This is a genomic window from Microbacterium sp. NPDC080005 (genome assembly GCF_040702445.1).
Taxonomy (GTDB): Bacteria; Actinomycetota; Actinomycetes; order Actinomycetales; family Microbacteriaceae; genus Microbacterium; species Microbacterium oleivorans_D.
This window is the reverse complement of record NZ_JBFBLD010000004.1, coordinates 56802-112254: the sequence shown is the minus strand read 5'-3', so window position 1 is coordinate 112254 and position 55453 is coordinate 56802. Positions and strand designations below refer to the sequence as shown.

Below are 55453 nucleotides of genomic sequence, written 5' to 3'. Positions count from 1 at the left end.
CGGCTCACCGGGGAGCGACGGCCTCCCACGGCAGGGTCATCTCGCCCAGCCGCCATCGCGTCCGGCCGCCGATCGGCCAGCGCGCCTCGACGAGCGCGTCCAGCGCCGCCCGCCACCGCTGCACCGGACCGAACGAGGAGGCGGCGACCGCGCGGGTCCACTCGCGGTCGAGGGCGGTCAGGACGTCGTGGATGCGCTCTCCGGGTACGTTGCGGTGGATGAGCGCCTTCGGCAGTCGCTCGGCGGCGACCGCGGGGGACTCGAGCTCCGCGAGCCGCAACGAGATCGTGAGGGTGCGGGGCGCGGCATCCGGTCCGATCTCGATCCAGGTCGAGATCCTGCCGAGCTCGTCGCACGTCCCCTCGACGAGCATGCCGTCCGGGCGCAGCCGGGCCGCCATGCGCTCCCACGCCGCGGGCACGTCCGCCTCGTCGTACTGGCGCAGCACGTTGAACGCGCGGATCACCGCCGGGCGTCGACCGTCCGGCACCGGCACCTCGAACCCGCCGCGCGCGAACGACACGCGCGCGTCCGGCGCGAACACCCCCTCGCCCGCGCGGACTCGCGCCAGCTGCGCCCGAGCGCGCTCCACCCGCGCCGGCTCGATCTCGAGCCCGAGCACCTCCACGTCGGAGCGCACGCGGCGCAACCGCGCCTCGAGCTCGAACGCCGTGACTCCGCTCGCCCCGTAGCCGAGGTCCACCACGAGCGGATCGGCCGTCCGCCGGAGGAGGGGATGCCGCGCGATCCAACGGTCCACGCGGCGGAGGCGATTGGTGTTCGTCGTCCCCCGGGTCACCTGTCCGACGACAGGATCGGAGCGCGTCATGACCCCATGATCGCACCCGGCACGCCGGTAGGATTGCGGGCATGACAGCCCCCTACACCTTGATCCTCCTCCGGCACGGCCAGAGCGAGTGGAACAAGTCGAACCAGTTCACCGGGTGGGTGGACGTCCGTCTCACCGATCAGGGCAAGGCCGAGGCCCAGCGCGGCGGCGAGCTGCTGAAGGAGTCGGGTCTGCTTCCCGACATCCTGCACACCTCGGTGCTGTCGCGCGCCATCCAGACGGCGAACATCGCCCTCGACGCCGCGGACCGCCTCTGGATCCCGGTGAAGCGCTCGTGGCGTCTCAACGAGCGTCACTACGGCGCCCTGCAGGGCAAGGACAAGGCGCAGACGCTCGACGAGTTCGGCGAGGAGCAGTTCATGCTGTGGCGCCGCTCGTTCGACGTGCCGCCGCCGGACATCTCCGACGACGACCCGTACACGCAGGTCGGCGACGTGCGATACGCCGACATCGACGGCGAGGTGCCCCGCACCGAGTCGCTGAAGATCGTGATCGACCGCCTCCTGCCCTACTGGGAGAGCGAGATCGTCCCCGATCTGAAGACGGGCAGGACCGTCCTGGTCACGGCCCACGGCAACTCGCTGCGCGCCCTCGTGAAGCACCTCGACGGCATCAGCGACGACGACATCGCCGAGCTGAATATCCCCACCGGCATCCCGCTCGTGTACCGACTGGACGAGAACCTCGTTCCGATCGGCCCCAGCGAGTACCTCGACCCCGAGGCCGCCGCCGCCGGCGCTGCGGCGGTCGCCTCGCAGGGCAAGAAGTAACCCGCCTCCGGCGGGGAACACGAAGAGCGGATGCCTCGCGGCATCCGCTCTTCGTCGTCCGGCGCTCAGACCTCGAGGTCGACGCCCTCGGGGTCGGCGGCCCAGGTGCCCGTCGCGAGGTACGAGACCTTCTTGGCCACGGACAGGGCGTGGTCGCCGAAGCGCTCGTGGTAACGCGAGGCCAGGGTGGCGTCGACGGTGGCCGACGCCTCGCCCTGCCAGTTGTCGCTGAGGACCTTCTCGAACACCGCGAGGTGCAGGGCGTCGAGCTGGTCGTCGAGCTCGTGCAGGCGGTTCACCAGGGAGAGGTCCTCGGTGCGCAGCAGATCGGACAGCGTGCGCGCGACCTCGGTGTCGATCTCGCCCATCTTCGTGAAGGTGTTCTTCAGGCCCTTGGGCACGGCGCGCTCGGGGAAGCGCATACGCGTCAGCTGGGCGATGTGCTCGGCGATGTCGCCCATGCGCTCGAGCGAGGCGCTCACCCGCAGGGCGGCGACGACGATGCGCAGGTCGCGTGCAACGGGCTGCTGGCGGGCGAGGATCTCGATGGCGAGCTCGTCGAGCTCGATGGCCCTGTCGTCGATCACCTGATCGTTGTCGATGACGTCTTCCGCGAGGGCGACGTCGCTGGTGGCGAACGCGCGGGTCGCCTTCTCGATCGCGACGGTCACGAGCTCGGAGATCTCGACGAGACGGGTCTGCACGTCCTCGAGGGACTGGTGGAAAACTTCGCGCATGGAGCACCTTCTCTTCGTGCGGGCGGGTGAGGGGCGCGACTGTCGCGCAGAGACCTCGGCGATCCTCCCGCGCTCAGGTTAACGGTCGGTGCCGACACGGTGAACACTCGGCGGTGACCGGCGCACGGCCCGATTTCCGTCCGATTGCGGGGGTGCGCCCACCCTACGCTGGGGACATGGATTCGACGCAGCTCGAGCTGCTGGCGCTCGTCGTGGGCCTGCTCGTGGGCGGCGGTGCAGCCGCTCTCGTGTTCTACGCGGCGCGCGCGCGTGAGCGCACGCGGCTGGTCACGTCGACCGAGCTGCCCGAGGGGGGGGCATCGGTCCTGCAGGCCATGGACGACGCCGCCGTCGTCGTCGATCCGTCGATGCTCGTGCTCGCGGCCTCGGCCACGGCGGAGGTCTTCTCGCTGAGGGTGGGGGAGAGCCTCGACGCCGAACGCCTCCGCGCGCTCGTGCGCGGCGCGCGGCAGACGGGGCTTCCGGCGACGGAGAACATGACCCTGAACCGCGGTGTCGAGCCGCGTGTGGTCGCGGCCCGCGCCAGCGTCATCACCCCGCGCCTGACCCTCGTCGTCATCCGCGACATCACCGAGCGGGAGCGCGTCGAGCAGATGCGCCGCGACTTCGTCTCGAACACCTCGCACGAGCTCAAGACGCCGGTCGGCGCGGTCACGCTCCTCGCCGAGGCGATCGAGTCGGCTGCCGACGATCCCGAACAGGTCCGCCACTTCGTGCGGCGGCTGAGCGCCGAGGCCACGCGGCTCGGCCAGCTGACCTCGCGCATCATGAACCTCTCGCGGCTGCAGTCCGCCGACGAGATCGCCGAGATGCGCGATGTCTCCGTCGACGAGGTGGTCCGTTCGGCGATCGATTCGCTGGCGGTCACCGCCGAGTCGGCCGACATCACCGTCGCCCGCGGGGGCGACCGCGGACTGTTCGTCCGCGGCGATCGGCAGATCCTCGTCGAGGCGGTGGGCAACCTCCTCGCCAATGCGATCGCGTACTCGCCGGCGGGCGCGCAGGTGGGTGTCGGGGTGCGCGAGGCGGACGGCGCGGTCGAGATCGCGGTCGCCGATCACGGCATCGGCATCCCCGAAGACGATCAGCAGCGGATCTTCGAGCGCTTCTACCGCGCGGACCAGGCGCGCTCGCGGCGCACCGGCGGCACAGGACTCGGTCTCGCGATCGTCAAGCACGCCGTGCAGCGTCACGGCGGCTCGGTCGACCTCTGGTCCCGGCCCGGTCGCGGGTCGACGTTCACCATCCGCCTCCCGCTCGTCACCGTCGACACGTCGACGCGTCGTAAGCCCAAGAAGAAGACCGGCGCGAACGCGCCCAGCCGAAGGAAAGCCTCATGACCCGAGTCCTGATCGTCGAAGACGAACCCGACCTCGCCGACCCCCTCGCCTACCTGCTGCGTCGGGAGGGGTTCGAGGTCGAGATCGCCGAGGACGGCGGTGTCGCCCTCGACGCCTTCTCGTCGCGGGGGGCCGACATCGTCCTGCTCGACCTGATGCTGCCCGGGATGCCGGGGACCGAGGTGTGCCGGGTCATCCGGCAGACCTCCAAGGTGCCGATCATCATGCTGACCGCGAAGGACAGCGAGGTCGACATCGTGGTGGGGCTCGAGCTGGGCGCCGACGACTACATCACGAAGCCGTACTCCTCCCGTGAGCTGCTCGCGCGGATGCGTGCGGTGCTGCGCCGGGCGGACACCGACGAGCTGGACGTCGACGACCGGATCATCCAGGGGGGTCGCGTCACGCTCGACATCGATCGTCACACTGTCTCCGTCGACGGCAAGGAGATCTCGATGCCCCTCAAGGAGTTCGAGCTCCTCGAACTCCTCATGCGCAACGCGGGCCGCGTGCTCACCCGCGGCCAGCTCATCGATCGTGTGTGGGGGAGCGACTACTTCGGCGACACCAAGACGCTCGATGTGCACATCAAGCGCATCCGCTCGCGCATCGAGACGAACCCCAGCGACCCGGTCATGCTGCTGACGGTGCGCGGACTCGGCTACCGATTCGAGGCCTGAGTCCCGGTCGCGAACGACGAAGGCCCCCACCGCAGGGTGGGGGCCTTCGTCGTCGTCGGGGAGGTCAGCCGGCCGGCGTCGCCGCGGGCGTCGGGACGAACTCCGTGTAGTACGGGAGCGTGCCGTCCAGGATCGGGACGGCGACGCGGACACCCTCGCCCTCGCCCGACTGGAAGGACGCGTCGACGTCGGAGCCCGGCTTGCCGGTGTCGTCGAAAGTGAGCGGTGCGGTCGTCACCCCGAGGCTGACGGTGCTGTTCGCGGGCACGTTGACACGCTGCGGCTGGTCGGCGATCGAGACGTTGAGGACCAGGTCCTCGTCCGTGGTGTTCACGATGCCCGCGATGAGGTTGCCGAGGCTTCCGTCCTCGTTCGCGATGATCATCGCGTTGCGGACCAGCAGCGGGCCGGAGTCGGGGACGTTGACCCCGTCCGAGGCCGAGTACTGGATCGTCGTCGCCTGCGGCGCGAGCATGTTGCAGCCCGTGGTTCCCAGAACGACGGCGGCGCCCAGGGCGAGGGACGCGATGAGACGCGATTTCACGGATCCTCCAGATGACACGAACGGCGGCACTCTCATCCTATGGGGTCGTGACGTCGCGACCGGGCGGGGGAGGGCGGCGAACTCTAGCGTATGTCGCCTGTGGTATTCTGGAGGTTGCCGAAAGGACACAACTGCATGCTTTTTGAGGTTGGCGAAACCGTCGTCTATCCGCACCATGGCGCTGCGACCATCATCGAGGTCAAGGATCGCGTCATCAAGGGAGAGACGAAGAAATACCTGAAGCTCAACGTCACGCAGGGCGATCTCATCATCGAGGTTCCCGCGGACAACGTCGATCTCGTGGGCGTCCGCGACGTGATCGGCAAAGACGGGCTCGAGAAGGTCTTCGATGTACTGCGCGCTCCCTTCACCGAGGAGCCGACCAACTGGTCGCGCCGCTACAAGGCGAACCTCGAGAAGCTCGCGTCGGGTGACGTCATCAAGGTGAGTGAGGTCGTGCGCGACCTCTGGCGCCGCGACCAGGACCGCGGCCTGTCGGCCGGTGAGAAGCGGATGCTCGCGAAGGCGCGGCAGATCCTCATCTCCGAGATCGCCCTGGCCCTGAAGGCCGACGAGGACAAGGCGTCCACCGTCCTCGACGAGGTCCTCGCCTCCTGAGGCATCGACAGAACGGCCGGCTGCTCAGCCGGCCGTTCTTCGTTGTCCGCGGGATGCGAGGCGTGCGGCGTGTGGATGCGCGCGCCATGATGAGCCCGTGACCACTCGCGCCGCTCCCGTCGCCGTCGACCTCTCGCGTCGCGATCTGACGCTCGACCTCGCCCGGGTCGTCTGCGTCCTGTTCGTCATCGTCGTCCACCTCGTGCAGGTGGGCATCGGGCCCGGACCCGATGGCGGTCTCGTCGCTTCGCGACCCGCCGAGGAGCAGCCGTGGTTCGACGCCGCGACGTGGGTCGGTCAGATCATGCCGCTGTTCTTCGTCGTGGGCGGGTTCGCTGCGGCGACGGGCTGGCGGTCGTGGACGGCGAAGGGCGGGGATGCCGAGGGATTCATCCGCACGCGCACGCTCCGCCTCGCGCAGCCCGCGCTGCCCCTCTTCGTGTTCTTCGCCGTCGTCCTCGGTGTCGCGACAGCGGCGGGTCTGCCCGAGCAGCTCGTGGCGGATGCCGCGGTGGGCGCGGGCTCGCCGCTGTGGTTCCTCGCGGCCTATCTCCTGTGCCAGGCCGCCGTTCCGTTCCTCGCCGCCTGTCACGCGCGCCGTCCGACGGCGACGCTCGTCGTCCTGGCCCTCGGCGCGATGCTGGTCGACGTCGCGCGCTTCGGCACCGGCGTCGAGGAGATCGGTCTCCTGAATCTGCTGTTCGTCTGGCCGCTCGTGCAGCAGTTCGGGTTCTGGTACGCAGACGGATGGTTCGACCGGCGGCATCCGCTCACCCTTCTCGCGGTCGCGACCGCCTGCTATCTGCTGCTGTGGCCGCTCACGGCCGTCGGACCGTACTCGACGAGCATGCTCGGCAACCTCAATCCGCCGACGGTGCCGCTCGTGGTCCTCGGCATCGCGCAGGCGTGCCTGCTGCGTCTGCTCAAGCCTGTGCTCGCGCGCCTGATGGCGCTCCGCGCGATGCAGGGCATCGTTTTCGTGCTCGGCTCGCGGCTGATGACGATCTACCTCTGGCATCTGCCGGTGATGCTGGCGCTCACCGGCCTGAGCCTGCTCATCCCGGGCGCTGCGCCGACGCCCGCGTCCGAGGCGTGGTGGTGGTCGCGGCCGATCCTCTTCGTCGTGGTGCTGGGCGTCCTGCTCGCCCTGTCGCTCGCGATCGTGCGCTGGGAAGCCCTGGGCGCACTCGGGCCGACGCCTCCGCGGATCGTCGTCGTCGTCGCATGGGTCTGCGCCTTCGTGCCGCCGTTCGCGGTCATGGAGTGGTTCCTCGACCTTCCGATCGCCGTCGGCGGCGCCGTCCTGCTCGCGGCCGCGGTCTTCCTCCTCCGACGCCGCTCGCCGGCGCGCGCCTGGGTACGCTCGGAGGCATGAGCCTCATCCCCGTTCCGCGCGTTGCCGTCGTCGTCGTCGCCGCCGGGTCGGGGACGCGGTTGGGGGCGGAGGCGCCCAAGGCCTTCGTGGGGATCGATGCGCACACGATCCTCCGCCACGCGCTGCACGGCGTGTTCGCGGCACCGCAGGCGCAGGTCGTCGTCGTCGCCCCCGAAGACCGGGTCGGCGATGCGACGACCGAGGCGCACGAAGCCGCCGGCGACCGCGTCGACCTGGTCTCGGTCGTCGCCGGCGGAGCGACTCGGCAGGCGTCGGTCGCCGCCGGCCTCGGCGCCGTCTGGCCCGACGTCGAGGTCGTCCTCGTGCACGACGCTGCTCGTGCACTGACCCCGCCCGAGGTGTTCGCCCGAGTGATCGACGCCGTCGCCGCGGGGTCGGATGCCGTCATCCCCGTCCTCCCCGTCATCGACACCCTCAAGCACGTCGATGCCGACACGGTCGTCGCTCCCGTGGATCGATCGGTCCTCGCTGCGGCGCAGACGCCGCAGGGCTTCCGCCGGGCCGTGCTCGACGCCGCGTACCAGGATGCCGCGGCCGACCACACCGACGACGCCGCCCTGCTGCAGGAGGCGGGCACCATCGTGCGAACGGTGGCCGGCGACGAGCGAGCATTCAAGATCACGACGGTCGCCGATCTCGACCGCGCCCGCGGGCTCGTGGCACCTCTCCCGTCGGTGACGCGCGCCCCCTCGGTCGCGATCCCGCGCGTGGGTGTCGGGACCGACGTCCACGCCTTCGGCGGCGACGGCACGCTCTGGCTGGCCGGACTCGAGTGGCCGGGGGAGCAGGGGCTGCACGGTCACTCGGACGGGGATGCCGTCGCGCACGCGATCGTCGACGCGGTCCTCGCGGCCGCGGGTCTGGGTGACATCGGCACCCACTTCGGCACGGATCAGCCCGAGTACGCCGGCGCCCATGCCCCGGCGTTCCTCGCGCGGACGCGCGCCCTCGTCGGCGAGGCGGGATGGCGTATCGGCAACGTCAGCGTGCAGGTGCAGGCGAAGCGTCCGCGGTTCGCGGCTCGCCGCACGGAGGCGGAGCGCGTGCTGTCCGAGGCGCTGGGAGCGCCGGTCTCGGTCTCGGCGACGACGACGGACGGTCTGGGCTTCACGGGCACGGGTGACGGCGTCGCCGCGTTCGCGGTCGCCGTCGTGGTTGCGGCCTGACCGTACCGGTCAGAGCGCGCGCGTCATGAAGGTCGACGCCGGGTCGGGCCGGTAGCTCCCGAAGGGTGCGCACTCGTCGAAGCCCTCGCTCGCGTAAAGCGTTCGTGCCGCGAGGAACGGGGCATCCGAGCCGGTTTCCAGCCACACGCGGGTGAGGCCTGCGGCGCGTGCCGCCTCGAGGATGTGGCGCAGGATCGCCCGCCCGACACCGGTCCCGAGATGCGCGTCGACGACCCGCATCGACTTCAGCTCCCCGTCCTCGTCGTCGAGCCGAGCGAGGGCGCCGATCCCGGCGATCTCGCCGTCGCGCCAGGCCGACCAGACGGTGACCGACGGATGCCGCAGCGCGGCCACGTCGAGCGCGTGCACACTCTCGGCGGGGGTCTGCGCATGCATGCCGGCGAGGTGCTGTCGCACGAGACCGATGCTGGCCTCGCTCGTCAGGTCGTCCACGCGGATGTCGAGGGGAGCGGGCATGTCAGGCCTCCACGGCGAAGGGAGCGGGATCGCGGGGCCGCCGGGATCCCCAGGCGAGCGTCACAAGACCGGCGGCGAGGACGACGAGCCCCGCCACCGCGAGGGGTGAGAGGGCCTCGCCGAGCACCGTCACCCCGAGCACCGTAGCGGTGAGCGGCTCGCCGAGCGTCAGGGTCGCCGCGGTCGCCGCCGTCAAGCCCTGCAGCCCCCAGGTGAACAGGACATAGGCGACCGAGATCGTCACGAGACCGAGCCAGAGTGCCATCGCGAGCCCGGAGGGCGTCGTCACCCAGCTCAGGTCGACGAACGGGATTGCGGCGGCGCACAGGATGGCGGCGCCGACCCCCATGGACCCGACGACGGTGAAGGCGTCCCAGCCCTGGTCCAGGAGCCGGCGCTGCACGTTCGCGATGACGGCGAAGCAGGCGCCGGCCCCCACGGCGGCCGCGAGACCGAGGCCGTCGACGCCGCCGCTGCCCGAGCCTCCGCCGACGCCCAGGAGCACGACACCCGCGGCGGCGAGGGCGGTCGCCGCCATCCACAGCCACGACGGAACCCGCCGCGAGATCAGCCACTCGAGGATTCCGGCGAGGACGGGGGCGGACCCCAGGGCGATCACGGTGCTCACGGCGACGCCGTTCGTCTCCGTGCCGAGGAAGAAGAGCGGCTGGTAGAGGCTGATTGCGGCACCCGTTAGGGCCATGAGGCCGAGCGTCCCCCATGTGAGCGCGAGGCGCGGGCGGGCGGGTGCGCGACGACGATGGCGGGCGGCGAGGGTGAAGGCAAGCGCGGCGAGTCCGACGCCGCCGATCACCATCCGCGCCACGCCGACCGAGAGGGTGGAGGCGTCGTCCGGGCCGAGGGCGTTCGCGGTTCCCGTCGTCCCGAACAGCAGCGCGGCGGCGAGGACGGCGAGCAGATGCAGCACCCGTCCTTTCTACCGTCTCGACGCGGGTGCCTTCGCCACCCGCCGGTAGCATGGACCGGTGACGGTTCGGCTCTACGACTCCCAGGCTCAGGCGCTGCGCGACTTCGCGCCCGCCGATCCCGAGAACGTCACGATGTACGTCTGCGGACCGACGGTCCAGTCGGGTCCGCACATCGGCCACGTCCGCGCCGCGCTGAGTTTCGACGTCCTCCGCCGGTGGCTCATCCACCGGTTCGGGCGGGTCACCTTCGTCCGCAACGTCACCGACATCGACGACAAGGTGCTCGCGAACGCGACCGACGCCGAGCCGTGGTGGGCACTGGCCTACCGGATGGAGCTCGAGTTCTCGCGCGCGTATGCCGCGGTCGGCATCCTGCCCCCGACGTACGAGCCGCGGGCGACGGCATCCATCCCGCAGATGCAGGAGCTCATCGAGCGATTGATCGAGGCTGGCCACGCGTACGCCGCGGCGGGCGACGTGTACTTCGACGTGCGTTCCTGGCCGCAGTACGGGTCGCTCACCCGCCAGTCCGTCGACGCGATGGAGTCCGCCACCGACGCCGATCCGCGCGGCAAGCGCGACCCCCGCGACTTCGCGCTCTGGAAGGGCGCGAAGGAGGGTGAACCGGCGGACGCCTCGTGGGCGTCGCCGTGGGGATCCGGCCGCCCCGGGTGGCACATCGAGTGCTCGGCGATGAGCCGGCGGTACCTCGGCCCCGCGTTCGACATCCACGGCGGCGGGCTCGACCTGCGCTTCCCCCACCACGAGAACGAGCTCGCGCAGTCCACGGCGGCCGGCGACGCGTTCGCCCGCTACTGGGTGCACAACGGGCTCGTGACGGTCGGCGACCAGAAGATGTCGAAGTCGCTCGGCAACTTCCTCCTCGCCGTGGACGTCCTCGCCGAGTACGACCCGCTCGTGGTCCGGTATGCACTGCTCGCCGCCCACTACCGCTCGAACCTCGACCTGTCGTCGTCGACGTTCGCCGAAGCGGATGCCGCACTCGGCCGCATCCGCTCGTTCCTCGAGCGTGCGGAACGACGCCCCAGCCCGTTCACGTGGGCCGCGAAGCCTCCTCACGGCGCGTCCGAGGCGGACTCCGACATCGAGGAGGTGTTCGTCATCCCGGCTGCCTTCGCGGAGGCGATGGACGACGACCTCTCCGTCCCGCAGGCGCTCGCCGTCATCCACGAGACCGTGCGCCGCGGCAACGTCGCGATCGATGCGGACGACGACGAGTCGGCGGCGATCGCCGCGTGGCAGGTCCGGCAGATGACGAGCCTGCTCGGAATCGACCCGACCTCGACGCAGTGGAAGGTCGAGGGCGACGAGGCCGCCTCGGCCGCGCTCGACGCCCTCGTCAGCACCATGATCGACCAGCGCGCGGAGGCCCGCGCGACGAAGGACTGGGCGGCAGCCGACCGTATCCGCGATGCCATCGCGGCGGCCGGCGTCGTCCTCGAAGACGGTCCCGAGGGGACCCATTGGAGTTTGAACAATGGCTAAGCCAGGCAATCCGTCCGCCGGACGCGGCAAGAAGGGTCCCACGAAGGGATCCGGCGGCAAGAACAAGCGCTCGCTCGAAGGTCGCGGCCCGACACCAAAGGCCGAGGATCGCGCCTGGCACCCCGCCGGCAAGCGAAAGGCCGCCAAGGAGCGCTTCGTCGCCGCCGGCGGCAAGCCCCAGATCCGACAGACCACCGGAGGTCGCGCGCCCAAGGCGAAGTCCGGTGACGACACCGAGACGGTCACCGGGCGCAACAGCGTCCTCGAGGCGCTTCGCGCGAAGATCCCGGCGACGGCGTTCTACATCGCGCAGCGCGTCGAGATGGATGACCGCGTGAAGGAGATGCTCTCCATCGCGACGAACCGCGACATCCCCGTCCTCGAGGTGACGCGTCAGGAGCTCGACCGCATGGCCGGCTTCGACGGTGTGCACCAGGGTGTCGCACTCAAGGTGCCGCCCTACGAGTACGCGCACCCGCAGGACCTGCTCGAGCAGGTCATCGACCGCGGTCAGCTTCCGCTCTTCGTCGCGCTCGACGGCGTGACCGACCCCCGCAACCTCGGCGCGATCATCCGGTCCACCGCCGCGTTCGGCGGTCAGGCGATCATCCTGCCGCAGCGCCGCTCCGCGGGCGTCAACTCCGCCGCGTGGAAGACGAGCGCGGGTGCGGCCGCCCGCATCCCCGTCTCGATCGCCCCGAACCTCACGACGACGCTCAAGGAGTTCAAGAAGCAGGGCGTCTTCATCCTCGGGCTCGACGGCGGCGGCGACGTGTCGCTGCCGGCCCTGCAGCTGGCCGACCGCCCGGTGGTCATCGTGGTCGGTTCGGAGGGCAAGGGGCTCTCGCGTCTGGTCACCGAGACCTGCGACCAGATCGTGTCGATCCCGATCAACGCGGCGACCGAGTCCCTGAACGCCGGCATCGCGGCATCCGTCGCCCTCTATCAGGTCGCGACCTTGCGCGCGGCATCGGAGTGATAGCCCGACCATAGAATCGCGCGCCAGACTGGCGTCACCGACAGCGAAAGGACACCCCATGACCCGTATCGCCGTGATCGGTGGCACCGGCTACGCCGGCAGCCACATCCTCGCCGAGGCCGTCGGCCGCGGCCACACCGTCGTCTCCGTCGCCCGCAAGGTGCCGACCGAGCGGGTCGACGGTGCCACCTACGTAGAGGGCACCCTCCTCGACGCGCCCGCTCTCGTCGCGGAGCTCGAGGGTGTCGAGGTGGTCGTGTTCGCGACGTCTCCGCGTGGCGACATGGTCGGCAAGATGCGGGATGCCGTCACCGAGGTCATCCGCGATCTGCCGCTGTCCGTGCGCGTCGGTGTCATCGGCGGCGCCGGCGGCAGCCTGGTCGCGCCCGGCGGTCCCCGCGTCATCGACAGCGGCTTCCCCGAGGAGATCAAGCCCGAAGCCATGGAGGCCATCGGGATCCTCGAGGACCTCCAGGCCGACACCACCGGGCGGGAATGGTTCTACATCCACCCTGCGGGCGGGTTCGGCGCGTGGGCGCCGGGGGAGCGGACCGGGTCGTACCGCGACGGCGGCGAGGTCATCGTCACCGACGAGAACGGCGAATCCTTCATCTCGGGTGCCGACTTCGCGATCGCCGTGCTGGACGAGATCGAGTCGCCGAAGCACCGCAACGAACGGTTCACCGTCGGCTACTGAGCCCGTTCAGACGAGGTCGCGCCAGTCGACCTGATCGTCCTCGTCCTCGTCGGGCAGCGGGAGGTCGGCCGTCACGACCGGCACCGCCATCGTCTCCGTCGGGGGACCCATGACGGTCGCCTCGTCGCGGCGGTGACGGAGGACGTCGTCGATGTACGACGAGAGCACCTCGGCGATCGGGATGGACTTCCCGCGCGCCTGCGACATGTACCACCGGTGCTCGAGCACCTGATGGAACACCTCGGCGGGCTCGAGCTTGGCGCGCAGCTCCCACGGGATCGCCTTGACGACCGGCTCGAACACGCGCGTGAGCCACTCGTGCGCGACCATCTCCTCATCGCTGCCCAACCGCGAGACGCGGGCGGCGAACTCGTCCATGTCGTTGAGCAGGCGGCGAGCCTGGTTCTCTTCCACGTCGAGCCCCGTCAGCCGCAGGAGACGACGCTGGTGGTGGCCGGCATCCACGACCTTGGGCTGGATCAGCACCTTCGTGCCGTCGGCGGTCTCGTCCATCGACATCTCGCCGATGTCGAAGCCGAGGCTGTTGAGGCGCTGCACGCGTTCGGTGATGCGCCAGGTCTCGTTCGCCGCGAACGTCTCCGTCTCGGTGAGCGCGCTCCACAGGGAGCGGTACGACGACATGATCCCGTCGGCGATCGCGACCGCGTCCACGCCGCCCTCGAGGCGACCGCCCGCTTCGAGGTCCATGATCTCGCCGGCGATGTTCGTCCGGGCGACATCGAGGTCGTGCTCGCGCTGACCGCGGGTCAGGCCGCCCTCGTGGAGTTCGCCCGTCTCGGCATCGACCAGGTAGGCGGCGAACGCCCCGGCATCCCGTCGGAAGAGGGTGTTCGACAGGGACACGTCGCCCCAGAAGAAGCCGACGTTGTGGAGCCGCACGAGCAGCGCCGCCAGCGCGTCGACCAGACGGGTCGCGGTGTCGGGCCGCAGCACCTGGGTGAACAGGGCCCGGTAGGGGAGCGAGAAGCGCAGATGCGCCGTCACGAGAGCGGCGGGAAGGGGCTCGCCCTTCGGTGTCCGCCGCCCGTCGATCACCGCGACCCGGCTGACGCACGGGACATCGAGCCGGCCGAGGGAGCCGAGCATCTCGTATTCGCGGCGGGCCATCTCCGCCGTCGTCTCCTTGACGGCGATGACCCTGCCCGACAGGCTCGCGAAGCGCACGAGGTGTCGCGACAGGCCCTTGGGGAGGGAGACGATCGCGTCGCTCGGCCACTCGCCGAGCGGTGTCGACCACGGCAGGGCGAGGAGCCCTGCGTCGACGCTGCTGGCGGTGATGCTCAGGGAATGGACCACGCGGTGACCTCCGGCTGACGCGCCGCGGCGCGGGAGGTCCGGAGACCTTCCCGCGCCGCGGTCCTGCTGATGATGACGATCAGGCCGAGACGACCGGCTTGTCGTTGAGGCGGTCGCCCGACTCGAGGTCGAACGCGTGGACGTGACCCGGCTTGGCGGCCAGGGTGACCGTCTCGCCCGCGTTCGGGTGGTTGCGGCCGTCGACACGGGCGACGACGTCGGTGCGCTTGCCGTTGATCTCGGTGTGGCCGTAGAGGTAGCCGTCCGCGCCGAGCTCCTCGACGAGGTCCACCTGGACCGCGAGGCCGCGGCCGTCGGCGGGGCCGACCTCGATGTCCTCGGGGCGCACACCCACGGTGACCTGGCTGCCGTTGGCGCGGCCGACGGTGTCGCGGTCGAGCGGGACGACCTCGGTGCCGAACTGGATGCCGCCCTCGGCGAGGTCCGCGGGGAACAGGTTCATGGCGGGCGAGCCGATGAAGCCGGCGACGAACACGTTGTTGGGCTTCTCGTACAGGTCGCGCGGGGTGCCGACCTGCTGCAGGATGCCGTCCTTCAGGACCGCGATGCGGTCACCCATCGTGAGGGCCTCGGTCTGGTCGTGGGTGACGTAGACGGTGGTGACGCCGAGGCGACGCTGCAGCGACGCGATCTGCGTACGGGTCTGGACGCGGAGCTTGGCGTCGAGGTTCGACAGCGGCTCGTCCATGAGGAAGACCTGGGGCTGACGGACGATGGCGCGACCCATGGCGACACGCTGACGCTGACCACCCGAGAGGGCCTTGGGCTTGCGGGTCAGGTACTGCTCGAGGTCGAGGAGCTTGGCGGCTTCGAGGACGCGAGCGGCGCGCTCCTCCTTGCCGACACCGGCGATCTTGAGCGCGAAGCCCATGTTCTCGGCGACGGTCATGTGCGGGTACAGCGCGTAGTTCTGGAAGACCATCGCGATGTCGCGGTCCTTCGGCGGGACGTCGGTGACGTCGCGATCGCCGATGCGGATCGAGCCGGAGTTGACCTCTTCGAGACCCGCGAGCATGCGGAGCGAGGTGGACTTACCGCAGCCGGACGGGCCGACCAGGACGAGGAACTCGCCGTCGGCGACCTCGAGGTTGAGCTTGTCGACCGCGGGGCGGGTTCCACCGGGGTACAGACGGGTTGCGTTGTCGAACGTGACGGACGCCATTGTTTCTTCTCCTTCACCGGCAGGTACGTGCCGGACGATCCGTAGTGAAGCGAGCGGGGGACGACCCCGCACACCCGCCATCGGGTGCGTGTTCAGTATGGCACGGGTGCGGCGTGCGAGGGGATGCGGTCTCGTCAGCCTTTTTCCAGCGCGTCTGGCTAACATCGGACCGTGCGCCACCCCCGAGCGCCGGGCCGTTCGGCCACCACAGATCTTCCCGAGGTTCCATGTCCACCGATTCCGGCGACACTCCGTCATCCGCGACCGACCGCCGCGAGGCCGTACGCGAGAAGGCGCAGCGCGTCCATGTCCGTCAGTCGCGCGCACGCATCGCGCGACGCGTCTCGCTGGGCGTGCTCGCCACCGCTGCCGTCGCGGCCGTGGCGATGGTGGTCGTGTGGTCGGTCACCTCGACGATGGGCGGCCGTGACCTGACGCCGAGCACGGCGACCTCCGACGGCTTCGCCGTCAGTGACGTCACCGGGGTCTCGGCGGACCAGGGTGTCATCGACGAGAGCGCCGTCGAGGCGACCCCGGGTTCGGACAAGGCGGCGACGCCGGCGCCCACGGCATCCGCCACGGCTGCCCCCGTCGACATCCGCGTCTACGTCGACTACCTCTCGCCGGGTGCCCGCGAGTGGCAGCTGGCCAACGTCGACCAGCTCACCACGTGGGTGGATCAGGGCGCGGCGACGCTCAGCTACCACCCCGTGTCGATGCTCACGGCGAAGTCGAACGGCACGAAGTACTCGCTCCGCGCCGCCGCTGCGGCGGCCTGCGTCGCGACGCACGACGAGAGCGTGTTCTTCGCGTACAACACCGAGCTCCTCACGCGGCAGCCCGCGATGGACACCGACGGGTTCTCCGACGTCGAGCTCGCCGACCTCGCGCAGGCCGTGGGCGCGAGCGATCCCGAGAAGCTGCGATCCTGCATCGAGGACGGCGACTTCACCGAGTGGGCGAAGGATGCCACGGAGCGGGCCATCGCCGGCATCCCCGACACGGACGGTCTGGAGCTCACCGGGACGCCGATGATCCTCGTCAACGGCCAGCCCTACATGGGTGCGTTGTCGGATGCCGCGGAGTTCTCGCAGTTCGTGCTGACGAGCGCCAGCGACGCGTTCTACACCGAGCAGACCCCGACTCCCACGCCGACCGCACCCGCCGAGACGTCGACGCCGACGCCGACGCCGACCGAGCCTGCGGAGTGACGGCCGCGGCCCGGATAGACTGGGCCCTCTGCCGGCTTGGCGCAATTGGTAGCGCACCGTACTTGTAATACGGGGGTTGCAGGTTCAAGTCCTGTAGCCGGCACTCCGACGGTGCGTCGTGTCGTCCTGTCGAGGCGGAGGTCGCAGGTTCGCGTCCTCGAGCGTCCGGTCACGAAGCGTCGACGGCCTGTGCTTTCGCCTTCGCGCGCTCGCGCCGCAGGCGCAGGCGCAGGAACGGGCGCTCGACGAGCCAATACGACGCCTCCGCGGCCAGGAGCAGGGCGGCGAGGCCCCCGAGTGTGAGCCCGCCGAACCACGTCGTGTTGTGGTTGGTCATGAACAGCTGCTGATACAGGTACAGGCTGTACGAGATCAGCCCGACGTGCACGACGGGGCGCCAGTTGAGGAACCGTCCGAAGGGCGATGCCGGTGCTCGCATCATCCACACGATGACGAGCGCCACGGCGAGAGCGTCACCGACGTACCCGACCGTGTACATCCACACGCCTTCGAGCCGCGACGTCAGGGCCCACGACAGCGGGAGCCACACGACGACCGCCCACTGCAGGTGGCGGGCGAACACCCAATCGGTGAGGCGCTCGAACCAGCGCTCGCCCGCGCCGTAGGCCAGGAGGCATCCGATCATCAGCGCGTCCGCCCGGGTGTGGAACATGTACGTCACCCCGCCTTCCGGCACGAACGGGAGGAGGTAGGTCCCGATGCGCACGAACGGCGAGATCAGTACGCCGACGACCAGGACCTTCACGGCGACACGACGGGGCATGAGGATGACGGCGAGCGGCCAGAGGACGTAGAACTGCTCCTCGACGCTCAGCGACCAGGTGTGCCCCGTCCACCATGCACCGTCGAGCGGCCAGTAGTCCCGCAGGAAAAGGGCCGGACTGATGATGTCGCGCGGCCCGACGCCGTCGATCACCCCCGTCGCCACCAGGACGACGACGACCCCGAGGAAGACGAACAGGGCGGGCAGAATGCGGTAGGCGCGTCGGCGGTAGAACCCGGGCAGCGAGATGCGCCCGGTCTTGCCTCTCTCGCGCAGGAGCAGTGTCGTGATCAGGAACCCGGACAGGACGAAGAACGCCTGCACGCCGAAATACCCTCCGGGCAGATTCGCCCGGAGGAACGTCACCAGGTCCGTCTGCGGGAGCGTGACCGCGCCATGACCCCAGATCACGCAGAGCACCGCCAACGCCCGGATGCCGTCGAGCGACGGGATGGTGCGAGCGAGCGCCGGATCGGTTGCGCGCCGGACGGTCGACGTGCTCGTCATGTCTTCCCCCAAGAAGTCGCGAGCAGCGCAGGTCCCCACCGCGCTCAGCTCGTCTAGGGGATGACGCTACCCGCTCGCTCGACCTTTCGCGAGGGTCGAGCGAGTCGGGCGGCTCCGGCTCAGGCGACCGGCGTCTCGGCCTCGCGAGGCGTGACGCGGACCTCGGCGATGCGGCGGCGATCCATGGCGGTCACCTGGATCGTCGCGCCGTCGACCTCGATCGTGTCGCCCACGACCGCGAGGCGGCCGAGCTGCTCGGTCACGAATCCGGCGACGGTGTCCGAGGCGCCGCGGGGGAGCGTGATCCCCGTCGCCTCGGAGAAGTCCTGCAGATTGAGGCGCCCGTCGATGATCTCGCGATCGCTCACGGGAGCGACCGCGTCGTCGTACTCGTCGAAGATCTCACCGACGACCTCCTCGACGAGGTCCTCGAGGGTCACGATGCCGTCCGTGCCGCCGTATTCGTCGACGACGACCGCGATCTGATGTCCCTCCGCCCGCATCTTCGTCAGTGTCGGGAGGACACGCGCCGTCGACGGGAAGTACGGGATCGGCCGGACGATGCTCGACAAGGGGGCCGCCGCATCCGAGGCCGCCTCGAACAGGTCGCGGACATGCACGAAGCCGACGATGTCGTCGATGGACGTGTCGGCGACGGGATACCGCGAGAACGGCAGTTCGTGCACCGCAGAGATGGCCTCGCCGATCGTCGCGCTGTCGTCGAGGGAGGTGACGTCGGGGCGCGGCCGCATGACCTCGCTCAGCTGACGCTCCCGCAGCGAGAGGACGTCCTCGAGGATGCGTCGCTCGTCCTCGGGGAGACCCTCGTGGCTCGCGACGATGTCGCGGACCTCCTCATCGGTGAGCTCCTCGCCGGTCTTGTGCGGGTCGCCGCCGAGCAGACGCACAAGGGCGTTCGTCGACACCGACAGCAACCAGATGACCGGTCGCATGACCTTCGCGAACCCGTCGAGGACAGGCGCGACGACGTAGGCGAACTGGGCGTTCCGCTGGATGGCGAGCCGCTTCGGCACGAGTTCCCCGAGCACGAGCGACAGGTAGGCGATCAGCAACGTGAGAATCAGCGTCGCGATCGTCAGGGCCAGTCCCGGATCGGCGCCCCAGGATTCGATGAGCGGCGCCACCGACGGTGCGATGGAGGTCGCACCGTAGGCGGCGGATGCGAACCCCGCCACCGTGACGCCGATCTGCACCGCGGAGAGGAACGTATTGGGGTTCCGGGCGAGGCCCGCGACCTTCTCGCCGCGCTTTCCGCGCGCGGCGATCGCGTTGATCTGGCTCTCCCGCAGGGTCACCAGCGCCATCTCGGTCGCCGCGAACACCCCGCCCACCAGGACGAACACCACGACGAGGGCGATGTTCAGTGCCAGATCGTTCATCGGATCACTCCGACGGGTCCGGTCCCCTCGGTGGGCGGGATCCTATGATCGCTGTCCATCGGTCAGCGGTGCTCCTTCGTCTCTGCGGGGGAGGGGGTCGTGGTCGGTGCGCCGGCGGCGAGCTCCCGGTCTCGGTCGCGACGCGTCTTGGCGAGGCTCGCCACCGTGGCCACGACGATAGTGGCCGCGATGAACAGGAGCGAGAACCAGATCGGGATCTCGGGAGCCCACAGCATCGGCTCGCCCCCGTTGATGAACGGCAGCTCGTTGACGTGCATCGCGTGCAGCACGAGCTTGACGCCGATGAAGGCGAGGATGACGGCCAGGCCCTGCGCGAGGTAGACGAGACGCTCGAGCAGACCGCCGATGAGGAAGTACAGCTGACGCAGGCCCATGAGCGCGAACGCGTTCGCGGTGAACACGATGTACGCCTCGTTCGTGAGGCCGTAGATCGCGGGGATCGAGTCGACGGCGAAGATGAGGTCGACGAAACCGATCGCGATGATGACGAGCAGCATCGGGGTGACGAACCGCTTGCCGTTCTTCTTCACCGTGAGCTTGTCGCTGTTGTACTCGTCGCTGACGGGGAGGATGCGGCGCACGAACTGCATGAACTTGCCGTTGGCCGGGTCGGACTCGCCGTGCGCGAACGCCTGACGGTAGGCGAGGAAGAGAAGCAGCAGACCGAAGATGTAGAAGATCCAGGAGAAGTTCTCGATGAGGGCGGCACCCACGGCGATGAACGCACCGCGCATGATCAGCGCGATGACGATGCCGATCATCAGCACCTTCTGCTGGTACTTCTTCGGCACCGCGAAGCCCGTCATGACGATCAGGAACACGAAGAGGTTGTCGATGGACAGCGCCTTCTCCGTCAGGTAACCCGCGAAGTACTCGCCGGAGTAGACCCAGCCCCACCCGGGGATGATGCCGATGACGACACCGAAGATCAGCGCGAGACCGATGTAGAAGGCGGACCAGCGAGCGGACTCGCCGACCGACGGCTCATGCGGCTTGCGGACGTGTGCGAAGAATTCGTAGACGAAGAAGGCGATCGTGACGGCGATCGTGATGCCCCAGACGAGAGGGGTGATTTCCACAGGAGTCTCCTCGATGGCGTGAACGGACGACGCCAGAGTCTTCTCCATCCCGATTGCTCGGGACCGGTGGTCCGGGATGCGTCTTCACACCCGTAGTGACGAACCGACCGTCGTGGAGTACTCCCCCTGGGAATCAAAATGCTACGGGATCCAGGCGACCGAAACTGACAATTGCCTGACGCAGCCGCTCGTGCTAGCCGCGGGACGGCTCCTTGATGTCGTCGCTCGCGTAGGGGGCCGGGGCGGGGGCGTGCGCGTACGGGATGAACCAGCTGGCGAAGTCCAACGGAGGTGTCGCGGTGGCGGCATCCCGCTTGCTGGTCGCATCCTGGTCGACGAAGAGGGATTCCGCATCGAGATCCTGGAACAGCACGGTGTCCAGGTGCTCGCGCCAGCCCTCCGGGAGGTCGCCGGTGAGTCGCTCGGCGCTGCGCACCGCCTCGTCCAGCACGAGCTTCAGCGCCAGCTCATGAGCCACGGTCGGCGGGTACACCGGAGAGGCGCTCAGTCGAGAGGTCACCTCGATCGTGGCGGCGAGGAACTTCTGCGCGAACGCCCGGTCGTAGTGCGTGGCGTACTGCGGAGGCAGCTGCGAGATCACATGCGTCTCCCGCCAGGCGGATCGGTCGTCGGCCGCGTCCGCGAGCTGCCGCACGTCGTCGAAGAGGCAGTCGACGACCAGGACCGAGGCGTTCCAGACGAGACCTTTGATGATCGTCCGCTGACGCAGCTCGGATGCCGTGGCCTCACTCGTCGAACCGCCGAAGAGCTCGTCGAGCGCCCAGTCGATGCCGGCCAGGCGCGCACCGGCCCGGGCGACCCGCGCGGTGTCCGACGAGCCCTCGGGAAGGGTCCCCGACGTGCCCTGCCACTCCGAGTCCACGATCGAGGAGCTCGTGGAGGCGATCCGCACCAGGTGCTGGGCCCCGTCGGTCACGGACACCTCGATCAGCGACAGCAGTGCGTCCTCGGCATCCAGCGATGACGCGGACATGCGTGACGCGTCATCTACTCCGCTGACGAGGTCGTCGGGGTGCGCGCATACGAGGTCGAGATCGATACGGACCGCCGCGCGGTAGCGAGGAACGGGTGCCATGGGGGCATCGTACCCACGGCCCCGCTTACGGTGTCAGTCCGACTCGACGAGTCCCAGGACGTCGAGGAGCCAGGCCAGCTCGAATGCGCGCTCACGCCAGGAGTTGTACCGCCCGCTGACACCACCGTGACCCGCGACCATCTCGCACTTGAGCAGCGCGTCCGCACCGACCTCGCGCAGGCGCGCGACCCACTTCGCCGGCTCGACGTAGAGGACACGCGTGTCGTTGAGCGATGTGACGGCGAGGACGCGGGGATACCGGGCACCCGCCTGCACGTTCTCATAGGGGGTGTACGACTTCATGTAGGCGTAGACATCCGCGTCGTGCAGGGGGTCGCCCCACTCGTCCCACTCGATCACGGTGAGGGGCAGTGACGGGTCGAGGATCGTCGTCAGCGCGTCGACGAACGGGACGCCGGCGAGGACGCCCGCGAACAGGTCGGGGGCGAGGTTCGCCACGGCGCCCATGAGCAGACCGCCGGCGGAGCCGCCCTCCGCGACCAGGCGGTCGGGGGAGGTGTACCCCTCGGCGACGAGGTGACGGCCGACGGCGACGAAGTCCGTGAAGGTGTTCCGCTTGTGCAGCAGCTTGCCCTCCTCGTACCACTGGCGCCCCATCTCGCCACCGCCGCGGACGTGGGCGATCGCGAAGATCACGCCACGGTCCAGCATCGACAGGCGGGCGACCGAGAATCCGGGCTCGATGGAGTGTTCGTACGAGCCGTACCCGTAGAGGTGCAGGGGGCGGGGCGCTGCTCCCGGTTCGCCGAACGACCGCTTCCACACGAGAGAAACGGGGACGCGCGTGCCGTCGTCGGCGGTCGCCCAGACCCGTTCCTGACCGTAGTCGGCCGGGTCGTACCCGCCGAGGACCGGCTGGCTCTTTCGCAGCAGGAGCTCGTCCGTCGCCACGACGTAGTCGTACACCGTGCCGGGCGTCACGAACGAGGCGTAACCGAGACGGATGACAGGGGGCGCCCACTCCGACGATCCGCTCGCCCCGGCGGCGTACAGCGGCTCGTCGAAGGCGATCTCGGTGACCTCATCGGTGGCGTAGTCGAGGATCCCGACGCGGGCGAGGCCCTCGCGGCGGTACTCGACGACCGCCCAGTCGCGGTAGGCGGACGCGTCGAGCAACCGCCGACCCGGCTGGTGCGGCAGCACGACGTGCCGCTGCCCGGTGGGGTCGGATGCCGCTACCCGCACCAGCTCGAAGTCCAAAGCACCGTCGTTGTGGAGGATGTAGAGCACGTCCTCGCCGTCGACCACCGCGTGGGTGAGCGAGTACTCGACGCCCTCGCGGCGCGGCCACACCGATCGGGGCTCCGCCGTGAGGTCGTCGGCGGGGACGAGGAACTCCTCCGAGGTGATGGAGGACCCCACCCCGATGACGAGGAAGCGGTCGCTGCGCGTGAAGCCGGCGCCGACCCAGTACCGCTCGTCGGGTTCGGTGAAGATGACGCGGTCGGATGCGGCATCCGTCCCCACTTCGTGCAGCCAGACGGTGTCGGGACGCCACGCGTCGTCGACCGTCGTGTAGACGACGTGACGGCCGTCGGGGGAGAAGACCGCCCCGGAGAAGGTGTTCTCGATCACGTCGTCGAGATCGTCGCCCGTCTCGAGGTCGCGGATCCGCAGGGTGTACCGCTCATCACCGGAGACGTCGACGCCGTAGAGCATGCGCGCGCCGTCGTTCGATACGTCGAGGCTGCCCAGGGAGAAGAACTCGTGTCCCTCCGCTTCGACGTTTCCGTCGAGGAGCACCTGCTCGCCGACGACCTCGGCGTCCGGGGAGAGCACGGGGGGAGTCCAGTCGGCGACGTCCGCGATCGGAGCGCGGCAGTTGATGCCGTACTGCTTGCCCTCCACGGTCCGCCCGTAGTACCACCACTGCCCACGGCGCGAAGGCACGGAGAGGTCCGTTTCGAGGGTGCGGCCCTTGATCTCCTCGAAGATCGTCTCGCGCAGCCCCTCGAGGTGCGCCGTGCGGCCGTCGGTGTACGCGTTCTCCGCTTCGAGGTGCGTGATGACGGTCTCGTCCTCCTTTGCGCGCAGCCACTCGTACGGGTCCGAGACGGCGTCTCCGTGGTGCGTGCGGGTGAACGGGCGGCGGTCGGCGACGGGCGGTGTCACGGCTTCGGAGGTCACCCGACCACGCTAACCGACCCTCGCGGGCGCGCGCGGGTTATGCCATGGCGGATCGTGTGCGAGGATTTCCCAGGCCCGATTGAACCCCTGGTGACGTCTGGGTGAACTTTTCGTTCGCAACGCCGATCGCCGCGGCACCCGTTCCCCCGATTCCCGACGGAAAGCGAACTGTGGAGACCGCAGCCCTCATCGTCGTCCTGGTCATCGCACTGGCACTCTTCTTCGATTTCACCAACGGCTTCCACGACACGGCGAACGCGATGGCGACGCCGATCGCGACCGGCGCGCTGAAGCCCAAGGTCGCTGTGCTCCTGGCCGCCATCCTCAACCTCGTCGGAGCGTTCCTGTCGACCGAGGTCGCCAAGACCATCTCGGGCGGCATGATCCGCGAGGATCAGCTCTCACCCTCGATCTTCCCTGCGATCATCTTCGCCGGCCTGATCGGCGCCATCACGTGGAACATGCTCACGTGGCTGCTCGGCCTCCCCTCGAGCTCGTCGCACGCGCTCTTCGGCGGGCTCATCGGTGCGACCATCGTCGGGGCGTCCGTCAGCGCGATCAACGTCGGTGTCGTCCTGTCGAAGGTTGTCCTCCCGGCCCTGATCGCGCCGCTGACGGCGGGCATCATCGCGTTCGCCGCCACGAAGATCGCGTACGCCGTGACCCGTCGATACGACAACAAGCCGGACGGCCGCGACGGCTTCCGCTGGGGACAGATCTTCACCTCGTCGCTCGTCGCCCTCGCGCACGGCACGAACGATGCGCAGAAGACGATGGGCGTCATCACTCTCGCTCTCATCACGGTCGGATGGCAGACGCAGTCCGAGCCCGAACTGTGGGTCATCTTCGCCTGCGCCCTCACCATCGCCCTGGGCACCTACATGGGCGGATGGCGGATCATCCGCACGCTCGGCAAGGGTCTGACCGACGTCAAGCCCGCCCAGGGCTTCTCGGCGGAGGCGTCGACCGCGTCGACCATCCTCGCCTCGAGCGCTCTCGGCTTCGCCCTGTCGACGACGCAGGTCGCGTCGGGCTCCGTGATCGGGTCGGGACTCGGCCGTCGCGGCTCGAGCGTGAGGTGGCGGACCGTTGGCCGGATCACGGTCGGCTGGGTGCTCACGCTGCCGGCAGCCGGCATCGTGGGCGCGCTCGCGGCCCTCCTCATCGTGGGGCTCGAGAACATCTTCGGCGAGGGTCCCGGCGAGCTGATCGGCGTCATCATCGGCGCCGTCGTGGCTGTCGCCGTCGTCCTCGCGATCTTCCTCCGGTCGCGCCGCAACGAGGTCACCGCGGCGAACGCGATGAGCAGCGAGGTGGCCGATTCGGGTGCCGCCGTCGACCTGACGGAGGAGCCGCCGCCCACGCGACGTCAGCAGCGCGTCGCCCAGTCGGCATCCGCCTCCGACGAGGAGGGGACCCGATGAGCGTCGACGTGAACTGGCTCGCCTTCGTCCAGGTGTTCGTCGCGGCACTCCTGGCCGCCTCGACGGTGGTCGCGTTCTACGCGATCGGACTCCGACTGCTCGTGCGGGCCGGTCGGGTCCCGGTGGTCATCCCGGCGACCTTCACCGACGCCCTCACGGTCATGACGCCGAAGGAGCAGAAGCGCGCCGCCAAGGCGGCCAAGAAGGCCGCGAAGAAGAACCCGCTGAGCCCGATCCAGAAGCGCATCGCGCTGATCGGCGCGTACGCCGCCTTCGCGGTATGCGGGCTCGTCGTCCTGGGCGGGCTCCTCCTGATCCTCTTCAACCACTGAGCGCGTCCGTCCGCGGCCGTCAATAGGCTGGGCCGCATGCAGCCCGTCACCTTCGGCCGCCACGCGCCCGCCTCCCGCACGATCGTCCACCTGAGCGACACCCATCTGCTCGCGGGCGACCGTCCGCTGGGCGGCACCTACGACTCCACGGGCGGTGTCGCGGCGGCTCTCGCCGCCATCGAGCGCACCGGCATCCGTCCCGACGCCCTCGTCGTCACGGGTGACCTCACCGATCTGGGTGAGCCGGCCGCGTACCGCCGACTCCGCGAGCTCGTCGAACCGATGGCCGCCCGCCTCGGCGCGCCGGTGGTGTGGGTGGCGGGCAATCACGACGAGCGGCCCGCCCTGCGCGAAGGACTGCTCGACGAGGCGGGCTCCGAGGCCCCGGTGACCGCCGTGCACGACCTCGACGGACTCCGACTCGTCGTGCTCGACTCCACTGTCCCGGGCTGGCACCACGGGCTCGTCGACGCGGCGCAGCGCGACTGGCTGCGCGAGGTGCTCGCCGAGCCGGCGCCGCTCGGCACGCTGCTCGCCCTGCACCACCCGCCCATCCCGAGCCACATCCCGTTCTTCGACATCCTCGAGCTGCAGGAGCAGGACGAACTGGCCGACGTCCTCGCGGGCACCGACGTGCGCGGCATCCTCGCCGGTCACCTCCACTACTCGACGTCGGGGACCTTCGCGGGCATCCCCGTGAGCGTCGCATCGGCCACCTGCTACACGATGAACCTGCAGCGACCCGCCACCGAGGTGAACGGGATGGATGCCGGTCAGTCCTTCCATCTCGTGCACGTCTACGAGGACACGATCACCCACACCGTCGTACCGGTCGTGGAGGCTCCGACGGGTGACTACTTCTCGGCGGAATGGGTGGCCCGGATGGCGGCCCTGACGCCCGAGGAGCGACTCGAGGCGTTCTCCCGTAAGCCTGTGTGAGCCTCTTGACTTCGAGCGCACTCGAAGTCCTACCGTGAGGGCATGTCCCTCCTCACCACCTCCGCGGGCGCATCGATCGCCGAAGCGGCTGACGCCACGGGCGTCAGCGCGCACACCCTCCGCTACTACGAGCGCGCGGGACTGATGCTGCAGCCCGTGGACCGGACCTCCTCCACCCACCGGCGCTACTCGGATGCGGACCTCGCATGGATCCGCTTCCTCACGCGGCTGCGGTGGACGGGGATGCCGATCGCCACGATGCGTCGCTACACGGAGCTCGTGCGCGAGGGGGACACGACGATCGCGGAGCGGCGCAGACTGCTCGTCGAGCACCGGGAGGCCGTCCGCCGCCGGCTCGAGGAGGTCACGATGAGCCTCGCCGCCATCGACCACAAGATCGACATCTACGACAAGGAGATCACCGCATCATGAAGACCACCACACTCGGCGCGAACGGTCCCGAGGTCGGCCGCGTCGGCCTCGGGCTCATGGGCATCAGCGCCTTCTATACGGGCGCCGGGCAAGACGACGCCGGCGGAGCCCGCACGATCCTCGGCGCGTTGGACCGCGGCGTCACCTTCCTCGACACGGCGGAGATCTACGGCCCCTACGCCAACGAGGAACTCCTGGGACGCACTCTCGCCGAAACCGCACGGCGCGACGAGGTCGTGATCGCGACGAAGTTCGGGACGATCCGCCACACGGCGGGCGACGAGCCCGGCCTCGACGGCAGCGCCGAGAACGTCCGGCTCTCCGTCGAAGGGTCGCTCCGCCGGCTGCAGACCGACCGCATCGACCTGTACTACCAGCATCGAATGGACCCTGCGGTCCCGATCGAGGAGACCGTCGGTGCCCTGGCCGAGCTCATCAGCGAGGGGAAGATCCGCGCCTACGGGCTCTCGGAGGCATCCGTGGCGACCATCCGACGCGCCCACGCCGTGCACCCGGTGACCGCCGTCCAGACCGAGTACTCGCTCTGGACCCGCGATCCCGAGGCTGAGCTGCTGCCCGTGCTGCGCGAGCTCGGCATCGGCTTCGTGCCGTACTCGCCGCTCGGTCGCGGTTTCCTGACAGGTCAGATCCGCTCGGTCGACCAGCTCGACGAGAACGACTTCCGCCGGAACAACCCTCGGTTCGAGGGCGACGCGCTCGCCGCCAATCTGCGGATCGTGGAGGTGATCGAAGGCGTCGCGCGGGATGCGGACGCGACACCGGCGCAGGTGGCGCTCGCCTGGCTGCTCGCGCAGGGTGAGGACATCGTGCCGATCCCGGGTACCCGCAAGCTCGAGCGTGTGGACGAGAACATCGGCGCCACCGAACTCGCGCTCTCGGACGACCAGGTGCGTCGACTGAGCGAGGTGGCGCCGCCCGTCGGAGATCGGTACGCCGACATGTCGAGCGTCAACCGCTGAGGTGCGCGGGGTGCGGGGATAGGCTCGTTCTATCCCCGCACCCCGTGACCCACAAGGACACCGCAATGGCATCTGACGCGATGACGCGTACCGAGACCGACTCCCTGGGATCGATGGAGATCCCCGCCGACGCCTACTGGGGCATCCACACCGCCAGAGCCCTCGAGAACTTCCCGATCTCGATGCGACCCATCTCGGTCTACCGCGACCTCGTCGTCGCTCTCGCGATGGTGAAGCAGGCCTCCGCGCGCGCCAACAAGGAGATCGGCGTCCTCGAGGCATCCCGGGCCGACCTCATCGACCACGCGGCCCAGCGTGTCATCGACGGCGAGTTCCACGACCAGTTCGTCGTGGGCGTCATCCAGGGCGGCGCCGGGACCTCGACCAACATGAACGCGAACGAGGTCATCACCAACATCGCGCTCGAGATGGCCGGCCGCGAGAAGGGCGACTACGCCTTTCTCTCGCCCATCGACCACACCAACCGCAGCCAGTCGACGAACGACGTGTACCCGACGGCCATCAAGGTGGGTCTCGGCCTCGACCTTCAGTCGCTGCTCGAGGAGCTCGACCTGCTGCGTCAGGCCTTCCTGAAGAAGGCCGACGAGTTCCACGACGTCCTGAAGGTGGGCCGCACCCAGTTGCAGGATGCCGTGCCCATGACGCTCGGGCAGGAGTTCCACGGTTTCGCCACCACGCTGGGGGAGGACTACCACCGTCTGCGCGAGAACGCCTACCTCCTCTACGAGATCAACATGGGCGCCACGGCCATCGGCACCGGTATCACGACGCACCCCGACTACTCGGGCGCGGTGCTGCGCCACCTGCGGGAGGTCAGCGGTCTCGACCTCGAGACCGCGGAGGACCTCGTCGAATCGACGAGCGACACCGGCGCCTTCATGTCGTTCTCCTCGTCCCTCAAGCGGAACGCGATCAAGCTCTCGAAGATCAGCAACGACCTGCGGCTGCTCTCGAGCGGCCCCCAGGCGGGATTCGGCGAGATCAACCTGCCACCGCGGCAGGCGGGATCGAGCATCATGCCCGGCAAGGTCAACCCGGTCATCCCCGAGGTCGTGAACCAGGTGGCGTTCGCCGTCGCGGGCGCCGACCTGACGGTGACGATGGCCGTCGAGGGCGGCCAGCTGCAGTTGAACGCCTTCGAGCCGGTGATCGCGCACTCGATCTTCCAATCGATCACCTGGATGCGGCGCGGCATGCGCACGCTCCGCGTCAACTGCGTCGACGGGATCACCGCCAACCGGGAACGCCTGGGGACCATGGTCGGATCCTCGGTCGGCGTCATCACCGCGTTGACGCCCTTCATCGGCTACACGGCGGCCGCCGCGCTCGCCAAGACCGCCCTGCTCACCAAGCGCAACGTCGGCGACCTCGTCGTTGAGGCCGGCCTGATGTCGCGCGAAGAGGTGGACAAGCAGCTGTCCCCGGCACGCCTGTCGGGGTTGCAGGCGGTCACCCGCGCCATCCCCGTTATCACAAAGCCGGGTGACGTGGAGCAGCACTGATTGCCGGTTGTCTGGGAGAACGGTGAACGCTAGCGTCGGGGTCGTAATCCCGGCCGATGACCGACCAGAAGGACACTCCCATGACTGATCCCAACCAGCCGAACTCTCAGAACGTCCCGCCCGCGCCGCCGGCCTACGAAGCTCCTGCCTACAACAACGCTCCGCAGTACAACGGCGCTCCCTCGGGCGGCTCGACGCCCGGTCGCACGATGGCGATCGTCGCCCTGATCCTCGCGATCATCCCCGGTACGCAGCTCATCGGTCTGATCCTCGGCATCATCGCCCTCGTCCAGAGCCGCAAGGCGGGTGTGAAGAACGGTCTGGCGATCGCCGCGATCATCGTGAGCATCGTGCTGATGATCATCGCGATCATCATCATCATCGCCCTCGTCTCGGCGCTCGCCGGGGCGGGCGGCGACCTCGTCAATCAGGTGAACGCGTGCATGGAGGACCCCTCCGGCACCGTCACTTGGCAGGGCGTCACGATGTCCTGCCAGGAGCTGCTGGAGCAGAGCGGGTACTGAGTCCCTGCAGAGAGGGCCCCGGATGCGCGGCATCCGGGGCCCTCTGTCGTCCGCGTCAGTCGGTGATGCGGCAGAACGTCGTCAGCTCGCCGATCCCGTCGATGCCGACCGTGACGGTCGAGCGGTCGCGGAGGAAGATCTGCGGGTCACGGGAGTAGCCCGCGCCCCCCGGGGAGCCGGTGGAGATGAGGGTGCCCGGGAGCAGGGTCGCCGAGCGCGACAGGTAGGACACGAGCTTCGCAACGGGGTGGATCATCTGTCCCGTCGAGGCGTCCTGGACCGTCTGTCCGTCGACGACCGCCCAGATGTGCAGATCCTGCGGATCGGAGATCTCATCAGCCGTCACGACGAACGGGCCCGTCGGGGTGAACCCGTCGAACGACTTGCAGCGGGACCACTGCGCCTCCGAGAACTGGATGTCGCGCGCCGTGATGTCGTTGACGACTGTGTACCCCCACACGTGGTCCAGAGCGTCCTCGAGTGCGACGTCGCGGGCGGCGGGACCGATGACGACACCGAGCTCCGCCTCGTAGTCGACCGACTGGCTCAGGGAACGGGGCCAGCTGGTGGTCTGCCGGTGCCCGCCGAGCGAGCCGGGCCAGAGGGTGAAGATGGTCGGCGCTGCATCGGCCTTCAGGCCGAGCTCGCTCGAGTGGGCGGCGTAGTTCAAGCCGACGGCGATCGTGACGGGGGTGTCGAGGATCGCGGACGCGAACACGGGGGAGCCGAGCGGCATCCACTCGACGTCGGTCGCGGAGGCCGCCTCGCGGACCCGGTCGAGGAGGGGGTCGCCTCCTTCGACGAGCGGCTGCAGACGCGAGGGTGCACCGTCGAAAAGTCGCGACACGATCGTGGCGCGGTCCTCTTCGACCAGGACCAGCTGCGGCTCGTCGACTCCGTCGGGGACAACGTGGGCGAAGCGCATGCCCCCAGGCTATCGCCCCGGTGCGCGGCGATGCCCCGCGACGACCCGCCCCTAGGCTGAGCGCATGACGTTCCCGTCGCCGCTTGCGCAGCCGACCCACTCGACGCCGGCGCCGCCGCCGGCGGCCCCGCCGCGCCCGGAGCTTCGCGTCCCGGCATCGACCGGCGGGCGGATCGTGCTGTGGCTGGCAGCGATCGTGCTCGGCTTCATCGCGCTCGGTCTCGCGGCCTACTTCCTGACCTTCCTCGGCCCCGTGGCCGCAGTGCTCGCAGCGATCCTGGCGTTGATCCCGTTGACTCTCGTGCTCCTCGCCATCCGCATCGTCGACCGCTGGGAGCCGGAGCCCAAGGGGCTGGTGGCCCTCGCGCTGGCGTGGGGCGCGGTGGGATCCGTCGCGATCGCGCTGGGTGTGGATCTCATGGTCGGTCTGGTGGTCCCAGAGGTCCCCGAGACCCTGTCGGCCGTTCTGCAGGCGCCGATCGTCGAAGAGCTCGCCAAGGGCGCTGGTGTCCTCCTCATCTTCGTCGCCGCGCGCCGGGCTTTCGACGGACCGGTCGACGGCGTCGTCTACGGCGCACTCATCGGTGCGGGGTTCGCCTTCACCGAGAACATCCTCTACTTCGCCGACAGCCTCATCACGGGAGGCGTCGAGAGCGCCGCCTACACGTTCTTCCTGCGCGGCGTCCTCTCTCCGTTCGCCCACGTCATGTTCACCGCCGTCACCGGATACGCGCTCGGCCGAGCCGCACGGAAGGGGCTTCGTGGCGGAGCGGGCAGCGGTCACTGGATCGTGGGTGTCGGCGGTGCGATCGCCCTCCACGCGCTCTGGAACGGCTCCGCTGTCTTCGCGGACTTCTTCGCGCTCTACGCGATGCTCCAGGTCCCGCTCTTCGTCCTGTTCGTCGTGGCGGTGGTCCTGCTCCGTCGCGAGGAGGCGCGACTGACCCGTGTGCGACTCGGCGAGTACGCGGCGGCCGGGTGGTTCTCCGCCGGTGAGGTCGACATGCTCGCGACCCGCGCGGGTCGTGCCCGAGCCGTCGCATGGTCGCATACGCTGCCGGGGGACCGGTCCGCCGCCATGCGGCGGTTCATCGCCGAGGCGACGTCCCTGGCCGCAGCCCGCCAGCGCGTGGTGACCGGCCGCGACCCGGGCGCGGCGGCGGACGAACGCGTGTACCTCGAGCGCGCCACACGCGCTCGCGCCGACGTCCTCGCGCGCTGACCGCGGGCATCCGAGAAAAGACTCAGCGCCCGGTGCCGCGGCGATGCCTGCGAGTCTTCCGGGCGCTGAGTTGGCCTGGAAAAATGATCCCGCTCCCGTCCTGCGCTGTCAAGAGTGCTCGCGGCGCGACGATTTTTGTATTCATGGGAATAGGGTCGGATGCGGCGACGTTTCGCCTTCACGACCGCCGGAGCACTCCGGATCCCCAGACGAAGGACCATCATGACCGATTCCACTGCGACCCTCGACATCCCCGGCTACAAGGCGGGGACCTGGATCCTCGACGCCTCGCACAGCGAGGTCGGTTTCAGCGTCCGCCACATGATGATCTCGAAGGTCCGCGGCCACTTCAACGTCAAGGAGGCGACCCTCGTCGCCCCCGAGAACCCGCTCGAGGCCACCCTCGAGGCCAAGGTCGACGCGTCGTCCCTCGACACGAAGGACGAGGGCCGCGACGGTCACCTCCGCAGCGCCGACTTCTTCGACGTCGAGAACTACCCCGAGATCACCTTCACCTCGACCGGCGTGCGCGTCGAGGGCGGCGACTTCCTCGTCGACGGTGACCTCACGATCAAGGACGTCACCAAGCCCGTCACCTTCGAGGTCGACTTCGGCGGCTTCGGCACCGACCCGTGGGGCAACTACAAGGCCGGCGCGACCGCGAAGACCGTGATCAACCGCGAGGACTTCGGCCTGACCTGGAACGCGGCGCTCGAGACCGGTGGCGTGCTCGTCGGCAAGGACGTCACCATCGAGCTCGACCTGCAGGGTTCCGTCCAGGCCTGATCCGCTTTGACCACGGAATGGACCTCGGCTTGGATGGACTCATGACTGCAGACCGCACCAAGCCCGAGATCGACGCCCCCGAGGGGCCCGCACCCGCCGACCTGGTCGTGCGCGACCTGATCGAGGGGGATGGCGCCGAGGCGAAGCCGGGCGACACCGTCACCGTCCACTACGTGGGTGTCGAGTACACCACCGGCGAGGAGTTCGACTCGTCCTGGAACCGCGGCGAGAGCATCCAGTTCCCCCTCCGCGGGCTGATCCAGGGGTGGCAGGACGGCATCCCGGGCATGAAGGTGGGCGGTCGGCGCGAGCTCGTCATCCCGCCGCACCTCGCCTACGGACCCGCCGGTGGGCACTTCCTCGGTGGCAAGACGCTGATCTTCATCATCGATCTGCTCGACGTCGCCTGAATCGACACCGCGACGTGTGGCCCGACCGGTCTCCGGTCGGGCCACACGTGCGTCCGGCTCCTGCCCTATGGTGGGCACCATGGGGAACGTCGGCCTGCGGGCGCGATCGATGGCGGTGCTCGCCGCCGTACTGGTGGTGCTGACAGGCGTCGTGACGCCGGGCGTGGCGACCGCGCAGACCTCGACGTCGAGCAGCGGACCAGCCGCGTCGGCAGCGACGGCGACACCGACGCCGACACCGACGCCCGCACCCACACCCACACCCACGGAGACCCCCGCCCCTCCCATCACGGTGCACGGCTATTACCGCACCCCGTGGACCACGGACCCGCGGATCTATCGGACCCGCACGGACGGCAACGTCACGGCGCTCTCGAGGGAGCAGTGGAAGGCGGCGGGCAGCCCGCGCCTCCGCATCCTCCCGGTGGAGTACGGTCGGGCGACCTGGTCGCCGCAGGTCTACGCGCTGATCGTCTGGCCCGACGGAGGCGACGACCGCCGCGTCGACAAAGTCGTCGCGCTGGACCGCGCGTCGTTCGTGAGTGCCGGCTCCCCGAAGGTTCGCCTGATAGGCCACGTGCCGACCACGCGCTACCTGCGCTACCAGTCCGGGCCCGGGGACCTGTACGCTCGCACACCCGACGGCAAGACCAAGAAGATGACGTCCGCCGAACGGTCCGCAGCCGGGTCTCCGCGCGCCGACCGGGTCATCGCAGGCGGCTGGTATCGCGCGGTCTGGTCGCCCGCCGTGCATTTCGTCCGGCCCGATGGCTCCCACCGTGTGATCACGGCGGACGAATACCGGCGCGCGGGAAAGCCGCACGTGGCTCGAGCCCCGGTGGTCTACGCGAAGACGTCCTGGTCGCCGGTGGTCTACGGGCTCGTCTCCTGGCCGACGTCCGACACCGATCGGACCGTGGACACCGTCGAGGCGCTCAGCTCCGCCGAGTTCGCGCGCGCAGGGCGACCGAAGGTGACCGTCCGGCCGCGCATCCCCGGCGATTCGTTCGTGCGCCTGTCGACCGGATCCTCGATCCTCCACCGTATGAAGGGCTACTTCTCGCCTGTGACGACGGCCCAGTGGCGATCCGCTGGGTCGCCGAAAGTGACGACGGTCGCCCCGGCGAAGCCCATGCACATCCGCGGCATCCTGATCGTCAACAAGTCGATCCCGCTCCCGTCGTCCTATGGGAACGGGCTCCGTCCGGAGCTGACGAGCGCGTGGTCCAGGATGCGGGCCGACGCGAAGAAGGACGGCATCTCGCTGTCGATCATCTCGGGCTTCCGCTCCTACGCCTCGCAGCAGAGCGTCTTCGCGAGCAAGGTGCGTCAGCACGGCAGGGCGGAAGCCGAACGGCGTTCGGCGCGCCCCGGTCACAGCGAGCACCAGACGGGGCTGGCCATCGACGTCAACTCGATCTCGCAGTCCTGGGGGGAGACCCGCGCCGGTCGATGGGTGGCGGCGAACGCTCACCGGTACGGCTTCATCGTCCGCTATCCCAAGGGCAAGGAGAATGTGACCGGGTACCGGTGGGAGCCCTGGCACCTGCGATACGTCGGCACCGGAACGGCGACGCACCTGAAGAAGACCGGACTCACCTTGGACGAGTACCTGGGTGTGACTTCGCGCTACTGACCGCGCGCGGTCGGGCGGGCTCCCGTCGTGTAGACTCCTGTGGTTGCCGTTCGATCGGCCGCGGATAAAGAGAGCCCACGCATCAGGCGTCGGGCGCCGCGCAACGAAGAGGAAGGGGATCACCTATGGCACTGGAAGCAGACGTCAAGAAGGCGATCATCGAAGAGTACGCGACGCACCCCGGTGACACCGGATCCCCCGAGGTGCAGGTCGCGATGCTGACGCAGCGCATCAAGGACCTCACCGAGCACCTCAAGGAGCACAAGCACGACCACCACTCGCGTCGTGGGCTGTTCCTGCTCGTCGGTCAGCGCCGCCGTCTCCTGGGCTACCTCCAGGACGTCGACATCAACCGTTACCGCTCGCTCATCGAGCGCCTCGGCCTCCGTCGATAAGGCATCGCACCTAGCGTTCAATCGCGCAAAACATTCTTGAGAAGGCCGCCCCACGGTGTGGGGCGGCCTTCATCGTTCCGGCTCAGGCGCGCGCGGCGACGAGATCCGGATGCCAGATCGCGGCGACGTCCGGGTGCGCCCGCAGTCGCGACTTGAGGGCGTTCTCGCCGTGCAGGCCGTGGATCGGATTCCGAGGGTCCTGCGACACGCCGCGCGCCTGCGCGGCCAGTTCGGCAGGCAGTTCGATCGCCGGCAGTTCGGCGTCCAGCGACGGGTTGAAGAAGAACGGGACCGAGATGCGGTCCTCGGGCGCGCGCGGCGAGACGACGCGGTGGTGGGTGGCGGTCAGATAGCCTCCGGTCGCGCGCTCGAGCAGCTCGCCGATGTTGACGACGAAGGAGCCGGGAACAGCGGGTGCGTCGATCCACTCGCCGTCGCGCTCGACCTGCAGGCCCCCCTTGCCGGGCTCCACCCAGAGCAGCGTGAGGACACCGGCATCCTTATGCGCGCCGACGCCCTGCTGGGGCTCGGGCGCGGTGGAGCCCGGGTACCGCACGATCTTGAGCAAGGTCTGGGCTTCGCCGAAGTGGTCGTCGAAGTAGGTGGCCGGTGCCCCCAGGGCTTCGGCCCAGGCGCGCAGAAGCGTGCGGGCGACTTCAGAGAGGATCGCCGTCCATTCCTCGGCGATCTCGCGCAGCTCCGGCTGCGCGCTCGGCCACAGGTTGGGTCCGACGAGCGCGGCGTAGGCCGGGGCACCCGGATCGGTGATGGCGGGACGTTCGGGTCCGATGTCGATCTGCTCGCGCCAGTCCACGAGGCCCTGCGTGCGTTCGCCGCCGATACGCGTGTACCCGCGGAAGTGCGGGCTCTTCACATTCTCGATCTCGAGCTTCGCCTCGTCGGGGAGCGCGAAGAACGTGCGGGCGGCGCGGTGGAGTCGGTCCTCGAGTTCGGGGGAGACCCCGGTCCCGGTGAGGTAGAAGAATCCGACTTCGTGGGTTGCCCGGCGCAATTCGGCGCGGAACGTCGACGCGGCATCAGGACCCTGATCGAGCAGGGAGAGGTCGAGGACGGGGAGGGTCTGGGCGGACATGGTCCGAGGATAAGCAGGGGTCCGGCAGGCGGTCGTCAATGTTGCAGGTCGTTACCGGGTCAGTGGAAGGGGGCCGCCACGCGGTTGCGGTGGTAATCGAAGATGATGCTCGTCCGGGTGTTCGCAACGCTGCGCTGGGCAGAGAGGTGCTCCACGACGAAGGCGCGCACCTCGCTCGAGTCGGCAACCGCGATGTGGATGAGGAAGTCGTCAGATCCGCCGAGGAAGAACATCTGGATGACCTGCGGCAGGCCACGCACCTCGTGCGCGAACTCCGTGATGCTCTCGTGCCGTGACCCCGGTCGGAGGGTCACGTGGACGATCGCCTGGAGTCCGGCGCCGACCACGCGTTGGTCGACGCTCGCGTGGAAGCCCGTGAGGACGCCGCGGTCGACGAGTGCGCGCGTGCGAGCGTGGGCGGTGGAGGGTGCCACTCCGACACGCGCGGCGAGTTCCGCATTCGTCAGGCGGGCGTCGACGGCCAGCGCGTCGACGATCGACCGATCGACGTCGTCGAGCATCACCGGTGGCCGAAGATCCTTCGTCGCAACGTGCTCCACGTTCGTCATTACGCTCCTCTGGGAACTGATCTGATCATCTTCACCGAAGGATCTTCGTGTGTCACGCGATCGTAACGAATGATCTGCAGGATGAATTCACATCACTCGCAGACGAGGAGCGTGGCGCCATGCGCATCGGGGTCCCCACTGAGATCAAGAACAACGAGAACCGGGTGGCGATCACCCCCGCCGGGGTGGACGCTCTGGTCGCCCGCGGCCACGAGGTCCTCGTGCAGTCCGGCGCCGGAGCCGGATCCCGGCTCTCGGACGAGGCCTTCGCGGCCGCCGGCGCGAGGATCACCCCCGACGCCGCGTCGACCTGGGATCAGGCCGAACTCGTGGTGAAGGTGAAAGAACCCATCGCCGCCGAGTACGGCCATCTGCGCGACGATCTCACGCTGTTCGCCTATCTGCACCTCGCCGCAGACCGGCCGTTGACCGAGGCGCTCATCGTCGCCGGGACTACGGCGGTCGCGTACGAGACGGTGCAGGCCGCGGATCGATCGCTGCCGCTGCTCTCGCCGATGAGCGAGGTCGCGGGGCGCATCTCCATCACCGTCGGCGCCCACACGCTGATGAGCGCGGCCGGTGGGCGCGGAACGCTTCTCGGCGGTGTCGCCGGAACGCCGAAGGCGAAGGTCGTCGTCATCGGCGGGGGCGTGGCCGGCGAGCACGCCGCCGCGAACGCGCTCGGGATGGGTGCCGACGTCACCGTCATCGATGTCTCCCTGCCGCGACTGCGCGAGCTCGAGAAGCGTTACGCGGGCCTCCACACCCGTGCGTCGAGCCGCTACGAGATCGCGGAACAGGTGGCATCCGCCGATCTCGTCATCGGGTCGGTCCTCATCCCCGGTGCTGCGGCGCCGAAGCTCGTGACACTCGACATGGTGGCGGGGATGAAGGCGGGTGCGGTCCTCGTCGACATCGCGATCGACCAGGGCGGCTGCTTCGAAGGGTCCCGCCCGACGACGCATGACGACCCGACCTTCGCCGTCCACGACGCCGTCTACTACTGCGTCGCCAACATGCCCGGTGCCGTGCCCGAGACCTCCACGCGCGCGCTGACCAACGCGACGCTGCCGTTCGTGACGGCCCTCGCCGACAGGGGGTGGGATGCCGCGGCCGCGGCCGATCCGGCGTTGGCGAAGGGGCTCAACGTGCGCGCGGGGCACGTCACCAACGACGGTGTCGCCGCGGCGTTCGGGTTGCCCTTCGCGCCCGCCTGATCAGGCGCTCGGTCGTGCACCGCCCGGAAGGGGCGGTCGGCGCGATCCCGTCGGGTCGTTGCGGCGCTCGTCGCTCCGGGTGAGGGCGGGGTCCGCGAACAGCCATCCCGGGCGCGGCTCGATGAGCGGGCGGAAGATCCGCCGGACGGGTCGCGACGCCAGGAGCACCGTGATCGCCACCGAGAGCAGCGACACGAGCGGGAGCCACAGCCAGGTCGGGTCGAGACCTCGCAGGACACCCGACTCCCGGAAGGGGTAGAGGACGAAGGAGTGCAGGAGGTAGACGTACATCGTGTACCGCCCGACCGTCGTCCAGCGGTACTCCCCACGGGGGATGAGGACGAAGAACGACACGCTGAGCACCAGTGCCAGGGCCATGAGGAGCAGGCGGACGCCGCCGGCCCACCACTGCCATCCGACGAGATCGACGTAATTCTCCTCATAGAAGAGCCACTGACTGAGGTTCATCTCCTTCAAGGGCGTGACGAACGCCCACGCACACAGGCCTGCGGTGACGAGGATCGCTGCGGCGGCGATCCGCAACGAGAGCCTCCGCTGTTGCAGGAGGCCGTGGCGTTCGAGGACCCGGTGGTGGCTGAGCCACCACCCGAGCGTGAAGAAGGGCAACAGGCCCAGCGTGCGTGAGAGCGACAGTGTGGCGTCGACGTTGGGGAAGTAGCCGACGGTGATCGAGATGACGAGCGTCCACAGCAGCGGCATCCGGAGCAGAGAGAGGTACGGCAGCACGAGCCGGAAGATGGCGAGGGCGAGCAGGAACCACAGGGTCCATGACGGCTGGGTCAGGTTCGGGTTGGCCTGCCCCTCGACGAGGAACTTCGTGAGAGTCCACAGCCCCTCGAAGATCACATACGGCACGACGATGTCGGTGATGAGGCGGGTCATGCGTCGTCTGCTGGGCGGGTCGGAGCGGGAGAAGTAGCCCGAGATGAGCGCGAACGCCGGCATGTGGAACGCGTAGATGAGGTAGTACAGGCTCTGCGCGATGTCCGAGTCGTACGTGAGCCGCTGGATGGCGTGCCCGAGGACGACGAGGAGGATGCACGCGGCGCGGGCGTTGTCCCAGATGGGGATGCGGCGTGTGCTGCCGGAGGCGGCGGTACTCATCGGGGCCAGAGTACCCGTCGGGAATAACGTGGACAGGGAGGCGTTGACACCGGTACATTCATTTGCATGAATCGGACGCGATCCGTCCGGGAATCGAGAGGGACATCGTGAGCGACACCAACGGCACCACCAGCTGGCCCGGGGTGCAGTTCGGAATCTTCACCGTCACCGACATCACGCAGGACCCCACCACGGGCCACACCCCGAGTGAGCGGGAGCGCATCGCCGCGACGATAGAGATCGCCAAGCACGCGGAGGAGGTCGGTCTCGACGTCTTCGCCATCGGTGAGCACCACAACCCGCCGTTCTGGTCCTCGTCCCCGACGACGACGCTCGCGTACATCGCGGCGCAGACCGAACGCCTCATCCTCTCCACCTCGACGACGCTCATCACGACGAACGACCCGGTGAAGATCGCCGAGGACTACGCCATGCTGCAGCACCTGTCGGGCGGCCGCATGGACCTCATGCTCGGCCGCGGCAACACCGGACCGGTCTACCCGTGGTTCGGCAAGGACATCCGTCAGGGCGTGCCGCTCGCAATCGAGAACTACGCCCTGCTGCACAAGCTGTGGCGTGAGGACGTCGTCGACTTCGAGGGGAAGTTCCGCACCCCGCTGCAGGGCTTCACTTCGACGCCGCGTCCCCTCGACGGCGTGCCGCCGTTCGTGTGGCACGGGTCGATCCGCACCCCCGAGATCGCCGAGCAGGCCGCGTACTACGGTGACGGCTTCTTCGCGAACAACATCTTCTGGCCCGCTGAGCACTACCAGCGCCTCATCGGTCTCTACCGCCAGCGGTGGGAGCACTACGGGCACGGCGCTCCCGAGACGGCGATCGTCGGCATCGGCGGCCAGGCGTTCATGGCGAAGAACTCGCAGGATGCCGCGGCGCAGTTCCGACCGTACTTCGACAACGCCCCCGTCTACGGTCACGGACCGTCGATGGAGGACTTCGCCGAGATGACCCCGCTCACCGTCGGATCGCCGCAGCAGGTCATCGACCGGTACGCCGGCATGCGAGACCTGTTCGGGGACTTCCAGCGTCAGCTGTTCCTCGTCGACCACGCGGGCCTCCCGCTCAAGATGGTCCTCGAGCAGCTCGACTTCCTCGGCGGGGAGGTCGTGCCGGTGTTGCGCAAGGAGCTCGCAGAGAATCGCCCCGCGATCGTCCCCGACGCCCCGACCCACGCCGCACGGGTCGCCGCCACCTACGGCGACGGACCCGTTCGTGAGGCACGTCCCCGCGCGAACCGCGGCGACAACCTCTCGGGCCCGAGCCCGTACCAGGACACCCCGGCTCCCGTCGGCGCTGCCTTCGGTCTCGGCGGTGCGCGATGACCGGCCGTCGGATCGCGGTCGTCTCGGCCGGGCTGTCGAACCCCTCTTCGACCCGCATGCTCGCCGACAAGCTCGCGGCGGCTGTGCTGGCCGACCTGCGCGAGCGGGACGTCGAGGCATCCGTCGACACGTTCGAGCTGCGCGAGTACGCCCACGACATCACCAACAACCTGCTGACCGGCTTCGCTCCGCCCGCACTGGAGGCGATGATCAACACGGTCGTCTCGGCGGACGCCCTCATCGTCGTCACACCGATCTTCTCGACGAGCTACTCGGGTCTGTTCAAGTCGTTCATCGACGTCCTCGACCCGGATGCGCTGCAGGGGAAGCCCGTGCTCATCGGCGCGAACGCGGGGACCGCGCGTCACTCGCTCGCGATCGACTATGCGATCCGCCCGCTGTTCGCCTACCTGCACGCGGAGGCCGTGTCGACCGGTGTGTTCGCCGCGTCGTCGGACTGGGGCGCCCGTGCCGACGACGTCTCGCCCCTGTCGGCCCGCATCGAGCGGGGTGCGCGGGAACTGGCGGATGCCGTGACGCGCCGTCCGGCCGGTGAGACGCTCGACCCGTTCGACCCCGAGTCGTACCTCGGCAAGGGCGGTTCGTTCGGCCACCTGCTGGGCGGTCTCACCGGGGAGTGACCCGATCAGCGTGAGCGGCGGCCCGCCCAGCGGGTCGCCGCCGCGTCGATCACGATCCCGAGCGCGATCGCCACGGCGATCGAGAGCACGACGGCCAGCAGCGGTTCGCCGGGCAGGAGGCTCCCCACCGCCGCGCCCACAAGCGCCTGATAGACCGCCCACGCCGTCGCCGCGATCGCGACCGTCACAAGGTAGCGCGCCGCGGGGACCCGCGTCGCGCCGGCGGTCAGGTTGACGGCGAGCCGCGCGAACGGGATGAAGCGTGCCGTGAAGACGACGGTCGCCGTCCCCCTCGAGAGCCGAGCACCGGCCCACGCGACGGCGGCGCGGATGCGGGGGTGCCGCATCCATCGCCACCGGTCGACACCCACGATCCGCCCGACGCCGTAGCAGAGCGCGTCGCCGCAGAACGCGGCCAGGGCCGCGACGGCGATGACGGCCGCGAGGGCGGGCGTCCCTGTGGTCGCGGCGAGCGCTCCTGTCGCGGTCACGGCGATCTCACCCGGGACGACGACCAGCACGGCATCGGCGAACACCAGAGCGAACAGCGCCGGAAGCGCCCAGGGACCCCCGGCGACACCGGCGAGCAGATCGGCGAACACGCGGCCTGTGTACCAGGCAGCGGTGAACGTCGGGCGAACGGGGGACGGCCCGGGAACGGCGCGGTGGACGCGCGGCGAGAGGTGGATGAACACTCGACGATCCGGGGCCGGGACACTCGGTGCGGGCTCCTGCTCCCGGCACCCTGGTGCTGTGAGAGTCGCGGTCGTCACCGAGTCATTCCTCCCGCACATGAACGGGGTCACCGGGTCCGTCCTCCAGATCCGGGAGCATCTCGAGCGGCGCGGGCACGAGGTGTTCGTCATCGCGCCCGGCGTCGGCCGCCACGATCTCGGGATGCCGGGCCGCTCCGTCCCGTCTGTGCCGCTGCCCGGATATCCCGCCGTCCGCCTCGCCGTACCGCCGGTCGCCTCCATCGCACGGGACCTCGCCCGATTCGACGCCGACGTCGTCCACCTCGCCTCGCCGTTCCTGCTGGGATGGCAGGGTCTCGTCGCCGCGGAGTCGCGCCGGCTCCCCACCGTCGCCGTCTATCAGACCGACGTCGTCGCCTACGTCGGCAGGTACGGGCTGCCGCAGGGGGCCGCGCTCGCCGAGGCCCACGTGCGCCGACTGCACCGGCGCGCGACGCTCACCCTGGCTCCCTCGGCGTCGGCGCGCGCGCAACTCGAGGGGTTCGGCGTCGACCGCGTCGCCCTGTGGGGTCGGGGCGTCGACGGCGACCGGTTCACTCCGGACCGACGCGATGACCGCTGGCGGGAGCGCATGGCGCCCGGCGAGGTGATCATCGGATACGTCGGGCGGCTCGCGCCCGAGAAGCAGGTGGAGGACCTCGCTGCGCTGCGCGGGATCCCCGGCATCCGACTCGTGATCGTCGGCGACGGGCCCGCACGTCCCGCGCTCGAGCAGCTGATGCCGGAGGCGGTCTTCCTCGGCCACCTCGACGGTGACGAGCTCGCGTCGGTGCTCGCCTCGTTCGACGTGTTCGTCCACCCGGGCGAGAGCGAGACGTTCGGCCAGACGATCCAGGAGGCCCAGGCCAGTGGTGTTCCGGTCGTGGCGACCGGGTCCGGTGGCCCCCTCGATCTCGTCTGCAGCAGTGTCGACGGATGGCTGTACCGGCCCGGTGACACCGCCGACCTGCGCGCCCGTGTGACCGACCTGGCCGGCGACGACGCGAAGCGTCGCGCCTTCGGCCGCGCCGCCCGGGACGCCGTGTCAGGGCGCACCTGGGACGCACTGGCGGACCGCCTCGTCGGACACTACGAGCGGGCCGTGATGCTGCACCGGACGGATGCCGGGCGTCGCGTCCATGCGTGGCCGCGCCCCGACGTCTCGGCACCGACCCGGGAGGGAGCGCGGTCGTGGTCGCGCTACGTCGCGCTGGGGGACTCGATCACCGAGGGCCTCTGCGATGCCTCGCGCATGCCGGCGGGGGCCTTCCGAGGGTGGGCGGACCGGCTCGCCCATCTGCTCGCGCTCGGCGGCGGCGACCGGCGACCCTTCCGCTACGCGAATCTGGCCGTCCGCAGTCGTCGGGTCGGGCACCTGATGGACGAGCAGCTGCCCCGGTGCCTGGACATGCGCCCCGATCTGGTGTCGGTGCTGATCGGCGCCAACGACCTCACGCGATGGCACTGCGACCCCCTCGTCCTGGCCGCGCAGGTGGAGGAGGCCGTCACCCGACTCCGTGCCGCCGGCTGCGACGTGCTGCTCGCGACGGTGTTCCTCCCTGACCGGGTCGCGGCCGGGTTGTTCGCTCGGCGGTTCGCGCTGTACAACGCCCATCTGCGCCGCGCGGCTGCGCGCACAGGGGCGATCCTCCTCGACCTCGCCGCGCTTCCCGAGCTCTCCCGCGTCGATCTGTGGGCGGACGACAAGGTGCACCTGCGCTCCCGCGGGCACCGGTACGTCGCCTATCGCGCCGCGGACGCGCTCGGGGTCCCCGACGCGGAGGCGCTCGCCGGGCTCGACGAGGCCTTCCACGTCGACGAGGACCCGCCGGCGGGCGGCTCATGGCTGCGCCGCGACGCCCTGCCGTGGATGTGGCGCCGCCTGCGCGGACGGACGGCGGGCGACGGTCTCACGGCCAAGGTCCCCGAGTACGTCGTGGTGGGACGGCCGAGCGGGCGGGCGAACCTCAACCGCTAGCGGTCGCTCGCCTGGGACCATCGGTACTCCGTCTCGGGGCGTCCCGGTGTCCCGTACCGCTGCGCGCGCTCGGCGCGCCCCGCATCGGCGAGGTGCTCGAGGTAGCGGCGGGCGGCGACGCGGGACATCCCCAGGCGCTCCGCCGCCTCGCGTGCAGACGCGGGACCCGAGCGCAGCAGGGCGCTCACGCGGCCGAGGGTCTCGGGGGACAGCCCCTTGGGGAGCGTGGGCGCCGGCGCGGTGCGCAGCGCCCCGAGCATCGCATCGATCTCGGCCTGCGTCGCCGCCCCGGCCGCCTGCGACACCTGGTCGCGGAAGCGTCGGTACTGCTGCATCCGGTCCTGGAAGTCGCCGAATGTGAAGGGCTTCACGAGATACTGCACGGCACCCAGCGTGATCGCCTGGCGCACGACTTCGGCGTCGCGGACCGAGGTGATCGCGATGACGTCCACGGCACCCGCGCGGGCTCGGAGGTGGCGCAGGACGTCCAGTCCCGAACCGTCGGGCATCGTCATGTCGAGCAGGACGAGGTCGATCTCGGACGCCCGCGGGCTGTCGAGGAGGGCGGCGACCGCGGCCCGCGCCCCCGAACACTCGGCGATGACCTCGAAGCCGGCGAGCCGTTCGACGTAGTGCCGGTGGAGTTCCAGGGTCAGGGCGTCGTCGTCGACGACCAGGACGCCGATCATGCGTCCCGCCGCGGGAGGATGACCGAGAAGGTCGTCGGATCGGAGCTCACCGAGATCATGCCCTCGGCCTCCTCGACGATCGAGCGGACGAGGGCGAGCCCCACGCCGCGTCCGAACTCACCTGCGGGCTTGGTCGAGAAGCCGTGCTCGAAGATGCGGTCCGCGATCTCGCTCGGCACACCTCGCCCGCTGTCGGCGACCTCGACCGCCAGCTCGTCCTCGGCGGTGCGGGTCATGCGCACGTCCACCCAGCGCGGCGCGGGACCGGATGCCGCGGCATCCACCGCGTTGTCGATGAGATTCCCGACGACCGACACCGCGTCGACGGGGGAGAGGACCGACCGCGGTGCGTCCGCATCGATCCGAGCGCGCCACTCCACGCCGCGCTCGGCGGCCTGCGACGCCTTGCCGAGCAGCAGCGCGCCCACCGTCGGATCGCCCTCGCGGCGGGCGGCGACCTGGTCGACGAGCAGCTGGCTCTGTCGTGCGTCCTCCGAGAGGATCTCGATCGCCTCGCCGGTGCGTCCGAGTTCGAGCAGCGCGATCGCGGTGTGCAGCCGGTTGCCGTGCTCATGGGTCTGCGCCCGCAGGGCCTCGCCGAGGGTGCGCATGGACTCGTACGACGAGACGGCGTCGCGCACCGCGCCCGCGGGGAGGTCGCCGGTCACCCTGCGGGTCGCCCGGCGGGCGAAGATTGCCCCCGCCAGACCGGCTGCCGCCAGGACGACGGCGATGCCCACCGCCACCAGCACGCGCGGTCCCAGGGTCTCGGCGATCGACCCGATCGTGACGCCCACCGACACACGGCCGACGACCTCGCCGTCCGCGAGGACCGGCACGATCGTGCGCACGGACGGGCCGAGCGTCCCGGTGAACTCCTCCGTGAGGGTCCTGGTGCCCTCGGGGATGGTCCCGAGGTAGCGTTCGCCGATTCGAGCCGGATCGGCGTGGGTGACGCGGATGCCGGACGGGTCCATCACCGTCACGAAGTCGACGTCGGCGTCGGCGATGACCGTCTCGATCTCGGGCTGCAGCAGGCGGGATGCCGCAGCGCGGTCGCCCTCGGCGAGCGCATCGATGACACCCGTGCTGTCGGCGATGGTCTCGGCGACGGCGCGCGTCACCCGCTCGGCCTCCGCCCGGACGGCGCGCTGCCCCTCCCAGAGCAGGATCCCGGCCATCGCAAGGGACAGGACCACGACGGCAGCCGACACGGCGACGAAGACGCGGGAGGCCGCGCTCGTCGGTCGGGGTCGCGCCACACTGCACTCCTCTCGCCGTCCTGGGAACAATACGACCACAACTGGGGGAGCGGAGCGCACAGGCGCACGCTGGTCCCCGTCGACACAGCCGTCGGCTCACGACAACGACTGTCACGCAGGAGAGATCATGGCCCTCACAACCTCGTTCCGGCTTCCCGGATACAACCCGCGCCGCGGCAAGCAGGCCTGGGACAAGCACACCTGGCTGTACGTCTCGGTGATCATCGCGGTCGTCCTCGGCTGCGTGGTCGGACTCGTCTGGCCGACCTTCGCCGTCGAGCTCGAGCCGGTCGGCAAGGCGTTCGTCAACCTCATCAAGATGATGATCGCGCCGATCATCTTCTGCACGATCGTCGTCGGGGTCGGCTCCATCGCGAAGGCCGCGACCGTCGGCCGCATCGGCGGCCTCGCGCTGCTGTACTTCATGGCGATGTCGACCTTCGCCCTGGCGATCGGCCTCGTGGTCGGCAACATCATCCACCCGGGTGAGGGCCTGAACATGCAGAACGCCCAGTACGACACCGGCTCGCTGCCCGAAGCGAAGACGACGACCGAGTTCCTCCTCGGCATCATCCCCACGACCTTCTTCTCGGCCTTCACGGGCGAGAGCGTCCTGCAGGTCCTGTTCATCGCTCTCCTGGTCGGCTTCGCACTGCAGAAGATGGGTGCCAAGGGCGAGCCCATCATGAACGCGGTCAAGAACCTCCAGGCGCTCGTCGTCCGCATCCTCGGCATGATCCTCTGGCTCGCCCCGATCGGAGCGTTCGGTGCGATCGCCGCCGTCGTCGGCAAGACCGGTGTCGCCGCGATCCTGAGCCTCGGCCTGCTGATGGTCGCCTTCTACATCACCTGCATCGTCTTCATCGTCGGCGTGCTCGGCACGCTCCTCTACGCCGTCGCCCGGGTCAACATCTTCCAGGTCATGAAGTACCTCGGCCGCGAGTACCTGCTGATCGTCGGCACCTCCTCGAGCGAGTCGGCCCTGCCGCGTCTGATCGCCAAGATGGAGCACCTCGGCGTCTCGAAGCCCGTCGTGGGCATCACGGTCCCGACCGGCTACTCCTTCAACCTGGACGGCACCGCGATCTACCTGACGATGGCATCGCTGTTCATCGCCTCGGGGATGGGTGCGCCGATGTCGATCCCCGAGCAGATCGGCCTCCTGGTCTTCATGATCATCGCCTCCAAGGGCGCCGCCGGCGTCACCGGCGCCGGTCTCGCGACCCTCGCCGGCGGTCTGCAGGCCTACCGTCCCGACCTCGTCAACGGCGTCGGCGTCATCGTCGGCATCGACCGGTTCATGTCCGAGGGCCGTGCGCTCACGAACTTCACCGGCAACGCCGTCGCGACGCTCCTCATCGGCACCTGGACCAAGCAGATCGACCGCGAGCAGGTCGCGGCCGTCCTCGCCGGCCAGCGTCCCTTCGACGAGTCGACCCTCTCCGGCCACGGGGTCTCCGACGACACCGACGCGGTGGACACCACGGGGCTGGGCGACGCAGCGCTCGACGAGGCCGCCGCCAAGGAGGAGCGCGCACGCCGCCGCGCGGAGGCGGCCACGCACTGACGCTCCCACGAACGCGGCGGGCCCGGACAGCCACAAGGCGTCCGGGCCCGCCGTCATGCCGGGCCCGCCGTCATGTCGGGGTCGCTAGGGCTCAGCCGCTCTTGCGCCGGAACTCGCGCTTGGTGACGGCGCCGTGCGTTCCGTGCACGGCGGAGTCGCCGTCGAGGTGGGCCTCACCCTTCCGGCTGTGCGCGTTCTTCTTCTCGAGCGCCTCGCGGAACTTCCGCTTCATGTCTTCGGATGCCGCATCCGCGGTCTTCTCGTCGTCGCTCATGCCGCCACGATACGCACCCGGAAGGGCCCGCTGATAGGGTGGGGAGGGTTGCCCGCGGTCCTCACCGCGGCATCCGCTCAACTTCACAGTGAGCTCATGGAGCAGGCCCGGCAGGAAGCTGGTCCCCTGTGGTGGATTCCCATCCCGTTCCCGCGGATGGTGGTCTTCGACTGGTGGCCAGCGCAGGCGGTCCTCGCGGATGTGTCCGCGCGCCCATATCTGCCTGTTCCTGCTCCTTCGCACGATCTCGCTCGCGAAACGCGCGTGCGAGTCTAAACAAAGAAGGAGAGACCTCTTGGAAGGTCCTGAAATCACCGCCGCCGAAGCCGTCCTCGACAACGGACGCTTCGGCACCCGCACCGTCCGGTTCGAGACCGGACGCCTCGCCCAGCAGGCGCAGGGCGCCGTCGCCGCCTACCTCGACGAGGAGACGATGCTCCTGTCGGCCACCAGCGCCGGCAAGCACCCCCGTGAGGGCTTCGACTTCTTCCCGCTGACCGTCGACGTCGAAGAGCGTTCGTACGCGGCGGGCAAGATCCCCGGCTCGTTCTTCCGTCGCGAGGGGCGCCCCTCCACCGAGGCGATCCTCGTCTGCCGCCTCATCGACCGGCCGCTGCGCCCGTCGTTCGTCGACGGCCTGCGCAACGAGGTCCAGATCGTCGTGACGGTCCTCTCGATCGCTCCCGGCGAGTACTACGACGCCCTCGCGATCAACGCCGCCTCGGCGTCGACGCAGATCTCGGGTCTGCCGTTCTCCGGTCCGATCGCGGGTGTGCGCCTGGCGCTCATCCCCGGCCACGGCGAGCACGCCGACCAGTGGGTCGCGTTCCCGAACCAGAAGCAGGTCGAGGAGGCCGTGTTCGACCTGATGGTCGCCGGTCGCGTCCTGCCCGACGGCGACGTCGCGATCATGATGGTCGAGGCCGAGGCGACCGAGAACTCGTGGAACCTCATCAAGGGCGGCGCCGTCAAGCCGAGCGAGGACATCGTCGCCGGGGGTCTCGAGGCCGCCAAGCCGTTCCTCAAGCAGCTCGTCGAGGCGCAGGCGCAGATGGCAGCCGAGTCCTCGCGCGAGCCGGGCGTCTACCCCGTCTTCCCGCCGTACAGCTCCGAGGTCTACGACTTCGTGGCCGGTCGCGCCTACGACGACCTGGTGAACGTCTACCAGATCGCCGACAAGCAGGAGCGCCAGGCGGCCGATGACGCCGTCAAGGACCGCGTCAAGGCCGAGCTCATCGCCGCCGTCGAGGCGGAGCAGCTGCCCGCCGGCGCGCCGATCGAGTTCTCCGCCGCCTACAAGTCCGTGACGAAGGTCGTCGTCCGCGGTCGCATCCTCTCCGAGGGTGTCCGCATGGACGGTCGCGGGCTCGCCGACATCCGTCCGCTCGACGCCGAGGTGCAGGTCATCCCGCGCGTCCACGGCTCGGCGATCTTCCAGCGCGGCGAGACCCAGATCCTGGGTGTCACCACGCTGAACATGCTCAAGATGGAGCAGCAGATCGACTCGCTGTCGCCCGCGACGAGCAAGCGCTACATGCACCACTACAACTTCCCGCCCTACTCGACCGGTGAGACCGGCCGTGTGGGCAGCCCGAAGCGTCGCGAGATCGGGCACGGCTTCCTCGCCGAGCGCGCCCTCGTGCCCGTGCTGCCCAGCCGTGAGGAGTTCCCGTACGCGATTCGTCAGGTGTCCGAGGCTCTCGGCTCCAACGGCTCGACGTCGATGGGCTCGGTGTGCGCCTCGACCCTGTCGCTGCTGAACGCGGGTGTGCCGCTGCGCGCCCCCGTCGCCGGTATCGCGATGGGTCTCGTGACCGACGAGGTCGACGGCCAGACGCGCTACGCCGCGCTGACTGACATCCTCGGCGCCGAGGACGCCCTCGGCGACATGGACTTCAAGGTCGCCGGTACGAGTGAGTTCATCACCGCGATTCAGCTCGACACGAAGCTCGACGGCATTCCGTCGTCGGTTCTCGCTGCCGCGCTGACGCAGGCGAAGGACGCCCGCCTCACGATCCTGAACGTCCTGAACTCGGCGATCGACGCCCCCGACGAGATGGCGCCGACCGCGCCGCGCGTCATCAGCGTCCAGATCCCGGTCGACAAGATCGGCGAGCTGATCGGCCCCAAGGGCAAGACGATCAACGCGATCCAGGACGAGACCGGAGCGCAGATCTCGATCGAGGACGACGGCACGGTCTACATCGGAGCCGTCGACGGACCTTCGGCCGAGGCCGCCCGCGCACAGGTCAACGCGATCGCCAACCCGACCAACCCCGAGGTCGGCGAGCAGTTCCTGGGCACGGTCGTCAAGATCGCGACCTTCGGTGCGTTCGTTTCGCTCCTGCCGGGCAAGGACGGGCTGCTGCACGTCAGCGAGGTCCGCAAGCTCGCCGGCGGCAAGCGCGTCGAGAACGTCGAGGACGTCCTCGGCGTCGGTCAGAAGATCCTGGTGCGCATCACCAAGATCGACGACCGCGGCAAGCTGTCGCTCGAGCCCGTGGTCGAGGAGTCGGCTCCGGCCGGCGACGCGGCCGCTGAGGCGCCCGCCGAGGCCTGATCCCGCACGTCGCGAACGCCCGTCCTCCTCGGAGGGCGGGCGTTCGCCGTCGCGGGCCCCGCGCGGACAACCGTTATCGAAACGTCATCGAGCGCCGCGCGGACGCGCACGTCCAGTCCGAGGGCTGCTCTACCCTCGGAGTGAGCGCATCCGGCGGTGCGTGGACACATGTCTTCCGGAACGCTCTGCAAGGAGACGGGCATGGCAGCGTTCGAGACGGCGGATCCGACGTCGCCGACCACCGCGCCCACGCTGCATCCCTCCGGTCCGCTGCCGGTCCACGGCGCTCCGCTGGGCCGCGCCGTCCGTGTCCCCCTCGGCGAGACCGGCCTCACGGTGTTCCCGCTCATCCTGGGGGGTGGGGAGTTCGGGTGGCACATCGACATCGCGGCGGCCCACGCCATCCTGGACCGCTACGTCGAACGCGGCGGCAACGCGCTCCACACCTCCGACAGCTACGCCGCGGGTCGCAGCGAGCACGCCATCGGCCGGTGGATGGCCGCGCGCCGCAACCGCGACGACGTGGTTCTCACAGTGCGTGTCGGCCGAGGTGCCGACAACCCCGGGCTCGGCCCCGTGAACCTCGTGCGTGCCGTGGAGGCGTCACTCATCCGTCTGGGCACGGACCGCATCGATGTGCTCTCCCTCGACGGGACGTCCGACCGGACGACCCTGCTCGAGGACACCCTCGCGACGGCGGAGTGGCTCGTCGAATCCGGGAAGGTGCGCACGATCGGGGCAGCGGGGTACCGGGCCGCGCAGCTCGTCGAAGCCCGCATCCTGTCGGCGGCGGGCTATCCGCGGTTCACGGTGCTGGATGTCCCTTACAACGTGCTCCGCCGCGACGAGTTCGACGGCGATCTGCGGCTGGTCGCAGGAGCGCAGGGCATCGCGGTCACGCCGTCGCAGGCGCTCGAGCACGGCTATCTGTCGGGCGTGCACCGCGACCGTGAACACGTCAGCGGAACCGTGCGCGGACGCCAGCTGGCGGCGAGCATGAACCGTCGCGGCGCGCGGACCTTGCGGGCGATGGGCCGGATCGCCGGCGAGCTCGCGGTGCCGCCCGCCGCTGTCGCCATCGCCTGGCTGCTCGCGCAACGGATCGTCGCGGCGCCGATCGTCAACGCCTACGCCGTCGCCCACGTCGACGAACTCGTGCAGGGTGTCGGCGTTCACCTCAGTCGAGCGCACCTGGCCGAGATCGCGCGGGCCACCGACTGAGGCTGGTTTAGGGTGGAAGGAGCCGGGGCAACGCCCGGCGCACTTTCGACGAAGCGAGCAGACACGTGACGCACTATCTGTATCTGGTGCGGCACGGCGAACACCTCGACGCCGAGCACGGGCTGGCCGACGGACCGCTCTCGCCGCGCGGTCGCCGCCAGGCCGAGCTCCTCGCCGACCGCCTGTCGGGTGTCCCGCTCACCGCCGTGTGGCACTCGCCGCTGCTGCGTGCGGCCGAGACCGCTCGCGCGGTCGCCGAGCGCTTGCCGGCCGTCGACCCCGAGCCCACCGCCCTGCTGTTCGACTGCGTGCCGAGCGGGATGACACCGGACACCCCGCACGTCTACGAGCCGTTCTTCGGGGGAGTGACCGAGGCCGAGGCCGACGCCGGTGCGGCGCAGATGGCGGATGCCGGGGCGGAGTTCCTCGCCCACCGTCCCCACGCGCACGAACTCCTCATCACGCACAACTTCGTCATCGCCTGGTTCGTCCGCGAGGTCCTGCAGGCGCCGGAGTGGCGCTGGCTCACGATCAACCAGGCCCACTGCGGTCTGACGGTCCTCGCGCAGCGTCCGGGGCGCCCGTGGACCCTCGTGGCCCACAACGACCTCGCACACCTCCCGGTCGAGCTGCGGACGGGTCTGCCCGACATCCTCTCGGTGTGAGGTGCTGACCGGACCTGCCGTCGCCGAGTGGCTCCCCGTCTCGGCCAGTGCACTCCTGTTCCTCGTGGTCGCTGCCGGCGTCGCCGGGTGGGTCGATGCCGTCGTGGGCGGGGGCGGCCTCATCCAGCTGCCGGCGCTCGTCATCGGCGTGCCGAAGGATGTCGCGACGCCGTTCATCCTCGGCACGAACAAGCTGTCGTCCTTCTTCGGCACCCTCTCGGCGAGCTGGGTGTATCTCCGGCGTGTCCGGGTCCATCTGACGCTCCTGATCCCGCTCGTGGCGGGCGCCTTCGCCGGGTCCGCCGTCGGCGCGGCACTGTCGCGCTACGTGCCTCGCGAGCTCTTGACCCCGGTCGTGCTGATCGCGGTCGTGGCGGTCGGCGTGTACACGCTGCTGCGGCCGCGGATGGGGCTGCACCACGAGCCGCGGCACACCGCCCGAGCGGCCGTCGTGTGGCGCTCGGGCCTCATCGGGCTCGCCGTGGGCTTCTACGACGGCATCCTCGGTCCGGGCACCGGATCGTTCTTCGTGATCCTCCTCGTCGGCGTCCTCGGCTTCGGCTTCCTGCAGGCGAGCGTCAACGCGAAGATCGCCAACCTCACGACGAACCTCGCCGCGCTCATCGTCTACGGCGTGCACGGCGAGATCATCCTCGTACTCGGACTCCTCATGGCGTGCGCCAACGTCGCCGGCGGCTTCATCGGTGCTCGGATGGCCACACGAGGCGGCAACGGCTTCGTGCGCGTCGTGTTCCTGGTGGTGCTGGGCCTGCTCATCGTCAAGCTCGCCTGGGACACGATCGCCTCCCTGCTGCCCGCCTAGGCTGGAGGCATGACGACGCGTGTGGCCCTCGTGGGCGGGACCGGCAAGCTCGGCGGCATCATCGCCGACGTGATCGCAGCGACCGACGGCTATGAGACCGTCGCTGTCCTCGGGTCATCGAGCGACCTCAGCGAGATCGACGGCGCCGACCTCGTCGTCGACGCGTCGACCCCCGCCGTCTCCGTCGACGTCGTCCGTGCCGCGATCGAGCGTGGCAAGAACGTGCTCGTCGGCACATCGGGGTGGTCCGCCGAACGCATCGCGCTCATCCGCCCGCTGGTGGATGCCGCGGGCACCGGCGCCGTCTTCATCCCCAACTTCTCGCTCGGCTCGGTGATCGGATCCGCGCTCGCCGCGGCATCCGCCCCGTTCTTCCCCTCCATCGAGATCGTCGAGACGCACCGCGAGACCAAGGTCGACTCACCCAGCGGGACGGCCGTGCGCACGGCGGAGCTCATCGCCGCGGCACGCTCGGAGGTCGGCCCGGTCGAGGCGCCGCACGTCGATCAGCGTGCGCGGGGCCAGCAGATCGCCAGCGTCCCCGTCCACTCGCTGCGACGTCCGGGTGTCATCGCCCGGCAGGAGACGATCCTGTCGGGTCCGGGGGAGTCGCTCACGATCGTGCACGACACCGTCGACCCCGCCGCGGCCTACGCCCCCGGCATCCGTGTCGCCCTCGACGCAGCGCGGGACACGACCGGCATCGTGATCGGTCTCGACGCGATGATCGACATCGGCATCCGGATGCCGCAGACACCGCGGACCTCACCCGTCGCCGACGGCGCCGTGTCCGGTCAGGTCGCCGCGACGACCGCGCCATGAGGACACGCATCGCCGTCGCGATCGTCGCCGCCGTCCTCGTCCTCTACATCGCCCTCGTCGCCCAGCGCGCCGTCTTGCTCGTCTCGAGCGGCGATCCGGTGGGCATCGCCATGGGGATCGCGCTCGTGCTGCTGCCCGTGGTCGCGGTGTGGGCGCTCTGGCGCGAGCTGAGCTTCGGTCTGGGCGCGCAGCGGTTGGGTCGTCGGCTCGAGGCCGAGGGCGGGCTGCCAAGGGAGGAGCTCACCCTCCGTCCCAGCGGCCGACCGGTCCAGGCGGAGGCCGACGCACTGTTCCCCGCCTATCGGGACGCCGTCGAGGAGAACCCCGACGACTGGCGCGCCTGGTACCGGATGGGACTCCTCTACGACGGCGCGGGGGACCGTCGGCGGGCCCGCGGAGCGATCCGCACCGCCATATCGCGCGAGCGAGCCCAGCGGCGCGGCTGAGCCGTCAGACGGCGGCCGCGACGGCGTCCTCGACGGTCGGATGCCGGAACGTGAACCCCGACGCGAGCAGCGCCGCCGGGACGACGTGCGTGTCGTTCGCGAGCAGCGCCTCGACGGCGTCCTTTCCGAGGACGAGGCGCACCGCCCACAACGGGGCGCGCAGGATGTAGGGCCGGTTCAGACGTCGTGCCAGGGCGAAGCCGAGGTCGTTCGCCGTCGCGCGCTCGGGACCCGAGAGGTTGACGGGTCCGGTGATCCTGCGGTCGATGACATGGCGGATCGCGCCGATCTCGTCGTCGAGCGAGATCCACGGCCACACCTGCGTCCCGCTGCCGAGCGGGCCGGACAGGCCCAGCTTGGTCAGCAGGAGCAGGGGCTTCAGCACGCCGTCGCGATGGACGACAGGGGCCGTGCGCAAGAGGGCTGTGGGGGCACCCGAGGCGACCGCGGCCGACTCCCACTCGCCACAGAGATCGGAGAGGAAGGCGTCGCCCCGTGGGCCCGATTCGTCGAAGGTCCGGCCGTGCGCGTCCGGCGGGTAGTAGCCGGTGGCCGATGAGCTCACGAACAGCGGCGCGTCCTCGCCGAGTTCGCGCAACGCTCGCGCGAGCGTCTGCGTCGGATGGATCCGCGACCAGACGAGCTGCTTCTTGTACGAGGGGGTCCACGGGAATCGGCCGATCGTCGCGCCGTTGAAGTTCACGACCGCCTCGGCACCCGCGAGCACCTGCGGATCCAGCGGCGACTCGCCGGGCGCCCAGGTGACCTCGTCCGGCGCCTGGGCAGCGTGCCGGACGAGCCGCGTCACGGCGTACCCGTCCGCCCGCAGGGAGTCGACGAGGGCGCGCCCGATCAGTCCCGACGCCCCCGAGACGACGACCCGGCGATCAGGCAAGCGTCGCCTCGAGCGTGATCTCGATGCCGGAGAGGGCGGCCGAGACCGGGCATCCCGCCTTCGCCTCGTTCGCGATGCGGTCGAAGTCCTCCGCCGAGAGTCCGGGGACCGAGGCGTTGACGTTGAGGTGCGACCCGGTGATGCCCGTGCCGGGGATGAAGGTGACGGATGCCGTCGTCTCGACGCTCTCCGGCGGCGTCCCGTTCTCGGCCAGGGCGTTCGACAGGGCCATACTGAAGCACGAGGAGTGCGCGGCGGCGATGAGCTCCTCGGGCGTCGTCACCGAGGTGGACCCCTCGCTCCGCGCCTTCCAGTTGACCGCGAACGGTCCCTGGTTGGAGCTCTCGAGGGCGACCTCGCCCGACCCTTCGAAGAGGGTTCCCTTCCAGCTGGTGGTGGCTTCGCTCGTGACGCTCATGGTCTCTCCTCGGTCGTGGTCGTGACGGAACGGTGCCGAGCCTAAACCTCGTGGATGAGCGCGCGATACGACTTGACGCGGCTCCGGGGGAGCGTCAGGCGGTGCGGCCCACGAGGCCTGCGCGCTGCAG

At 69.7% G+C, this 55453-nt stretch carries 56 protein-coding genes and 1 tRNA gene (1 of these 57 running past the window's edge); 34 read left to right on the top strand and 23 right to left on the bottom strand.

The features are described 5' to 3' along the window. Positions 1-4: 4 nt before the first annotated feature. The gene (locus AB0259_RS15090) at positions 5-829 is read right to left on the bottom strand and encodes a class I SAM-dependent methyltransferase (protein ID WP_366223247.1); all 825 of its coding nucleotides are present in this window, start codon (positions 827-829) and stop codon (positions 5-7) included. 41 nt (positions 830-870) lie between these two features. Between AB0259_RS15090 and AB0259_RS15085 the strand changes: the two genes are divergently transcribed. After that, on the top strand, positions 871-1620 hold the full coding sequence (locus tag AB0259_RS15085) for a phosphoglyceromutase (RefSeq protein ID WP_251582413.1): 750 nt from the start codon (positions 871-873) through the stop codon (positions 1618-1620). 65 nt (positions 1621-1685) lie between these two features. On the opposite strand, the gene phoU is transcribed toward AB0259_RS15085, so the two are convergent. Beyond that, a complete protein-coding gene (phoU, locus tag AB0259_RS15080; RefSeq protein ID WP_251582415.1) occupies positions 1686-2357 on the bottom strand; it encodes a phosphate signaling complex protein PhoU in 672 nt (223 codons plus the stop codon). Positions 2358-2533: 176 nt separating this feature from the next. Here phoU and AB0259_RS15075 point away from each other — a divergent pair, with 176 nt between their 5' ends. Together AB0259_RS15075 and AB0259_RS15070 are read left to right on the top strand one after the other, a co-directional pair. Further along, the gene (locus tag AB0259_RS15075) at positions 2534-3718 is read left to right on the top strand and encodes an ATP-binding protein (protein WP_366223246.1); all 1185 of its coding nucleotides are present in this window, start codon (positions 2534-2536) and stop codon (positions 3716-3718) included. Next, the gene (locus AB0259_RS15070) at positions 3715-4398 is read left to right on the top strand and encodes a response regulator transcription factor (protein ID WP_366223245.1); all 684 of its coding nucleotides are present in this window, start codon (positions 3715-3717) and stop codon (positions 4396-4398) included. The genes AB0259_RS15075 and AB0259_RS15070 overlap by 4 nt, the downstream gene beginning before the upstream one ends. 64 nt (positions 4399-4462) lie before the next feature. Here the strand turns inward: AB0259_RS15070 and AB0259_RS15065 are convergent, their stop codons facing one another. Beyond that, complete coding sequence (locus tag AB0259_RS15065; protein WP_251582421.1) at positions 4463-4942, bottom strand: DNA modification methylase; 480 nt, start codon at positions 4940-4942, stop codon at positions 4463-4465. Between the two features lie 135 nt (positions 4943-5077). On the opposite strand from AB0259_RS15065, the gene AB0259_RS15060 reads away from it, so the two are divergent. The 3 genes from AB0259_RS15060 (at position 5078) to ispD (ending at position 8122) form a co-directional block, all read left to right on the top strand. Next, positions 5078-5560 (top strand): CarD family transcriptional regulator, encoded by a 483-nt coding sequence (locus AB0259_RS15060; protein ID WP_251582423.1) that lies wholly within the window; start codon positions 5078-5080, stop codon positions 5558-5560. A 97-nt stretch (positions 5561-5657) separates the two neighbouring features. Further along, positions 5658-6935 carry an acyltransferase gene (locus AB0259_RS15055; RefSeq protein WP_366223244.1) on the top strand — a complete coding sequence of 426 codons (1278 nt, stop codon included), beginning with the start codon at positions 5658-5660 and terminating at the stop codon, positions 6933-6935. Continuing rightward, the gene (gene ispD, locus AB0259_RS15050; RefSeq protein WP_366223243.1) at positions 6932-8122 is read left to right on the top strand and encodes a 2-C-methyl-D-erythritol 4-phosphate cytidylyltransferase; all 1191 of its coding nucleotides are present in this window, start codon (positions 6932-6934) and stop codon (positions 8120-8122) included. Before AB0259_RS15055 ends, ispD begins: the two co-directional genes overlap by 4 nt. A gap of 9 nt (positions 8123-8131) precedes the next feature. Here the strand turns inward: ispD and AB0259_RS15045 are convergent, their stop codons facing one another. Together AB0259_RS15045 and AB0259_RS15040 are read right to left on the bottom strand one after the other, a co-directional pair. Continuing rightward, positions 8132-8599, bottom strand: a complete 468-nt coding sequence (locus AB0259_RS15045) for a GNAT family N-acetyltransferase (protein ID WP_366223242.1) — start codon at positions 8597-8599, stop codon at positions 8132-8134. A gap of 1 nt (position 8600) precedes the next feature. After that, complete coding sequence (locus tag AB0259_RS15040) at positions 8601-9527, bottom strand: EamA family transporter (protein ID WP_366223241.1); 927 nt, start codon at positions 9525-9527, stop codon at positions 8601-8603. A 58-nt stretch (positions 9528-9585) separates the two neighbouring features. On the opposite strand from AB0259_RS15040, the gene cysS reads away from it, so the two are divergent. From cysS to AB0259_RS15025, 3 genes are read left to right on the top strand one after another with little or no spacing between them, the layout of a single operon-like run. Then, complete coding sequence (gene cysS / locus AB0259_RS15035) at positions 9586-11034, top strand: cysteine--tRNA ligase (RefSeq protein ID WP_366223240.1); 1449 nt, start codon at positions 9586-9588, stop codon at positions 11032-11034. Further along, positions 11027-12013 carry a 23S rRNA (guanosine(2251)-2'-O)-methyltransferase RlmB gene (rlmB, locus tag AB0259_RS15030; RefSeq protein ID WP_366223239.1) on the top strand — a complete coding sequence of 329 codons (987 nt, stop codon included), beginning with the start codon at positions 11027-11029 and terminating at the stop codon, positions 12011-12013. Before cysS ends, rlmB begins: the two co-directional genes overlap by 8 nt. A 58-nt stretch (positions 12014-12071) precedes the next feature. Then, positions 12072-12710 (top strand): NAD(P)H-binding protein, encoded by a 639-nt coding sequence (locus AB0259_RS15025; RefSeq protein WP_366223238.1) that lies wholly within the window; start codon positions 12072-12074, stop codon positions 12708-12710. 6 nt (positions 12711-12716) lie between these two features. Here the strand turns inward: AB0259_RS15025 and AB0259_RS15020 are convergent, their stop codons facing one another. Both AB0259_RS15020 and ugpC read right to left on the bottom strand, forming a co-directional pair. Beyond that, complete coding sequence (locus AB0259_RS15020; RefSeq protein ID WP_251582438.1) at positions 12717-14027, bottom strand: DUF4032 domain-containing protein; 1311 nt, start codon at positions 14025-14027, stop codon at positions 12717-12719. Positions 14028-14106: 79 nt separating this feature from the next. After that, positions 14107-15210, bottom strand: coding sequence for a sn-glycerol-3-phosphate ABC transporter ATP-binding protein UgpC (gene ugpC, locus AB0259_RS15015; RefSeq protein WP_251582440.1), 1104 nt, complete (start codon positions 15208-15210; stop codon positions 14107-14109). Positions 15211-15437: 227 nt separating this feature from the next. On the opposite strand from ugpC, the gene AB0259_RS15010 reads away from it, so the two are divergent. Together AB0259_RS15010 and AB0259_RS15005 are read left to right on the top strand one after the other, a co-directional pair. Beyond that, positions 15438-16421 (top strand): thioredoxin domain-containing protein, encoded by a 984-nt coding sequence (locus AB0259_RS15010; protein ID WP_366223237.1) that lies wholly within the window; start codon positions 15438-15440, stop codon positions 16419-16421. A 30-nt stretch (positions 16422-16451) separates the two neighbouring features. Then, a tRNA-Thr gene (locus AB0259_RS15005) sits at positions 16452-16524 on the top strand. A gap of 66 nt (positions 16525-16590) precedes the next feature. Here AB0259_RS15005 and AB0259_RS15000 read toward each other — a convergent pair. The 5 genes from AB0259_RS15000 to AB0259_RS14980 form a co-directional block, all read right to left on the bottom strand. Next, positions 16591-17712 carry an acyltransferase gene (locus AB0259_RS15000; RefSeq protein WP_366223236.1) on the bottom strand — a complete coding sequence of 374 codons (1122 nt, stop codon included), beginning with the start codon at positions 17710-17712 and terminating at the stop codon, positions 16591-16593. Between the two features lie 119 nt (positions 17713-17831). Further along, the gene (locus AB0259_RS14995) at positions 17832-19112 is read right to left on the bottom strand and encodes a hemolysin family protein (protein ID WP_366223235.1); all 1281 of its coding nucleotides are present in this window, start codon (positions 19110-19112) and stop codon (positions 17832-17834) included. A 62-nt stretch (positions 19113-19174) separates the two neighbouring features. Beyond that, entirely contained in the window at positions 19175-20212 is a 1038-nt protein-coding gene (locus AB0259_RS14990; protein ID WP_251582454.1) for a TerC family protein, read from the bottom strand. A 193-nt stretch (positions 20213-20405) separates the two neighbouring features. After that, positions 20406-21308: a hypothetical protein gene (locus tag AB0259_RS14985; RefSeq protein WP_366223234.1), complete on the bottom strand. Its 903-nt coding sequence runs from the start codon at positions 21306-21308 to the stop codon at positions 20406-20408. A 33-nt stretch (positions 21309-21341) separates the two neighbouring features. Then, positions 21342-23456, bottom strand: coding sequence for a S9 family peptidase (locus AB0259_RS14980; RefSeq protein ID WP_366223233.1), 2115 nt, complete (start codon positions 23454-23456; stop codon positions 21342-21344). A gap of 170 nt (positions 23457-23626) precedes the next feature. Between AB0259_RS14980 and AB0259_RS14975 the strand changes: the two genes are divergently transcribed. The 7 genes from AB0259_RS14975 to AB0259_RS14945 all read left to right on the top strand — a co-directional run bounded on the left by AB0259_RS14975 (position 23627) and on the right by AB0259_RS14945 (position 29610). Continuing rightward, the gene (locus AB0259_RS14975) at positions 23627-24880 is read left to right on the top strand and encodes an inorganic phosphate transporter (protein WP_366223232.1); all 1254 of its coding nucleotides are present in this window, start codon (positions 23627-23629) and stop codon (positions 24878-24880) included. Continuing rightward, entirely contained in the window at positions 24877-25212 is a 336-nt protein-coding gene (locus AB0259_RS14970; RefSeq protein WP_366223231.1) for a peptidase, read from the top strand. Before AB0259_RS14975 ends, AB0259_RS14970 begins: the two co-directional genes overlap by 4 nt. Positions 25213-25248: 36 nt before the next feature. Continuing rightward, a complete protein-coding gene (locus tag AB0259_RS14965) occupies positions 25249-26151 on the top strand; it encodes a phosphodiesterase (protein ID WP_366223230.1) in 903 nt (300 codons plus the stop codon). Between the two features lie 42 nt (positions 26152-26193). Beyond that, the gene (locus AB0259_RS14960; protein WP_366223229.1) at positions 26194-26583 is read left to right on the top strand and encodes a MerR family transcriptional regulator; all 390 of its coding nucleotides are present in this window, start codon (positions 26194-26196) and stop codon (positions 26581-26583) included. Continuing rightward, positions 26580-27563 (top strand): aldo/keto reductase, encoded by a 984-nt coding sequence (locus AB0259_RS14955; protein WP_366223228.1) that lies wholly within the window; start codon positions 26580-26582, stop codon positions 27561-27563. Before AB0259_RS14960 ends, AB0259_RS14955 begins: the two co-directional genes overlap by 4 nt. 65 nt (positions 27564-27628) lie before the next feature. After that, positions 27629-29086: an aspartate ammonia-lyase gene (locus AB0259_RS14950; protein ID WP_366223227.1), complete on the top strand. Its 1458-nt coding sequence runs from the start codon at positions 27629-27631 to the stop codon at positions 29084-29086. 80 nt (positions 29087-29166) lie between these two features. After that, complete coding sequence (locus AB0259_RS14945; protein WP_366223226.1) at positions 29167-29610, top strand: DUF4190 domain-containing protein; 444 nt, start codon at positions 29167-29169, stop codon at positions 29608-29610. Positions 29611-29665: 55 nt separating this feature from the next. On the opposite strand, the gene AB0259_RS14940 is transcribed toward AB0259_RS14945, so the two are convergent. Then, entirely contained in the window at positions 29666-30535 is an 870-nt protein-coding gene (locus AB0259_RS14940) for a fumarylacetoacetate hydrolase family protein (protein WP_251582472.1), read from the bottom strand. A gap of 64 nt (positions 30536-30599) precedes the next feature. Here AB0259_RS14940 and AB0259_RS14935 point away from each other — a divergent pair, with 64 nt between their 5' ends. From AB0259_RS14935 to rpsO, 5 genes are all read left to right on the top strand, one after another. After that, positions 30600-31757, top strand: coding sequence for a PrsW family intramembrane metalloprotease (locus AB0259_RS14935; protein ID WP_366223225.1), 1158 nt, complete (start codon positions 30600-30602; stop codon positions 31755-31757). 222 nt (positions 31758-31979) lie between these two features. Next, complete coding sequence (locus AB0259_RS14930) at positions 31980-32543, top strand: YceI family protein (RefSeq protein ID WP_366223224.1); 564 nt, start codon at positions 31980-31982, stop codon at positions 32541-32543. Positions 32544-32584: 41 nt separating this feature from the next. Then, positions 32585-32953, top strand: a complete 369-nt coding sequence (locus AB0259_RS14925; RefSeq protein ID WP_251582490.1) for an FKBP-type peptidyl-prolyl cis-trans isomerase — start codon at positions 32585-32587, stop codon at positions 32951-32953. 79 nt (positions 32954-33032) lie between these two features. Then, positions 33033-34589: a M15 family metallopeptidase gene (locus AB0259_RS14920; RefSeq protein ID WP_366223223.1), complete on the top strand. Its 1557-nt coding sequence runs from the start codon at positions 33033-33035 to the stop codon at positions 34587-34589. A 125-nt stretch (positions 34590-34714) separates the two neighbouring features. Further along, entirely contained in the window at positions 34715-34984 is a 270-nt protein-coding gene (gene rpsO, locus AB0259_RS14915) for a 30S ribosomal protein S15 (protein WP_018187174.1), read from the top strand. A gap of 82 nt (positions 34985-35066) precedes the next feature. Here rpsO and AB0259_RS14910 read toward each other — a convergent pair whose 3' ends face one another. Next, positions 35067-36077 carry a 2-oxoglutarate and iron-dependent oxygenase domain-containing protein gene (locus AB0259_RS14910; protein WP_366223222.1) on the bottom strand — a complete coding sequence of 337 codons (1011 nt, stop codon included), beginning with the start codon at positions 36075-36077 and terminating at the stop codon, positions 35067-35069. A gap of 59 nt (positions 36078-36136) precedes the next feature. Then, positions 36137-36646, bottom strand: a complete 510-nt coding sequence (locus tag AB0259_RS14905; RefSeq protein WP_251582496.1) for an Lrp/AsnC family transcriptional regulator — start codon at positions 36644-36646, stop codon at positions 36137-36139. Between the two features lie 119 nt (positions 36647-36765). Between AB0259_RS14905 and ald the strand changes: the two genes are divergently transcribed. Then, the gene (gene ald / locus AB0259_RS14900) at positions 36766-37863 is read left to right on the top strand and encodes an alanine dehydrogenase (protein ID WP_366223221.1); all 1098 of its coding nucleotides are present in this window, start codon (positions 36766-36768) and stop codon (positions 37861-37863) included. Here the strand turns inward: ald and AB0259_RS14895 are convergent, their stop codons facing one another. Further along, positions 37864-38988 carry an acyltransferase family protein gene (locus AB0259_RS14895; RefSeq protein WP_366223220.1) on the bottom strand — a complete coding sequence of 375 codons (1125 nt, stop codon included), beginning with the start codon at positions 38986-38988 and terminating at the stop codon, positions 37864-37866. Positions 38989-39095: 107 nt separating this feature from the next. Between AB0259_RS14895 and AB0259_RS14890 the strand changes: the two genes are divergently transcribed. Both AB0259_RS14890 and AB0259_RS14885 read left to right on the top strand, forming a co-directional pair. Beyond that, the gene (locus tag AB0259_RS14890; protein WP_366223219.1) at positions 39096-40328 is read left to right on the top strand and encodes an LLM class flavin-dependent oxidoreductase; all 1233 of its coding nucleotides are present in this window, start codon (positions 39096-39098) and stop codon (positions 40326-40328) included. Then, positions 40325-40969, top strand: a complete 645-nt coding sequence (locus tag AB0259_RS14885) for an FMN reductase (RefSeq protein ID WP_251582504.1) — start codon at positions 40325-40327, stop codon at positions 40967-40969. The genes AB0259_RS14890 and AB0259_RS14885 overlap by 4 nt, the downstream gene beginning before the upstream one ends. 5 nt (positions 40970-40974) lie before the next feature. On the opposite strand, the gene AB0259_RS14880 is transcribed toward AB0259_RS14885, so the two are convergent. Beyond that, the gene (locus AB0259_RS14880) at positions 40975-41571 is read right to left on the bottom strand and encodes a VTT domain-containing protein (protein WP_366223218.1); all 597 of its coding nucleotides are present in this window, start codon (positions 41569-41571) and stop codon (positions 40975-40977) included. A 151-nt stretch (positions 41572-41722) separates the two neighbouring features. Between AB0259_RS14880 and AB0259_RS14875 the strand changes: the two genes are divergently transcribed. Beyond that, complete coding sequence (locus AB0259_RS14875) at positions 41723-43681, top strand: glycosyltransferase (protein WP_366223217.1); 1959 nt, start codon at positions 41723-41725, stop codon at positions 43679-43681. Here AB0259_RS14875 and AB0259_RS14870 read toward each other — a convergent pair. Both AB0259_RS14870 and AB0259_RS14865 read right to left on the bottom strand, forming a co-directional pair. Continuing rightward, positions 43678-44370, bottom strand: a complete 693-nt coding sequence (locus tag AB0259_RS14870; RefSeq protein ID WP_366223216.1) for a response regulator — start codon at positions 44368-44370, stop codon at positions 43678-43680. The two genes, AB0259_RS14875 and AB0259_RS14870, sit on opposite strands and share 4 nt — an antisense overlap. Continuing rightward, positions 44367-45632: an ATP-binding protein gene (locus tag AB0259_RS14865; protein WP_366223215.1), complete on the bottom strand. Its 1266-nt coding sequence runs from the start codon at positions 45630-45632 to the stop codon at positions 44367-44369. Before AB0259_RS14865 ends, AB0259_RS14870 begins: the two co-directional genes overlap by 4 nt. 127 nt (positions 45633-45759) lie before the next feature. Between AB0259_RS14865 and AB0259_RS14860 the strand changes: the two genes are divergently transcribed. Beyond that, the gene (locus AB0259_RS14860) at positions 45760-47199 is read left to right on the top strand and encodes a cation:dicarboxylase symporter family transporter (protein ID WP_366223214.1); all 1440 of its coding nucleotides are present in this window, start codon (positions 45760-45762) and stop codon (positions 47197-47199) included. 91 nt (positions 47200-47290) lie between these two features. On the opposite strand, the gene AB0259_RS14855 is transcribed toward AB0259_RS14860, so the two are convergent. Beyond that, entirely contained in the window at positions 47291-47473 is a 183-nt protein-coding gene (locus AB0259_RS14855; RefSeq protein ID WP_251582516.1) for a DUF5302 domain-containing protein, read from the bottom strand. Positions 47474-47768: 295 nt separating this feature from the next. On the opposite strand from AB0259_RS14855, the gene AB0259_RS14850 reads away from it, so the two are divergent. The 6 genes from AB0259_RS14850 (at position 47769) to AB0259_RS14825 (ending at position 54010) form a co-directional block, all read left to right on the top strand. Next, the gene (locus AB0259_RS14850; RefSeq protein ID WP_366223213.1) at positions 47769-50033 is read left to right on the top strand and encodes a polyribonucleotide nucleotidyltransferase; all 2265 of its coding nucleotides are present in this window, start codon (positions 47769-47771) and stop codon (positions 50031-50033) included. Positions 50034-50234: 201 nt separating this feature from the next. Beyond that, positions 50235-51254 carry an aldo/keto reductase gene (locus AB0259_RS14845; protein ID WP_366223212.1) on the top strand — a complete coding sequence of 340 codons (1020 nt, stop codon included), beginning with the start codon at positions 50235-50237 and terminating at the stop codon, positions 51252-51254. 65 nt (positions 51255-51319) lie between these two features. Continuing rightward, positions 51320-51919 carry a histidine phosphatase family protein gene (locus tag AB0259_RS14840; protein ID WP_308222257.1) on the top strand — a complete coding sequence of 200 codons (600 nt, stop codon included), beginning with the start codon at positions 51320-51322 and terminating at the stop codon, positions 51917-51919. A 1-nt stretch (position 51920) separates the two neighbouring features. After that, positions 51921-52742 (top strand): TSUP family transporter, encoded by an 822-nt coding sequence (locus tag AB0259_RS14835; protein WP_366223211.1) that lies wholly within the window; start codon positions 51921-51923, stop codon positions 52740-52742. 9 nt (positions 52743-52751) lie between these two features. After that, positions 52752-53564 carry a 4-hydroxy-tetrahydrodipicolinate reductase gene (gene dapB, locus AB0259_RS14830; RefSeq protein ID WP_366223210.1) on the top strand — a complete coding sequence of 271 codons (813 nt, stop codon included), beginning with the start codon at positions 52752-52754 and terminating at the stop codon, positions 53562-53564. Next, positions 53561-54010, top strand: coding sequence for a tetratricopeptide repeat protein (locus AB0259_RS14825; RefSeq protein WP_366223209.1), 450 nt, complete (start codon positions 53561-53563; stop codon positions 54008-54010). The genes dapB and AB0259_RS14825 overlap by 4 nt, the downstream gene beginning before the upstream one ends. 4 nt (positions 54011-54014) lie before the next feature. Here the strand turns inward: AB0259_RS14825 and AB0259_RS14820 are convergent, their stop codons facing one another. The 3 genes from AB0259_RS14820 to AB0259_RS14810 form a co-directional block, all read right to left on the bottom strand. Next, positions 54015-54905 (bottom strand): TIGR01777 family oxidoreductase, encoded by an 891-nt coding sequence (locus tag AB0259_RS14820; protein ID WP_366223208.1) that lies wholly within the window; start codon positions 54903-54905, stop codon positions 54015-54017. Beyond that, on the bottom strand, positions 54898-55323 hold the full coding sequence (locus tag AB0259_RS14815; protein WP_064003177.1) for an OsmC family peroxiredoxin: 426 nt from the start codon (positions 55321-55323) through the stop codon (positions 54898-54900). Before AB0259_RS14815 ends, AB0259_RS14820 begins: the two co-directional genes overlap by 8 nt. Positions 55324-55417: 94 nt before the next feature. Beyond that, a protein-coding gene (locus AB0259_RS14810) for a DUF4395 domain-containing protein (RefSeq protein WP_366223207.1) crosses the window boundary here: on the bottom strand, positions 55418-55453 show its end. It continues 531 nt past the right edge of the window; the window shows 36 of its 567 coding nt (coding positions 532-567); the start codon falls outside the window, past its right edge; it ends in the stop codon at positions 55418-55420.

What these genes read in the sequence shown, in the direction of transcription:
- AB0259_RS14895 (WP_366223220.1), bottom strand. Translation starts at nt 38,988, where the DNA reads ATGAGTACCGCCGCCTCCGGCAGCACACGCCGCATCCCCATCTGGGAC.
- AB0259_RS14925 (WP_251582490.1), top strand. Translation starts at nt 32,585, where the DNA reads ATGACTGCAGACCGCACCAAGCCCGAGATCGACGCCCCCGAGGGGCCC.
- ugpC (WP_251582440.1), bottom strand. Translation starts at nt 15,210, where the DNA reads ATGGCGTCCGTCACGTTCGACAACGCAACCCGTCTGTACCCCGGTGGA.
- AB0259_RS15090 (WP_366223247.1), bottom strand. Translation starts at nt 829, where the DNA reads ATGACGCGCTCCGATCCTGTCGTCGGACAGGTGACCCGGGGGACGACG.
- AB0259_RS14905 (WP_251582496.1), bottom strand. Translation starts at nt 36,646, where the DNA reads ATGACGAACGTGGAGCACGTTGCGACGAAGGATCTTCGGCCACCGGTG.
- AB0259_RS14910 (WP_366223222.1), bottom strand. Translation starts at nt 36,077, where the DNA reads ATGTCCGCCCAGACCCTCCCCGTCCTCGACCTCTCCCTGCTCGATCAG.
- ispD (WP_366223243.1), top strand. Translation starts at nt 6,932, where the DNA reads ATGAGCCTCATCCCCGTTCCGCGCGTTGCCGTCGTCGTCGTCGCCGCC.
- AB0259_RS14970 (WP_366223231.1), top strand. Translation starts at nt 24,877, where the DNA reads ATGAGCGTCGACGTGAACTGGCTCGCCTTCGTCCAGGTGTTCGTCGCG.
- phoU (WP_251582415.1), bottom strand. Translation starts at nt 2,357, where the DNA reads ATGCGCGAAGTTTTCCACCAGTCCCTCGAGGACGTGCAGACCCGTCTC.
- AB0259_RS15070 (WP_366223245.1), top strand. Translation starts at nt 3,715, where the DNA reads ATGACCCGAGTCCTGATCGTCGAAGACGAACCCGACCTCGCCGACCCC.
- AB0259_RS14940 (WP_251582472.1), bottom strand. Translation starts at nt 30,535, where the DNA reads ATGCGCTTCGCCCACGTTGTCCCCGACGGAGTCGACGAGCCGCAGCTG.
- AB0259_RS15060 (WP_251582423.1), top strand. Translation starts at nt 5,078, where the DNA reads ATGCTTTTTGAGGTTGGCGAAACCGTCGTCTATCCGCACCATGGCGCT.
- AB0259_RS15045 (WP_366223242.1), bottom strand. Translation starts at nt 8,599, where the DNA reads ATGCCCGCTCCCCTCGACATCCGCGTGGACGACCTGACGAGCGAGGCC.
- rpsO (WP_018187174.1), top strand. Translation starts at nt 34,715, where the DNA reads ATGGCACTGGAAGCAGACGTCAAGAAGGCGATCATCGAAGAGTACGCG.
- AB0259_RS14920 (WP_366223223.1), top strand. Translation starts at nt 33,033, where the DNA reads ATGGGGAACGTCGGCCTGCGGGCGCGATCGATGGCGGTGCTCGCCGCC.
- AB0259_RS15025 (WP_366223238.1), top strand. Translation starts at nt 12,072, where the DNA reads ATGACCCGTATCGCCGTGATCGGTGGCACCGGCTACGCCGGCAGCCAC.
- AB0259_RS14935 (WP_366223225.1), top strand. Translation starts at nt 30,600, where the DNA reads ATGACGTTCCCGTCGCCGCTTGCGCAGCCGACCCACTCGACGCCGGCG.
- AB0259_RS14930 (WP_366223224.1), top strand. Translation starts at nt 31,980, where the DNA reads ATGACCGATTCCACTGCGACCCTCGACATCCCCGGCTACAAGGCGGGG.
- AB0259_RS14960 (WP_366223229.1), top strand. Translation starts at nt 26,194, where the DNA reads ATGTCCCTCCTCACCACCTCCGCGGGCGCATCGATCGCCGAAGCGGCT.
- AB0259_RS14950 (WP_366223227.1), top strand. Translation starts at nt 27,629, where the DNA reads ATGGCATCTGACGCGATGACGCGTACCGAGACCGACTCCCTGGGATCG.
- AB0259_RS15010 (WP_366223237.1), top strand. Translation starts at nt 15,438, where the DNA reads ATGTCCACCGATTCCGGCGACACTCCGTCATCCGCGACCGACCGCCGC.
- AB0259_RS14860 (WP_366223214.1), top strand. Translation starts at nt 45,760, where the DNA reads ATGGCCCTCACAACCTCGTTCCGGCTTCCCGGATACAACCCGCGCCGC.
- AB0259_RS14995 (WP_366223235.1), bottom strand. Translation starts at nt 19,112, where the DNA reads ATGAACGATCTGGCACTGAACATCGCCCTCGTCGTGGTGTTCGTCCTG.
- AB0259_RS14885 (WP_251582504.1), top strand. Translation starts at nt 40,325, where the DNA reads ATGACCGGCCGTCGGATCGCGGTCGTCTCGGCCGGGCTGTCGAACCCC.
- AB0259_RS15075 (WP_366223246.1), top strand. Translation starts at nt 2,534, where the DNA reads ATGGATTCGACGCAGCTCGAGCTGCTGGCGCTCGTCGTGGGCCTGCTC.
- AB0259_RS14945 (WP_366223226.1), top strand. Translation starts at nt 29,167, where the DNA reads ATGACTGATCCCAACCAGCCGAACTCTCAGAACGTCCCGCCCGCGCCG.
- AB0259_RS14845 (WP_366223212.1), top strand. Translation starts at nt 50,235, where the DNA reads ATGGCAGCGTTCGAGACGGCGGATCCGACGTCGCCGACCACCGCGCCC.
- rlmB (WP_366223239.1), top strand. Translation starts at nt 11,027, where the DNA reads ATGGCTAAGCCAGGCAATCCGTCCGCCGGACGCGGCAAGAAGGGTCCC.
- AB0259_RS14985 (WP_366223234.1), bottom strand. Translation starts at nt 21,308, where the DNA reads ATGGCACCCGTTCCTCGCTACCGCGCGGCGGTCCGTATCGATCTCGAC.
- AB0259_RS14870 (WP_366223216.1), bottom strand. Translation starts at nt 44,370, where the DNA reads ATGATCGGCGTCCTGGTCGTCGACGACGACGCCCTGACCCTGGAACTC.
- AB0259_RS14855 (WP_251582516.1), bottom strand. Translation starts at nt 47,473, where the DNA reads ATGAGCGACGACGAGAAGACCGCGGATGCGGCATCCGAAGACATGAAG.
- dapB (WP_366223210.1), top strand. Translation starts at nt 52,752, where the DNA reads ATGACGACGCGTGTGGCCCTCGTGGGCGGGACCGGCAAGCTCGGCGGC.
- AB0259_RS15000 (WP_366223236.1), bottom strand. Translation starts at nt 17,712, where the DNA reads ATGACGAGCACGTCGACCGTCCGGCGCGCAACCGATCCGGCGCTCGCT.
- AB0259_RS15085 (WP_251582413.1), top strand. Translation starts at nt 871, where the DNA reads ATGACAGCCCCCTACACCTTGATCCTCCTCCGGCACGGCCAGAGCGAG.
- AB0259_RS14815 (WP_064003177.1), bottom strand. Translation starts at nt 55,323, where the DNA reads ATGAGCGTCACGAGCGAAGCCACCACCAGCTGGAAGGGAACCCTCTTC.
- AB0259_RS14825 (WP_366223209.1), top strand. Translation starts at nt 53,561, where the DNA reads ATGAGGACACGCATCGCCGTCGCGATCGTCGCCGCCGTCCTCGTCCTC.
- AB0259_RS14965 (WP_366223230.1), top strand. Translation starts at nt 25,249, where the DNA reads ATGCAGCCCGTCACCTTCGGCCGCCACGCGCCCGCCTCCCGCACGATC.
- AB0259_RS14955 (WP_366223228.1), top strand. Translation starts at nt 26,580, where the DNA reads ATGAAGACCACCACACTCGGCGCGAACGGTCCCGAGGTCGGCCGCGTC.
- ald (WP_366223221.1), top strand. Translation starts at nt 36,766, where the DNA reads ATGCGCATCGGGGTCCCCACTGAGATCAAGAACAACGAGAACCGGGTG.